The sequence below is a fragment of the Magnetospirillum moscoviense genome (assembly GCF_001650635.1).
Taxonomy (GTDB): domain Bacteria; phylum Pseudomonadota; class Alphaproteobacteria; order Rhodospirillales; family Magnetospirillaceae; genus Magnetospirillum; species Magnetospirillum moscoviense.
On sequence record NZ_LWQU01000119.1, the window covers coordinates 1 to 55,420 of the forward strand.

49 protein-coding genes are annotated in these 55,420 nt (G+C 65.8%); 20 read left to right on the top strand and 29 right to left on the bottom strand.

Annotation, left to right across the window (positions count from 1 at the left end; translation table 11 throughout):
- Positions 1 to 237: 237 nt before the first annotated feature.
- From A6A05_RS05995 to A6A05_RS06005, 3 genes are all read left to right on the top strand, one after another.
- Positions 238 to 750: a hypothetical protein gene (locus A6A05_RS05995; protein ID WP_068498430.1), complete on the top strand. Its 513-nt coding sequence runs from the start codon at positions 238 to 240 to the stop codon at positions 748 to 750.
- An 80-nt stretch (positions 751 to 830) separates the two neighbouring features.
- Positions 831 to 3,443, top strand: coding sequence for a bacteriohemerythrin (locus tag A6A05_RS06000; RefSeq protein WP_068498431.1), 2,613 nt, complete (start codon positions 831 to 833; stop codon positions 3,441 to 3,443).
- Positions 3,444 to 3,527: 84 nt separating this feature from the next.
- Entirely contained in the window at positions 3,528 to 4,082 is a 555-nt protein-coding gene (locus A6A05_RS06005; RefSeq protein WP_082910737.1) for a hypothetical protein, read from the top strand.
- Positions 4,083 to 4,121: 39 nt separating this feature from the next.
- Here the strand turns inward: A6A05_RS06005 and A6A05_RS06010 are convergent, their stop codons facing one another.
- Positions 4,122 to 4,358, bottom strand: a complete 237-nt coding sequence (locus A6A05_RS06010) for a hypothetical protein (protein WP_068498434.1) — start codon at positions 4,356 to 4,358, stop codon at positions 4,122 to 4,124.
- Positions 4,359 to 4,469: 111 nt separating this feature from the next.
- Between A6A05_RS06010 and A6A05_RS06015 the strand changes: the two genes are divergently transcribed.
- Positions 4,470 to 4,970 carry a rubrerythrin family protein gene (locus A6A05_RS06015; protein ID WP_068498516.1) on the top strand — a complete coding sequence of 167 codons (501 nt, stop codon included), beginning with the start codon at positions 4,470 to 4,472 and terminating at the stop codon, positions 4,968 to 4,970.
- A gap of 212 nt (positions 4,971 to 5,182) precedes the next feature.
- Positions 5,183 to 6,880, top strand: coding sequence for a sensor histidine kinase (locus tag A6A05_RS21725; protein ID WP_068498436.1), 1,698 nt, complete (start codon positions 5,183 to 5,185; stop codon positions 6,878 to 6,880).
- Here the strand turns inward: A6A05_RS21725 and A6A05_RS06025 are convergent.
- Positions 6,849 to 8,600, bottom strand: coding sequence for an ATP-binding protein (locus A6A05_RS06025; protein WP_156520928.1), 1,752 nt, complete (start codon positions 8,598 to 8,600; stop codon positions 6,849 to 6,851). The two genes, A6A05_RS21725 and A6A05_RS06025, sit on opposite strands and share 32 nt — an antisense overlap.
- A gap of 172 nt (positions 8,601 to 8,772) precedes the next feature.
- Here A6A05_RS06025 and A6A05_RS06030 point away from each other — a divergent pair, with 172 nt between their 5' ends.
- The gene (locus A6A05_RS06030; RefSeq protein WP_068498518.1) at positions 8,773 to 10,467 is read left to right on the top strand and encodes a sensor histidine kinase; all 1,695 of its coding nucleotides are present in this window, start codon (positions 8,773 to 8,775) and stop codon (positions 10,465 to 10,467) included.
- Positions 10,468 to 10,515: 48 nt separating this feature from the next.
- Here A6A05_RS06030 and A6A05_RS06035 read toward each other — a convergent pair whose 3' ends face one another.
- The 6 genes from A6A05_RS06035 to A6A05_RS06055 are packed head-to-tail and all read right to left on the bottom strand — an operon-like array spanning position 10,516 to position 14,163.
- Complete coding sequence (locus A6A05_RS06035) at positions 10,516 to 11,244, bottom strand: capsid assembly protein (RefSeq protein WP_068498440.1); 729 nt, start codon at positions 11,242 to 11,244, stop codon at positions 10,516 to 10,518.
- Between the two features lie 21 nt (positions 11,245 to 11,265).
- Positions 11,266 to 11,538, bottom strand: a complete 273-nt coding sequence (locus A6A05_RS06040) for a Bbp19 family protein (protein WP_068498442.1) — start codon at positions 11,536 to 11,538, stop codon at positions 11,266 to 11,268.
- Positions 11,531 to 13,057, bottom strand: coding sequence for a portal protein (locus tag A6A05_RS06045; RefSeq protein WP_068498444.1), 1,527 nt, complete (start codon positions 13,055 to 13,057; stop codon positions 11,531 to 11,533). Before A6A05_RS06045 ends, A6A05_RS06040 begins: the two co-directional genes overlap by 8 nt.
- 1 nt (position 13,058) lies before the next feature.
- Positions 13,059 to 13,262 (bottom strand): hypothetical protein, encoded by a 204-nt coding sequence (locus A6A05_RS20705; protein WP_068498446.1) that lies wholly within the window; start codon positions 13,260 to 13,262, stop codon positions 13,059 to 13,061.
- Positions 13,247 to 13,777 (bottom strand): hypothetical protein, encoded by a 531-nt coding sequence (locus tag A6A05_RS20710; protein WP_156520929.1) that lies wholly within the window; start codon positions 13,775 to 13,777, stop codon positions 13,247 to 13,249. The genes A6A05_RS20705 and A6A05_RS20710 overlap by 16 nt, the downstream gene beginning before the upstream one ends.
- Positions 13,774 to 14,163: a hypothetical protein gene (locus tag A6A05_RS06055; RefSeq protein WP_245644209.1), complete on the bottom strand. Its 390-nt coding sequence runs from the start codon at positions 14,161 to 14,163 to the stop codon at positions 13,774 to 13,776. The genes A6A05_RS20710 and A6A05_RS06055 overlap by 4 nt, the downstream gene beginning before the upstream one ends.
- 98 nt (positions 14,164 to 14,261) lie before the next feature.
- Here A6A05_RS06055 and A6A05_RS06060 point away from each other — a divergent pair, with 98 nt between their 5' ends.
- Both A6A05_RS06060 and A6A05_RS06065 read left to right on the top strand, forming a co-directional pair.
- Positions 14,262 to 14,897: a S24 family peptidase gene (locus tag A6A05_RS06060; RefSeq protein ID WP_068498448.1), complete on the top strand. Its 636-nt coding sequence runs from the start codon at positions 14,262 to 14,264 to the stop codon at positions 14,895 to 14,897.
- Positions 14,898 to 14,969: 72 nt separating this feature from the next.
- Positions 14,970 to 15,233: a hypothetical protein gene (locus tag A6A05_RS06065; protein ID WP_068498451.1), complete on the top strand. Its 264-nt coding sequence runs from the start codon at positions 14,970 to 14,972 to the stop codon at positions 15,231 to 15,233.
- 48 nt (positions 15,234 to 15,281) lie between these two features.
- Here the strand turns inward: A6A05_RS06065 and A6A05_RS06070 are convergent, their stop codons facing one another.
- The 3 genes from A6A05_RS06070 to A6A05_RS06080 form a co-directional block, all read right to left on the bottom strand.
- Entirely contained in the window at positions 15,282 to 17,354 is a 2,073-nt protein-coding gene (locus A6A05_RS06070) for a PAS-domain containing protein (RefSeq protein WP_068498453.1), read from the bottom strand.
- 134 nt (positions 17,355 to 17,488) lie between these two features.
- Complete coding sequence (locus tag A6A05_RS06075; RefSeq protein WP_068498455.1) at positions 17,489 to 18,691, bottom strand: pyridoxal phosphate-dependent aminotransferase; 1,203 nt, start codon at positions 18,689 to 18,691, stop codon at positions 17,489 to 17,491.
- A 26-nt stretch (positions 18,692 to 18,717) separates the two neighbouring features.
- A complete protein-coding gene (locus A6A05_RS06080; RefSeq protein ID WP_068498456.1) occupies positions 18,718 to 19,410 on the bottom strand; it encodes a hypothetical protein in 693 nt (230 codons plus the stop codon).
- Between the two features lie 247 nt (positions 19,411 to 19,657).
- Between A6A05_RS06080 and A6A05_RS06085 the strand changes: the two genes are divergently transcribed.
- A complete protein-coding gene (locus A6A05_RS06085; protein WP_068498459.1) occupies positions 19,658 to 20,098 on the top strand; it encodes a phasin family protein in 441 nt (146 codons plus the stop codon).
- A gap of 71 nt (positions 20,099 to 20,169) precedes the next feature.
- On the opposite strand, the gene A6A05_RS06090 is transcribed toward A6A05_RS06085, so the two are convergent.
- Both A6A05_RS06090 and A6A05_RS06095 read right to left on the bottom strand, forming a co-directional pair.
- The gene (locus A6A05_RS06090; RefSeq protein ID WP_068498461.1) at positions 20,170 to 20,790 is read right to left on the bottom strand and encodes a ParA family protein; all 621 of its coding nucleotides are present in this window, start codon (positions 20,788 to 20,790) and stop codon (positions 20,170 to 20,172) included.
- 24 nt (positions 20,791 to 20,814) lie between these two features.
- On the bottom strand, positions 20,815 to 21,795 hold the full coding sequence (locus tag A6A05_RS06095) for a cyclic nucleotide-binding domain-containing protein (RefSeq protein WP_068498463.1): 981 nt from the start codon (positions 21,793 to 21,795) through the stop codon (positions 20,815 to 20,817).
- Positions 21,796 to 21,954: 159 nt separating this feature from the next.
- Between A6A05_RS06095 and ubiT the strand changes: the two genes are divergently transcribed.
- The 4 genes from ubiT (at position 21,955) to A6A05_RS06115 (ending at position 25,688) form a co-directional block, all read left to right on the top strand.
- Entirely contained in the window at positions 21,955 to 22,647 is a 693-nt protein-coding gene (ubiT, locus tag A6A05_RS06100; protein WP_245644210.1) for a ubiquinone anaerobic biosynthesis accessory factor UbiT, read from the top strand.
- Positions 22,647 to 23,645 carry a ubiquinone anaerobic biosynthesis protein UbiU gene (gene ubiU, locus A6A05_RS06105; protein ID WP_068498465.1) on the top strand — a complete coding sequence of 333 codons (999 nt, stop codon included), beginning with the start codon at positions 22,647 to 22,649 and terminating at the stop codon, positions 23,643 to 23,645. The genes ubiT and ubiU overlap by 1 nt, the downstream gene beginning before the upstream one ends.
- Positions 23,642 to 24,550: a ubiquinone anaerobic biosynthesis protein UbiV gene (gene ubiV, locus A6A05_RS06110; protein ID WP_068498466.1), complete on the top strand. Its 909-nt coding sequence runs from the start codon at positions 23,642 to 23,644 to the stop codon at positions 24,548 to 24,550. Before ubiU ends, ubiV begins: the two co-directional genes overlap by 4 nt.
- A gap of 103 nt (positions 24,551 to 24,653) precedes the next feature.
- Positions 24,654 to 25,688 carry a hypothetical protein gene (locus A6A05_RS06115; protein WP_068498468.1) on the top strand — a complete coding sequence of 345 codons (1,035 nt, stop codon included), beginning with the start codon at positions 24,654 to 24,656 and terminating at the stop codon, positions 25,686 to 25,688.
- Between the two features lie 37 nt (positions 25,689 to 25,725).
- Here the strand turns inward: A6A05_RS06115 and A6A05_RS06120 are convergent, their stop codons facing one another.
- From A6A05_RS06120 to fliI, 8 genes are all read right to left on the bottom strand, one after another.
- Positions 25,726 to 26,097, bottom strand: coding sequence for a response regulator (locus tag A6A05_RS06120; protein ID WP_068498471.1), 372 nt, complete (start codon positions 26,095 to 26,097; stop codon positions 25,726 to 25,728).
- Between the two features lie 10 nt (positions 26,098 to 26,107).
- Positions 26,108 to 29,188, bottom strand: a complete 3,081-nt coding sequence (locus A6A05_RS06125; RefSeq protein WP_068498473.1) for an EAL domain-containing protein — start codon at positions 29,186 to 29,188, stop codon at positions 26,108 to 26,110.
- A 43-nt stretch (positions 29,189 to 29,231) separates the two neighbouring features.
- Complete coding sequence (locus A6A05_RS06130) at positions 29,232 to 30,473, bottom strand: NupC/NupG family nucleoside CNT transporter (RefSeq protein WP_068498476.1); 1,242 nt, start codon at positions 30,471 to 30,473, stop codon at positions 29,232 to 29,234.
- A gap of 1 nt (position 30,474) precedes the next feature.
- The gene (locus A6A05_RS06135) at positions 30,475 to 31,584 is read right to left on the bottom strand and encodes a hypothetical protein (protein WP_068498478.1); all 1,110 of its coding nucleotides are present in this window, start codon (positions 31,582 to 31,584) and stop codon (positions 30,475 to 30,477) included.
- A 38-nt stretch (positions 31,585 to 31,622) separates the two neighbouring features.
- Entirely contained in the window at positions 31,623 to 32,555 is a 933-nt protein-coding gene (locus A6A05_RS06140) for an SAM-dependent methyltransferase (RefSeq protein WP_068498480.1), read from the bottom strand.
- An 84-nt stretch (positions 32,556 to 32,639) separates the two neighbouring features.
- Positions 32,640 to 33,143 (bottom strand): HPP family protein, encoded by a 504-nt coding sequence (locus tag A6A05_RS06145; protein WP_068498482.1) that lies wholly within the window; start codon positions 33,141 to 33,143, stop codon positions 32,640 to 32,642.
- 70 nt (positions 33,144 to 33,213) lie between these two features.
- Positions 33,214 to 33,660, bottom strand: coding sequence for a flagellar FliJ family protein (locus A6A05_RS06150; RefSeq protein WP_068498484.1), 447 nt, complete (start codon positions 33,658 to 33,660; stop codon positions 33,214 to 33,216).
- A 3-nt stretch (positions 33,661 to 33,663) separates the two neighbouring features.
- The gene (gene fliI, locus A6A05_RS06155; RefSeq protein ID WP_068498486.1) at positions 33,664 to 35,016 is read right to left on the bottom strand and encodes a flagellar protein export ATPase FliI; all 1,353 of its coding nucleotides are present in this window, start codon (positions 35,014 to 35,016) and stop codon (positions 33,664 to 33,666) included.
- 112 nt (positions 35,017 to 35,128) lie between these two features.
- On the opposite strand from fliI, the gene ctrA reads away from it, so the two are divergent.
- From ctrA to A6A05_RS06170, 3 genes are all read left to right on the top strand, one after another.
- Positions 35,129 to 35,857: a response regulator transcription factor CtrA gene (gene ctrA / locus A6A05_RS06160; protein WP_068498488.1), complete on the top strand. Its 729-nt coding sequence runs from the start codon at positions 35,129 to 35,131 to the stop codon at positions 35,855 to 35,857.
- Between the two features lie 103 nt (positions 35,858 to 35,960).
- On the top strand, positions 35,961 to 37,328 hold the full coding sequence (locus A6A05_RS06165) for a glutamate--cysteine ligase (RefSeq protein WP_068498489.1): 1,368 nt from the start codon (positions 35,961 to 35,963) through the stop codon (positions 37,326 to 37,328).
- Positions 37,329 to 37,340: 12 nt separating this feature from the next.
- Positions 37,341 to 37,637 (top strand): chorismate mutase, encoded by a 297-nt coding sequence (locus A6A05_RS06170; RefSeq protein WP_068498491.1) that lies wholly within the window; start codon positions 37,341 to 37,343, stop codon positions 37,635 to 37,637.
- Between the two features lie 22 nt (positions 37,638 to 37,659).
- Here the strand turns inward: A6A05_RS06170 and A6A05_RS06175 are convergent, their stop codons facing one another.
- Positions 37,660 to 38,664 (bottom strand): TAXI family TRAP transporter solute-binding subunit, encoded by a 1,005-nt coding sequence (locus A6A05_RS06175; RefSeq protein ID WP_068498493.1) that lies wholly within the window; start codon positions 38,662 to 38,664, stop codon positions 37,660 to 37,662.
- A gap of 222 nt (positions 38,665 to 38,886) precedes the next feature.
- Here A6A05_RS06175 and A6A05_RS06180 point away from each other — a divergent pair, with 222 nt between their 5' ends.
- A complete protein-coding gene (locus tag A6A05_RS06180; RefSeq protein ID WP_068498495.1) occupies positions 38,887 to 39,909 on the top strand; it encodes a hypothetical protein in 1,023 nt (340 codons plus the stop codon).
- Between the two features lie 4 nt (positions 39,910 to 39,913).
- On the opposite strand, the gene A6A05_RS06185 is transcribed toward A6A05_RS06180, so the two are convergent.
- The 7 genes from A6A05_RS06185 to A6A05_RS06215 all read right to left on the bottom strand — a co-directional run bounded on the left by A6A05_RS06185 (position 39,914) and on the right by A6A05_RS06215 (position 47,941).
- Positions 39,914 to 40,456, bottom strand: a complete 543-nt coding sequence (locus A6A05_RS06185; protein ID WP_068498497.1) for an NADH-quinone oxidoreductase subunit B family protein — start codon at positions 40,454 to 40,456, stop codon at positions 39,914 to 39,916.
- A 1-nt stretch (position 40,457) separates the two neighbouring features.
- Positions 40,458 to 41,978: a hydrogenase large subunit gene (locus A6A05_RS22080; RefSeq protein ID WP_281193241.1), complete on the bottom strand. Its 1,521-nt coding sequence runs from the start codon at positions 41,976 to 41,978 to the stop codon at positions 40,458 to 40,460.
- A 7-nt stretch (positions 41,979 to 41,985) separates the two neighbouring features.
- The gene (locus A6A05_RS06195; RefSeq protein ID WP_068498499.1) at positions 41,986 to 43,479 is read right to left on the bottom strand and encodes a hydrogenase 4 subunit F; all 1,494 of its coding nucleotides are present in this window, start codon (positions 43,477 to 43,479) and stop codon (positions 41,986 to 41,988) included.
- Positions 43,476 to 44,141, bottom strand: a complete 666-nt coding sequence (locus tag A6A05_RS06200; RefSeq protein ID WP_068498501.1) for a hydrogenase-4 component E — start codon at positions 44,139 to 44,141, stop codon at positions 43,476 to 43,478. The genes A6A05_RS06195 and A6A05_RS06200 overlap by 4 nt, the downstream gene beginning before the upstream one ends.
- Positions 44,141 to 45,088: a respiratory chain complex I subunit 1 family protein gene (locus tag A6A05_RS06205; protein WP_068498503.1), complete on the bottom strand. Its 948-nt coding sequence runs from the start codon at positions 45,086 to 45,088 to the stop codon at positions 44,141 to 44,143. Before A6A05_RS06205 ends, A6A05_RS06200 begins: the two co-directional genes overlap by 1 nt.
- The gene (gene hyfB / locus A6A05_RS06210) at positions 45,085 to 47,091 is read right to left on the bottom strand and encodes a hydrogenase 4 subunit B (RefSeq protein ID WP_068498505.1); all 2,007 of its coding nucleotides are present in this window, start codon (positions 47,089 to 47,091) and stop codon (positions 45,085 to 45,087) included. Before hyfB ends, A6A05_RS06205 begins: the two co-directional genes overlap by 4 nt.
- Before the next feature lie 166 nt (positions 47,092 to 47,257).
- On the bottom strand, positions 47,258 to 47,941 hold the full coding sequence (locus tag A6A05_RS06215) for an extensin-like domain-containing protein (RefSeq protein ID WP_068498507.1): 684 nt from the start codon (positions 47,939 to 47,941) through the stop codon (positions 47,258 to 47,260).
- Between the two features lie 298 nt (positions 47,942 to 48,239).
- Here A6A05_RS06215 and A6A05_RS06220 point away from each other — a divergent pair, with 298 nt between their 5' ends.
- The 3 genes from A6A05_RS06220 (at position 48,240) to A6A05_RS06230 (ending at position 54,943) form a co-directional block, all read left to right on the top strand.
- Positions 48,240 to 49,694 carry an NAD(P)-dependent oxidoreductase gene (locus A6A05_RS06220; RefSeq protein ID WP_068498509.1) on the top strand — a complete coding sequence of 485 codons (1,455 nt, stop codon included), beginning with the start codon at positions 48,240 to 48,242 and terminating at the stop codon, positions 49,692 to 49,694.
- A gap of 43 nt (positions 49,695 to 49,737) precedes the next feature.
- Positions 49,738 to 54,249 (top strand): glutamate synthase large subunit, encoded by a 4,512-nt coding sequence (gene gltB, locus A6A05_RS06225; RefSeq protein ID WP_068498511.1) that lies wholly within the window; start codon positions 49,738 to 49,740, stop codon positions 54,247 to 54,249.
- Positions 54,250 to 54,490: 241 nt separating this feature from the next.
- Positions 54,491 to 54,943 carry a hypothetical protein gene (locus A6A05_RS06230; protein ID WP_068498514.1) on the top strand — a complete coding sequence of 151 codons (453 nt, stop codon included), beginning with the start codon at positions 54,491 to 54,493 and terminating at the stop codon, positions 54,941 to 54,943.
- Positions 54,944 to 55,420 lie beyond the last annotated feature (477 nt).

Below are 55,420 nucleotides of genomic sequence, written 5' to 3' on the forward strand. Positions count from 1 at the left end.
AGGGGGGCATGATGGATGAGTCATTCCATCTTGAATCACGCTCACGCCCGCCTGTCCAGGCTATGTTAACGCCTATGCCTCATCCCCCCAGCCCCCCCGCCGCCCCTGGTCGCCGCCCCCAATATCGGCTATTGGGCGCGAACCTGGGAGGACGCCACACCGCCGGCCGGCGCCACCCTGGGCATCGCCTTCAGCGGCTGGCCCGATCCCACCCGGGCGCTGGCCGATAGCGCCGCCGTGGTCGATGATCTGGTGGGAACGAAGTATCTCAGCCTGGGCGGCGGCAAAGACACCGGCCACATCACCGCAGCCTCGCTGCAAGCGACCAATGCGGCCATCGCTGCCGGCAGCTTTTCCGGCTACCAGGGCCTCGCCTATGACATCGAGGAAGGTGACGGCGGCCTGGCGGCCCTGTTCGCGCAATCCTTCGCCGCCGCCAAGGCTGCCGGCCTGAAGGTGCTGGTCACCGTCAGCCATTCGGCGCCCTATGGCATTCCCGATGCCGCCCAATTGATGGCCGGCTTCTTCCAGGACGGCAATATCGACTTCCTGTCGCCGCAGCTTTACACCAACGGCACCGAAGCCACCAACGATTGGGAGACCACTGCCGGCGTGACCTGGCAAAGCTATGCCACGGCCAAGGCGGCGGTGATCCCCAGCATCGTCACCGCCTCGCTTTATACCGACGCGCAGACGGCCTTGGCCCAGGCCGGAGTTACCACCCAGGGCTACGTCGTCTGGAACTGCTGAAACTCGCCTTGCACGTCCCAGTTTCCCCGCCTCGTTTCATGCGCTAGACTCGAGGTCGGGGAAGAAAGGGAGCCGCCGGCATGGCCAGCATCGTCACCATCGAGATCGAACCGGGAATCATCTGGCTGGCGGTCCCCGATGCCGATCTGCGCATCCTGTGCGGATGCCCGGCCGATTCGGTCAAGCACCTGATGCGGCGCGGCCTGATCCGGCCGATCAATGTCGGCGGCGTGATGTGCGAGACCGGCCCCAACGCCATCTTGCTGTCGGACGTCATGGTCCAGAACGGCGAGGTGTGCAACCTGGCCGAATTCCCCGTCCTGCAGATGTTCTATCGCCAGGGCCTGCTGCTGCCCGGCCACCCCAACAATTCGGGGGCCAAGCCGATCCTGATCGGCCGGCGCGAGCAGGTCGAAGCGCAGATGCAATACATCTATCGCGGCAATTACGGCCTGATTTCCGACCTGGAGCTGATGGAGGCCGGCGTGCCCGCCGACCAGGCCCGCGAGATGATGCGCCTGAAGCTGAAGTTCGCCTTCGGCCGCATCCAGCATCCGCGCGAATTGCTGAACGGCCTGATCCTCGGCGACCGCCCGATGGAGATCAAGAATGGCGTCACCATCCGCCGCGTCACCTTAAACGTCTTCGAGGTGAGCTATGGCGATGAGACCGCCACGATCGATCTGAACCTTGCTCCGCACCGCAGCCACGATTGCCCCTATCCGCTGGGCAGCTTCCAGTTCCGCCGCGACTATTTCGCCGTGGTCCATCTGGGTGAGGGCGATGGCTGGGACATCCGCCGCCCCAGCATGGGATCGGTGGTGGTGTTCCAGGGCCGGGTCTACCTGGTCGATGCCGGGCCGAACCTGGATCACAGCCTGACCGCCCTGGGCATCGGCATCAACGAGATCGAGGGTATCTTCCACACCCACGGCCATGACGACCATTTCGCCGGCCTGACCTCGCTGATGCAGGCCGATCACCGCATCAAGTATTTCGCCGTGCCGATGGTGCGCCATTCGGTGGCGAAGAAGCTGTCGGCGCTGCTGTCCATCGAGGAAAGCGAGTTCCACGAATATTTCGATGTCCACGATCTGGTGCTGGGGCAGTGGAACGACATCGACGGCATGGATGTCAAGCCGCTGTTCTCGCCGCATCCGGTCGAGAACACCATCTTCCAGTTTCGCGCCATGGGGGCCGGCGGCCTGAGGACCTATGCCCATTACGCCGACCTGGTCAGCCTGTCGGTGCTGAAGGGCTTCGTCACCGACGACGAAACCAAGCCCGGCCTGTCGCAGGCGGCCTTCGACCAGGTGGTCGCCAATTACCACGAACCGGCCGACATCAAGAAGGTCGATATCGGCGGCGGCCTGATCCACGGCGTCGCCACCGACTTCATCGCCGACACGTCGGGCAAGATCTTGCTGGCCCACACCGCCCAGGCCCTGACGCCGGAACAAAAGCGCATCGGCTCGGGCGCCAGTTTCGGCACCGTCGATGTGCTGATCTCGGCGCACCGCGACTTCCTGGGCCGCACCGCCTTCAAGCTGCTGACCGCCTATTTCCCGCAGGTCAACCCCGACCACATCGAGGCCATCCTGAACGGCCCGATGCGCATGTTCAATCCCGAGACCATCATCTACAAGAGCGCCCAGCCGCAGGATTGCATCTATCTGCTGCTGACCGGCCAGGTCGAGATGCTGGACGAGGACGGCGAGGCCCGCGCCGCCCTGTCGGCCGGCGCCCTTCTGGGCGAGATGACCGGCCTGCACGGCCTGCCGGCGGCCGAAACCTGCCGCGCCGTCAGCTTCGTCCAGGTCCTGGAAATCCCCTGCGACGTCTACACCACCTTCGTCCTGCGCCACCAATTGTTCAGCGGCATTTCCACCCTGATGGAGGGCCGCGAGTTCCTGTCGCGCACCTGGCTGCTGGGCGGCGTGGTCTCGACCGGCACCTTGAACGCCCTGACCAAATCGATGCGGCGCCGGGTCTACGAGGCCGGCAGCTTCATCGACCACAACGAGCGCGCGGTCGGCCTGATCCGCTCGGGCCGGGTCAGCCGCGTGCTGGGCGGCGAGGTGATCGAGACCCTGGGCGAGGGCGAGTTCTTCGGCGAGGAGGCCGCCGTGTTCGACGCCCCCGGCATCGCCCGCCTGCGCACCGAGGAACCGACCGAGATCCATTCGATCCCCGCCAACCTGTTGGGCGCCATCCCCAACGTCCGCTGGAAATTGTTCGAGACCTTCGAACGGCGCAACCGCCAGGAATCGTCGGTGTCGCAGGCCGGCCGCACCGTGCTGGCCTGGAACGACGAATACAGCATCAACATCCAGCAAATCGACGCCCAGCACCGCCGGCTGTTCGCCACCGCCAACCACCTGTTGGACGCGGTCGAAAGCGAACGCAGCCGGGAAGAGGTCGCCGCCGCGCTGGACTTCCTGATCACCTACACCAAGTATCACTTCGCCGAGGAAGAAGCCCTGATGCAGCGCTACGGCTATGGCGACACGCCGGAACACAAGCAGCGCCACGTCAAGCTGACGAAACAAGTCCTGGAACTGGAGGAGCGGATCGCGCGCGAGCCGGTCCAGGCCGTCGAAGTCCTGGAGTTCCTGCACGATTGGATCGTGACCCACATCCTGATCGAGGATCGTAAATATGCGGCGGCGTTGAACGCCGCTGGCGTCTATTGAGGTTCATTCATTGAATTGTGTGGTGTTTCCGAAATCCGCATGATGACGTGAGCTTTGGAATCACCACACCAGGCGGGGGCGGACGTGAGCGGTATTGACGTCTATGTGCTGAACGCCAACACGGCGTTCTCGATCGAAGTGTTCAAGATCATCGGCCCGCATGTGCCGCGTGGGAAATGGCCGATCAACGCGCTTCACGTCCCGTTCACGCCGTCGGCTGACGGGCTTTACCTGATCGGCAAGTTCAAGGACCTGCCAGCCCCCTATGCCGGCTATGCCGCCCAACTGGTGGCCCAGGCCGGCACCAAGCTGGTGCTGAAATCGCCGGCCGCCTGGCGAGCGGCCCGGATGGTCAAGGCCAAGCGCTGGCGCGACGCCTGCATGTTCGCCGCCGTGCCGGCGCTGTTCGCCATCCCGTTGTTCGGCGCGCTGTCCAAGGCGGCGTTGCTGCCGGCCGGCGCGCTGTTCGTCGCCAATCTGGTGGCGCTGATCCTGACCCAGTTGGCCCTGACCAAGGCCCGCACCGATCTGGTCAACACCCGCTTCGTCGCCGACATCCCGGTCCCGGGCCTGCGCCTGGGCGGCGTGATCAACAAGGAAGAGCCGGCGCCCACGCTGAACATGAACGACGAGGTGTAAGCCCCGTCTTTCGCCGCCCAAACCCGCCATGCGAAGGCATCACGGCCGCTCGCCCAGCCGGGCCTTGGCCGCTTCCCATTCCTTGTGCATGACCTTGGCGCCGCGGCTGTTGTGATCGCGCATATGCTCGCGGTAACGACGGTCGTAATAGCCGTTGACCCCGACCATGCGGGCGGCGCGGTCCCAGGCGATGCGCAGGCATTCAAGCTTGAGCCGGCAGGGTTCGCCGCAATGGTCGTGTCCTTCGGTCGGCGCACCGCAGATTTTACAGGTCATGGCTCTCGTCTCCGCATCGGGTCGGACAGCATAGCGCGTCGGCGATCCATGTTCACCAAGCGGGACGCCTGGGGTAGGATCGCCCGGCAATCCACCGACCAAGGCAATCCCATGACCACCAATGACAACCTGGCCCAGGCCTTCGCTGGCGAAAGCCAAGCCAACCGCAAGTATCTGGCCTTCGCCGAGGCCGCGGCCAAGGACGGCCTGCCCGAAATCGCCAAGCTGTTCCGCGCGGTAGCGGCGGCCGAGACCATCCACGCCCACGCCCATCTGCGCGCCATGGGCGGCATCAAGGCCACCGCCGAGAACCTGCGCGAGGCCATTTCCGGCGAAAAGCACGAGTTCGAGGAGATGTATCCGGGCTTCATCGCCACCGCCGAGGCCGAAGGCGCGCGCGCCGCCATGGTGTCCATGCGCAACGCCATGGAGGTCGAGATGATCCATCACGGTCTGTTCGAGGCGGCGCTGGCGGCGGTGGAAGCCGGCCGCGACCTGCCCGAGGCGGCCATCCATGTCTGCGGCATCTGCGGCCACACCGAGATCGGCGACGCCCCCGAAAAGTGCCCGGTCTGTGGCGCCAAGGCCGGCAAGTACGCCGAAATCGCCTGACCCGATCACGGCCAGCGGGGCATGGGCATGCCGGGGGGGGGGCACGCCGGGGGGACACCCCCGACAATTCCCGGCCCCGCTGGTTAAATCCCGTTCACTTACGCGGCCGATTCGCATAACATTCCCGATTATTCATATTCGGGGAGGTTGGCCTGACCGAGGTCAATGCGGAGCGGCTACGCCGTTCCATCGCGCTCTATTCGGCCGTGGTGATGACCGCCATCTGCCTGGTGGTCGCCGGTGCCAGCGTCGGACCTCTGGCCCTGACGCTTCGGGCTGGCAGCTACGCCTCGCTCAGCCACGTCGTCGAGCTGAAGGTGATGGCGGCCGAGGAATTCCTGTCGCGCGGGCGCATGCTGGCGCAGCAGGTCACCAGCCGCACCGTCATCCGCGACAAACTGGTCGACTTTCACGAGGGCCGCATGACCCGCGAGGCCCTGGCGGACTTCACCCGGGACAAGCTGCAAGATTCGCTGGGTCTGTCGACCGAGTTGCAAGGGATCGCCCGGCTGGACGCCCAAAACCAGTTGGTGGTAGCGGTCGGCAAGGCTTTCACCTGGCCGCGCGGCGCGGTTCCCGCCGCCGATAGCCGCGGGCCGACCTTGTCGCCTCCGGAGATGATCGACGGCGTGCCGCATCTGGTGGTGGGCGCCCCCTTGTTCAGCCGGGCCGGCGAGCGCATCGGCTCGGACCTGCTGCTGATCAACGCCCAGCGCCTGCTGAACATCCTGCGCGACGGCCAAAGCCTGGGCGATACCGGGGACATCGCCATCCTCGGCAGGCAGCAGCCGCCCCGCGTGCTGATCCCCTTCGGACAAAGCCCGATCCAGCCGGGCATGAGCCTGCCCGAGGACGATCCGGTCTCGCGCGCCGCCGCCACCGCCGTCACCGGCGCCTCGCCCGCCGTCGATTCCACCGGCGACCCGATCCTGGTGTCGGCCGCGCTCCCCAGCGCCGAGTGGGTGATGGTGATGCGCACCAGCGCCGCCCAGGCCACCGCCTCGGTCGATCGGCTGGTGCTGGTGGTGACGCTGTCGGCCCTGTTGCTGGCGCTGTTCGGAGTGGTCGGCCTGATGCTGGTGCTGCGGCCGCTGACCGGCAGCATGATCGTGCACACCAACGACATGCGCCAGCAGATCGAGGTGCTGGAGCGAACCAAGGCCGAATTGCAGGAGCGGACCCACCAACTGGCGCAATCCAACACCGACCTGGAACAGTTCGCCTATGTCGCCTCGCACGATCTGCAGACACCGTTGCGCAACATCGTCGGCTACACCCAGTTGCTGGAGCGGCGCTACAAGGGACAGATTGACAAGGACGCCGACGACTTCATCACCTTCATCGTCGATAATTCCAAGCAGATGTCGCGGCTGATCAACGATTTGCTGGAATATTCGCGCGTCACCAGCCAGGCCAAGCCGCTTCTGCCGGTGTCGGCCCGCGCTGCGGTGGACATGGCGCTCAGGCATCTTCGCACCGACATCGAAAAGACCGGCGCGACCATCCATGTCGGCGAATTGCCGCGGGTGATCGCCGACCAGACCCGGCTGGTCAGCCTGTTCCAGAACCTGCTCGGCAACGCCATCAAGTATCGCAGCGCCGACCGCCCGGTGAAGATCGACGTGACCGCCGCGCCCATCAGCCCAACCCACTGGTGCTTCTCGGTCGCCGACAACGGCATCGGCATCCCGCCCCAGTACCATGACAAGATCTTCGAGATCTTCCAGCGTCTCGACCCGACCGCCAAGGCCGAAGGCACCGGCATCGGCCTGACCTTGTGCCGGCGCATCGTCACCCGCTTCGGCGGCAGCATCTGGGTCGATTCCCAACCCGGCGAGGGCTCGACCTTTCATTTCACCCTGCGCGATGCGGGATCGATCAGCGGGGATCGCCCACCTTCAGCAGAGTGAACCAGAAGGTGCTGCCCTGGCCGGGAATCGAGTCCACGCCGATCGTGCCGCCGAACCGGGTCACCAGGCGCTGGCACAGGGCCAGGCCGATGCCGGTGCCATCGACGTCGCCGGACGGCGACAGACGCTGGAACAGCTCGAAGATCTTGCCGAAATACTGGCTTTCGATCCCGATCCCGTTATCGGCGACCATGAATATCCAGTGAGAGGCCGAATGGTCGCCGACCGAAATACGCACCACCGGCGGGCGGCCAGCCGCGCGATACTTGATGGCGTTGCCGATCAGGTTCTGGAACAGGCTGACCAATTGTGGCTCGTCGGCCAGGACCTCGGGCAACGGCGCCAGCTCGACCTGGCCGCCGGCCTCGGCGATGACCAGTTGCAGGTCGGCCAGCGCCAGGGCGGCCGCCTGATGCGCCGATACCGGCACCAGCGGGCGGCCCTGGCTGGTGATGCGCGAATAGGACAGCAGGTCGTTGATCAGCCGCGACATATGCTTGGCGCCATCGACGATGAAATCGATGAACTGGTCGGCGTCCTGGTCCAGCCGGCCCTTGTAGCGCCGCTCCAGCAACTGGCTGTAGCTGGCGATATTGCGCAGCGGCGTCTGCAGATCGTGCGAGGCGACATAGGCGAAGCGTTCCAGTTCGGCGTTGGATTGGCGCAAGGCTTCTTCGCGCTCGCTCATGCGCCGACGCTGGTCCTCGCGAACCTCGATCATCGCGTTGAATTCGCGGGCGACCTCGACCAGTTCGCGCGGCCCCGCAAGGGTGGCCCGCAGCGCCACGTCGCCGTGCTTGATGCCGGCGGCGACCTGGGCCAGCTTGCGCATCGGCGAACTGATCCGATGCCCGATCCTGGCCGCCAGCGCCAGCACCAGCACCAACACCACGATGCCGATTCCTGCGTTGATCAGGCCACTGCGGATGGCGCCTTGGTACAGGGTGTGCTTGGGCATGCCGACGAAGACGTGCCAATCGGCCTCGGTCAAACTCTCGACGAAATAGACCCGCTCGATTCCATCGACGCCGGTCTCGGTGAATTCACGCTCGCCGGCCATCATGCGCCGCGAGGCCGACATATGGGCCAGGTTCTTGCCGACCCAATTCTCGGGATCGATGTTTCGCCAGATCAAAGTGCTCTGGTCATCGAGGATGCCGACGGTGACGTATTCCCCCAGGTCGGCCTGGGAGACGCTGGGCCGATAGGCCGCCAGGTCGATGGGAAAGCCCAGATAGCCGCTGATATCGCCCCGCTCGCCCCGTATCGGCGAGATCAGCACCGACACCCAGCGGCCGGTGATCGGCCCCAGGAAGGGCCGGCCGACGACGAAATCCTGGCTGGCCTGGGCCCGCTGGAACCATGCGGCCTTGGCGACATTGACCGGCTTGCCGCCCGGCTGTGCCACCGCCGAGCAGACCGCGAGCCCGGTCGGATCGATCACCGTGGCATTGGCGAAGACCGGGAAGACGGCGTGGAAATCGTTCAGGAAATCGTCGCAATGCCCCAGGGCGGCGGTGCGGATCATCGGACGCAGCGCGATCCGCGCCAGGGCCTCGCGGTTGGTACGGATGATCCGATCGGTGTCGGACGCGGTGATCTTGGCCAGGTTGCGCGCCGTCGATTTCGCCAGGGCGACGCTGGTGGCCGCGCTGGAATAGATCGCGTAGGCCAGCAGCGCAAAAAGCGGGATGGTGGCTGCCGTCAACAATACGAGCAATTCAGCTCTGATGCTGCGAGTCTCGACCACCACTTCCTCCCAATGCCGGAAAAATATAAACCCTTCGGCTAGGCCTGCCTAGCCTAACCCCGGAAAAGGTCCGGACCGCGTCGGCACCCTGTTCTCCTCGATCCCGGCTTCGGGTATTGTGACATCGAAGATGCAGGGAACCATGCGGGGGGTGCTGTTGAACGCCTTGCGATTCGTGGCAACGAAATGGCCGATCGTCGCCCTCTTGGTGTTCGTCAACCTGTCGGTCCTGGCGTTGATCTGGGTGTCACTCGACAATAGCCGTCGCCAACACCAGGATCGGGCCGAGATCACCTCTCGCAACACCAACCGCCTGGTCGCGCAAAGCATCGCCGGCGACATCGACCGCATCGACCTGGCCCTGCTGACCACCATCGACGAGATCGGACGCTTGCGGCAGGCCTCGCCGAAGCTGGAGCCCGGCACCCTGACCCCGTTTCTGACCCGTCTGCAGGGACGCCTGCCCATGGCCGACAGCGTCCGGCTGGCCGGCCCCGACGGCGTGGTCATCGATGGTTCGGGCGGTGTGCCGGCCGGCATCAACATCGTGGATCGCGACTATTTCGCGAAGTTGCGCGACAAGGCCGCCACCGGGCTGGTGATTTCCCAGCCGATTCTGGGGCGGGTGAGCAACAAATGGGTGCTGATCTTCGCGCGGCGGGTCGACCTTGCCGATGGCGGCTTCGGTGGAATCGTCTTCGCACCGGTCACCATCGACTGGTTCGAGCAGAAGTTCAACGGCCTCGAGGTCGGCGTCGGCGGGACGGTGGTGATGCGCGGCGACGCCAGCCGCGACTTCGATCTGCTGGCGCGGGTCCCCCATGCCGGCTATGTCGGCCAGACCAAGGTGTCCGATACCTTCCGCGCCCGCATCACCGCCAAGCCCGAGGGCGACACCTACCAGGCGGCGGCCGGAGCCGACGGCATTCACCGGACCTTCTCGTACCGGCCGATCGCCAACTACCCGCTGATCACCCTTGTCGGCTTGGCGACCGAGGATTACGTCGGGGAGTGGCGCAAGGAAGCGGCCAAGCTGGCCGGCCTGGCCGGCGCCTTCCTGCTGGTCACCGTCTTTAGCGGCATCGGGCTACTTCGGACCTGGCGCACCCTTGAGCGGCGGACCGAGGAACTGGCCAGGTCCAACGCCGACCTGGAACAGTTCGCCTATGTCGCCAGCCACGATCTGCAATCACCGCTGCGCAACATCAGTGGCTATGCCCAATTGCTGGCCCGGCGCTACAAGGGCCGGCTGGACGAGGATGCCGACGAGTTCATCGATTATATCGTCGGCGGCGCCCAGCACATGTCGGCGATGATCCCCGACCTGTTGAATTACGCCCGAGCCTCGACCGCGCCGCAGGTCCTGTCCGAGGTCAAGCTGGACGATATCCTGCAATCGGTGCAGACCAACCTTGGCTCGACCATCGCCGCCGCCGGGGCCGAAATCACCGTCGGCCCGCTGCCGACCGTCAGGGCCGAGCCGCGCCAGGTCGAAAGCCTGTTCCAGAACCTGATCGAGAACGCCCTGACCTATCACCCCCCCGACCGGAAGGCGCGGATATCCATCACCGCCGAGCCCGGGTCGACCGGCATGTGGCGTTTCGCCGTGGCCGATAACGGCATCGGCATCGAGTCGCAATATTTCGACAAGATCTTCGGGGTGTTCCAGCGACTGGAGCCGAACCGCTTTCCCGGCGGCACCGGCATCGGGCTGGCCTTGTGCCGGCGCATCGTCACCCGTTTCGGCGGAACCATCTGGGTCGAATCCAAGCCCGATATCGGCACCACCTTCTTCTTCACCTTGCAAGACGCCAAGGTGGAAGAGCAAAAGGACTGAGCCCCCCCGGACGCCGGTTGGTCCGGTTGGTCCGGGGGGGCGGCAGCCCTATTCGCCGTACAGACGGCGAAAGCCCGCCGAGACCTTCTCGATGAAGGCCGGGTCCTTCTTCTTCCAATAGCGCGGGTCCTGCAGCATGCGCTTCAGCTCATCCTCGTCGGGCTGGTCATCGCGGCCGGCCGGCAGCGCCCCCAGGCCCGGCTCGCCCGAGGCCATCATGTGGCGCATGGCGATGATGCCGTCGGCCGAGCAGGACAGGGTCTGGTAGACCTCGGGCGGCAGGTTGGCCTGGCCCCAGGCCGCCAGCTGGCGGGCGGTTTCGGTCCATTTGGCGTCGCCGCCGAAATGCTCGCGCAGGCGGCTCAGATGGCTGCTGGCCTGGTGCTCGCCGGCCATGTGCTCGAAGGTCGGAATCACCCGCTCGTGCGCCAGATCATAGACCAGCTGCGCCTGGGCAGGGGTGAAGCCGGCCTGGTGCAGGCGACGATTGACCTCGGGGTCGCTTTCCAGCATCGGGTGCCGGCACTCGATGCAATAATCCTCGGGCTTGTCCGGCACGCCGGCGGCGCGATGGAACGCCCGGATCTCCTCCTCGCCGGCCTGCTCGCCGGGCACGCGGACCGTGCCGCCCAGACGGCGCTCCAGTTCCTGATAGGCTTTCAACAGGGCCTCGACCCGCACCGCGCCGGTTTCGGGGTCACGGAACTTGTCGGGAACCGATTGCGGACGGACGGTCGCCTCGCCCGGGCCGGGTTCCAGGGAATCTTCGTAATACATGACATGTCTCCTTTCGTGGTTTCACAGGCCGGGTTCGTGACGTCCGCGTTCAATCAGGTTCAGAATGTGCGCCACCAGCTGGCGCTGCCCCTCCAGGCAGCGCAATTGCGCTTCGCTGGCATCGGCGCCCAGGCAACGGTCCAGGGTCAGCGCCTTCAGATGATCCAGCGCCACCGCCCCGTCCGGGCCGGCGAAGGCCCGGGTGAAGGCGCGGGCGACGGCGTGGCGGTCCGCCTCGTCGGGCGGGGGCGGCGGCGGGGCGAACCAGCCCCAGCCGGGTTCGGACTTAGGCATGGCTCACCTCGTTGGCGGGAACCGCCATCTCGGGGGCAAGATCGGCGCGGGTGATCAACTCGGCCGGCACGTTGAAGGCTCGGCCCAGCCAACGGGCGGCGGCGGCGGCATCGACCGCCTGCATGCCCGCCGGCCCCAACTGGGCCAGCGAGCCCAGCCAGGTCAGCATGTTGCGGGCATCGCGTTGGGCCTGGCTTTGCGCCAAGGGCGAGCGGTACTGCAAATCGACGGTGTGGCCATCGATCAGCAGGGGCGGAATCTCGCCGCGCCGGCGCAGGATGTGGACGGCACGCATGATCAACGGCGTCAGCAGCTCGCTTTGCAGGCGGCCAAAGGTGGCGCCCAGCAGCCTGGCCATCTCGGCGGAACGCTCCATGACCTCGGTGGCGGTCATGCCGGGCGCGTTGGGCTGGCCCAGCTTATCGACCAGCAGGGCATGGCGGATGCGGCCCCGCATGTCATCGAGCACCAGTTGCGAGATGTCGAAACGGCCGGGCGCTTCCAGGGGCTGCAACCCGGCCGATCCCACCGCCTTGGGGATGATGGTGCCGGGCACCAGCTTGATGTTGGCCGGGTTCAGCACGCCGTCATCGTCGGCCTGCCAAATGCCGGTCACCGCGATGGTGGCGTTCTTCAGCACCAGCTCGACGACCTTGTTGGCGGTCTTGATGTCGGGCAGCGCCTTCATCACCGGCGAACGGCCATAGATTTCGCCGGGCGCCTTCAACCAGCGGAAATTGATGAAGGGGCTGTTGCCGAAGCGGCCCTGGGCCAGCAAAGGCTCGTCGGCGCCGTCTTGTTCCAGCACGGCGGCATAATCGTAGGTGCCGGCCGGATTGGGAATCACCGCCTCGACCACCGCGAACCTGGCCTCGGGGTCGTCCTTGGCCTGGCGGGTCAGGTTGTCCGGCACCGAATAGCCGGGAAAGCGCGCCCCGATCTGGGCCAGGGTCAGCTCGGAACGACGCCAGGTGGCATCCAGTCGTCCGGTGGGGCCTTCCTCCAGCACCGCCTGGGCCAGCGGCACGGCGGTAAAGCGAAAGGCCGACGGCTCACCCGGGGCCGCCTCCTCGAACAGCAAACAGGCGGTGCCGCCGGTGACGACGTCCAGATAGCATTGGTGCATCTCGACGGCGAAGTTCGAGCGGTCGAAATGGCCCTGCAGCGCGGAGCCGACACGGTCCAGCACCTGGGCCGCCTGTTCGGCTTCGGCGGCGTCGAGCGAGGCGCCGGCGGTCAGGCCGAACCATTGCGCCCACGGCGGCGTCAGTTCCGACAGCAAGCTGGCGGCCAACTGATCGACGGCGTCCGGGGCGGTGCCGTCGAACAACCGGTCGCCGCGCTTCTCGCCGGGATTGGTCGCCTGCATGGCGCCATCACGCAGCGGCAGCGCATAGTCATAGCATTCCTGCCAATGCGCCTCCCAGGTCGAGCGGCGTTCCTTGGCCTTGCGATACCGGGCCAGCAACGCGCGGGCGTCGTCGTCCGGATCGACCAACGGTACGATGGGTGCGGTCATGTCATTCCCCCAACAGACTTTTGCCCTGCCCGGCGACCGGGGTCAGGATTCCCCGTTCGTCGCCGGCGACCATGCCGGCACGACCGCGCCGATTGCGGGCGATGGAATCTTGCCGGGCCTTGCGAGCCTCGACCTCGGGATCAATCGTCGCCGGCATCGGCGGCGGAGCCGGCGGCTCGGGCGAGCCACCTAGGAAACCACCCATGGGAACCTCCTATGCTGAATGGTCTTGTTTTGTTCTTTTTGCTGTCGCAAAAATTCCGCTGCCCGGCTTCGGGCGACGGGTGAAATCCGGTCTTTCCGGACACCACGCTTTTGGATATATGCCAAAGGCGGGTTAAAATCAAGGCTAATCTTCCTATGGCGGGAAATATGCTTATATAATTGCCATGGCGTGAGAATGTCACCGGCGTTAATTCCCAGGACGCGCTTGACCTCTTCAACGCAAGAGTATGGTCTCCACGGCATTGCTACTCCATTAGGGTCATGCATTCTGGCTGAAACAACCTGAAAGTTGTGTCGCTCATACCATCGACGTAGCTCGTCGGCGCTGGCCGCCGGGACGATCGCCACCCGGGTCCGATCGGACAAGGGATCGATCACCACCCAGCCCCCCGCACCCTCGACGGCGACAAAGCAATGGCGAAATCCCGGCCGCAGCAATCTCAGCCACCACAACCCGGCGCCATCGCCGAAGAACACCAAGGCCCGGGCGGTCACGCCACGATCCCCCGCTGACGCAGATCGACATCCAGGTAATCCAGCGCCTCGGCCCACAGCACGGCCTGCCCCGCGCCGTCGCCGGCCCGGGGATCGGGCGGGCACTGGCTGGCCGCGAAACGGCCCAGAACGCGAAGATGCCTGCCGCCAATCCGCCGCAGACGATAAAGCCGTTGCACCGCCCGATAGATGTCGTCGGGATCGCACGGCCTGGCGACATCGCCCTGCCCCGCCTGCAACCGCGCCCCCACGGCCCGGGCCAACTGGCACGCGCCGAACCACATCCAGGCCTCCTCGGCACTGCCGAAAGGTTGTCCATCCGCCTGCCCGAGCGGGCGCGGCACGTAGCGCAATCGCGTCATCTTTCCCTCAATCGACGAGAACATTCGATGAACTCTTATGGCGCGCGCAGCGGATTAGAGTCAAGATGTTTTAGGTTTTTTTTCCTGCTGCAGGATCGCACGATTTGCGAGACCATCTTCCCATGTTGAAGCACGCCGATATCTGGGCGGCCATTGATGCCCTGGCCCGCGACAATGGGTTGACCGCGTCAGCCCTGGCCCGACGGGCTGGGCTTGACCCGACCACGTTCAACAAAAGCAAGCGCATCACCCGCGAGGGCAAACCCCGCTGGCCATCGACCGAAAGCGTTTCCAAGGCCCTTGAGGCCACGGGCGCCACCCTGGGCGACCTGGTCACCTATATCGAGGGCGGCAACCGGCAGCCGCGCCCGACCGCCACGGTGCCGCTGATCGGCTTCGCCCAGGCCGGCGACCGCGGCTTCTTCGACGATGCCGGCTATCCGGTCGGCGGCGGCTGGGACGAGATCCCGTTCCCCGAGATCGGCGACGCCCACGCCTATGCTCTGGAAGTCTCGGGCGACAGCATGGAACCGCTGTACCGGGCCGGCGACACCATCATCGTTTCGCCCGGCGCCTCGGTCCGACGCGGCGACCGCGTCGTCGTGCGCACCACTGCCGGCGAGGTGATGGCCAAGGAATTGCTGCGCCAGACCGCCAAGCGCATCGAGCTGGCCTCGATCAATCCCGCCCATCCCGGCCGCAGCCTCGCCACCGAGGAGGTGGCATGGATGGCCCGCATCCTGTGGGCCAGCCAATGAACTGACCGCCCTGTCGGCCTTCGCCCGCACCTTCGGCTTGACTTTTTTGTTCACTTATTGTTCTATCGCAGCATGGATTGCCTCGCGCTTGAACGCCGTTACGACAGCCCCATTCCCGCCGCCGACCCGGCCGCCCCGCCACCGCCACCGGTGGCCCTGCTGGTGCGCCTGCTGCGCGAGGGACGGGAACGGCTGGGCCGGCGGCGGCTGACCCTGCCGCCCGGCCACCCCCGCCTGGAGATGGCGGCGGCCGACATCGGCGCCTATCGTCATGGCTTGGTACGCGTCCTGCCGACCGGCCCGGCGGCTGGTGTCCTGCCCCCGAAACTCGCATAGCGAATTACGGGGATAAGCAGGCCACCAACTTTTTGAATTGGGCCGCGGTCAGGCGGCGTCGTCGGTGGCGGCGCAGACCCGGTTGCGGCCGGCGCGTTTGCCGCGATAGGCGGCGCGATCGGCGGCGTCGATGAAATCGTCGAGCGCCAGCAATTCGTCGCGATCCATCGACGACACCCCGAAGGTACCGGTGACCGAAATAGGCTCGGCAATTCCGGGGGCCAAAATCTTGCGGTCGGCCACGGCGCCGCGCAGGCTTTCCGCCACGGTCAGCGCCCCTTCCATATCGGTTTCGGGCAGCAGCACGACGAATTCCTCGCCGCCGAAGCGCGACACCAGATCGGTCGCCCGCACCGATCCCTGCAGAACCTCGGCGGTTTCCTTCAGCACCAGATCGCCGACCACATGGCCGAAGGTGTCGTTGATCGTCTTGAAATGGTCGAGATCGATGACCAGAAGCGACATCGGCTTGCCCGACCGCACCAGGCGGTCGCATTCGATATCGAAGCGCTGGGTGAACTTGGTCCGGTTGGCCAGGCCGGTCAGGGCGTCATGCAGCGCCGATTGCTCCAGCCGCTCGACCAGGGTCTTGATCTTCAGGTCCTGATGGTGCTTTTCGGTGATGTCGGTGGCGACGCCCCGGAAACCGCCATCGACGCCATAGCCCGACAGTTCCAGCCAGGCCAGACGCCCACCCTTGCAGCGAAACGGCGCCACCGCCTTCTCGCCCGGGGCCAGGTCGCCGGCCAGCCAGCCCATCACCACCGGGCGCGCCGCCGGCTCGACGAATTCCAAGAGCGAGCGGCCGTCGATCTCGCCCATTTCGTAGCCCAGCACCCGTTCGATTCCCGAGGCGAACCGGAAACGGGCGTCGCCGTCCAGTTCGAATACCGCGATCACCGAGCGCGAGATGATCTCGTCCATCAGGGCCAGCGTGCGTTCCAACTGCTGCGCCGAGGCGCGGATGTCGGTGATGTCGGTATAGGTGGTGACGAAGCCGCCATCGCTCATCGGCCGGCCGAACACCTCGATGATCCGCCCGGTCGGCAAGACCCGCTCGAACCGATGTTGCGACGGGTTGCGGGCCAGCTCGACCCGCTGGCGGACATGGTCCTCGGGATCGCCGGGGCCGTAATCGCCGCGTTCGGCGACGAAGCGGATGGCGTCGGCATAGGGCACCACCTCGCCGGGCGGCATCACCGTGGCGGGAATGTCCAGCAGGCGGGCGAAGGCCTGGTTCCACACCACGATGTCGAGCGCCGGGTCGACCACCGTCACCCCTTGCGGCAAATGCTCGATCACCGAATGCAGATGAACGCGGACCCGTTCCGATTCCGCCATCGCCGCCTGCAGCGCCTCCTCGGCCCGTTTGCGGGCGGTGACGTCGGTATAGATGGTGACGAAGCCGCCGCCCGGCAGCGGCGCGCCGCGGATTTCCAAGGTGGTGCCGTCGGTGCGTCGGCGCTCAAACACATGGGGTTCGGGATTGCTGGCCTGGCGCAGCCGCTCGGCGACCAGGGCATCGACGTCGCCGGGGCCGTATTCGCCCCGCTCGGCATTGTAGCGCAGCAAGGTTTCCAACGACGGCAGGCCACCGTCGAACAGGCTGTCGGGAAAGCCCAGCAAGGCCTGCAGCTTGGCATTGCAGGCCCGCATCTCCAGATCCGGCCCGAACAAGGTGACGGCGCCCGGCATGTTCTCGATGATGGTGCGCAGCGCGATGCGCGAGCCGATGTCGCGCACGGTGACCAGCAGGCGCGGGCCGGCCCGCGACAGCGCCACCTCGACCGGCAACGATCCTTGCCCGTCACCCCGCAAAAGATGGATGACGCCGTTGGCGTCGCGCCGCAGGACGGAAACGTCGTCGGTGCCGGCCAGGAAGATGGCGATCGTCTGGTCCAGCCCCGGTCGATCCTGCTCGCGGATCAAGCTCAGAAACACCCGGCCGCGCGGATCGTCGCCAATCAGGCGGCAGGCCGCCCGGTTGGCCACCGCGACGGTACCGTCGGCATCGACGCCGATCATCGCCGCCGACGAGTTCTCGAAGGCCAGCCGGTGGAACGACAGGGCCGCGTCACCGCCTTCGCCCTGCTGTTCCGGTTTCGGCTTGCCCTGGTCCATTGATGACGCGCCCGAATTGAATCAAGGGTTGATCATCAACCGACGGCGCCCGATTTCAAAGGACAATTTCTCCAGCACCCGCCCATGAAAAAGGGGCGCCCGGCGGGGCGCCCCTTGGTCGCGACGGCTGGGTTTTAAACCAGCGATTCGCAGAAGCGCTTGATACGCTCGCAGGCCTTGGTCAGCGCCTCGGTCGAGGTGGCGTAGGAGATGCGGAAATAGGGCTCCAGGCCGAAGGCCGCGCCCTGGACCACCGCCACGCCCTCGGCCTCCAGCAGGGCGCCGACGAAGTCGGTGTCGCTGGCGATGACCTTGCCGTCCTTGGTCTTCTTGCCGATGGCGCCTGCGCAGGACGGATAGACGTAGAAGGCGCCTTCCGGGGTGCGGCAGGTGATGCCGGGGCAATCGTTCAGCAGCTTGACCACCATGTCGCGGCGGGCCTTGAAGATCTCCTGGTTCTTCGGGATGAAGTCCTGGGTGCCGTTCAGGGCTTCCACCGCCGCCGCCTGGCTGATCGAGGCGGTGTGGGTCACCGACTGCGACTGGATCATGTTGATCGCCTTGATCAGCGGCAACGGGCCGGCGGCATAGCCGACGCGCCAGCCGGTCATGGCATAGGCCTTCGACACGCCGTTCATGGTCAGCGTGCGGTCATAGAGCGTGGGCTCGACCTGGGCCGGGGTGCAGAACTTGAAGCCGTCATAGACCAGATGCTCGTACATGTCGTCCGACATGACATAGACATGCGGATGCTTGACCAGCACATCGGTCAGGGCCTTCATCTCGTCCCACGAATAGGCCGCACCCGACGGGTTGGACGGCGAATTCAGCACCAGCCACTTGGTCTTGGGGGTGATGGCCTTTTCCAGGTCGGCGGGCTGCAGCTTGAAGCCCTTTTCCTCGGGGCCGACCACGAACACCGGGACGCCGCCGAACATCAGGGCGATATCCGGATACGACACCCAATAGGGCGCCGGCACGATGACTTCGTCACCGGGATTGATGGTGGCCATGAAGGCGTTGAAGATCACGCCCTTGCCGCCGACGCCGACGGTGACCTGGTCGGCGGTATAGTCCAGCCCGTTCTCGCGCTTGAACTTGGCGGCGATGGCCTTGCGCAGTTCCAAGGTGCCGGCCGGAGCCACATACTTGGTCTGGCCGCCATCGATGGCCGCCTTGGCCACCGCCTTGATGTTTTCGGGGGTGTCGAAGTCGGGCTCGCCGGCGCCCAGGCCGATGACGTCGCGGCCGGCAGCCTTCAACTCGGCGGCCTTCTGGGTCACGGCGATGGTCGGAGAGGGCTTGATGGCCGACAGCCTGTCTGCGATGAACGGCATGGTATTCCCCATCTGGCAGGAAGAAATCAAGGCGGCGAAGTTACTTGCGCCGACCGCGATTCGCAAGGGGAATACCGTGCCTTTCCTGGCGAACGGCGCCGCTCGGGATCGGCGCGTTCCATCACCACCGCCGCCGCCGACCAGTATTCATGGCCATCATGATTGATTCCGCCGGCGGTCAGACGACACCGCCACCCCGGCTCGTCCACCGCTTCGGCCGCCTCGGCCATGCGGCGCAGGCGGGACACGAACCGCTCGCGCTCGCGCGGTTCGGCCGGCGCCATATAGGTGCAGCTGAAGGCCACCACCCCCAACTGGAACGACCCGCCTTCGCCGGCCAGCAACGACCGCATGCGGTCCAGGTCGCCGGAAATGCGGCCCCAGCCATCGACATTGCGCTTGATCTCGACCACCGCGTGCGGCCGCGACCCGCCCCGATAGATCAGCAGATCGACGCGGCGGTTGCCGTCCAACCAGGCCCGCCCCGGCGCCCCCGGCCCAGCCGGCGCAGAATCGCGGGCGGCGTCGCCCAAGGGAAATTCCGGCCACACCGTCAGGGGGGCGCACCAATCCCACACCGCCTGTGCCACAGATACGGTGATCAAATATTCAGGCGCCCACGAGAAGTAGCCTCCGTTGGCGGTCCAGGCGGCATAGGTGTGCCGAGCCTCGACGACACCCGCGAGAACCGCACTGACGATCTTATCGGCTTTTAACATTTCTGCGTGCATGATTGACCATCATCGTGAGTATTTTCCATTATTCGATCTTTTTTAGGTTGTATGCAAGCACAGATGAAAGCCTGAATGTTCGCCCTCGATGATCAGACCAACCGCACAGGTCGTATGACCCCCATGCGGTTTGGTTGCCCGCACGACCCAACCGACTCATTTTGTTGACGAACAGCACAAGCGCGCGTATGTTTCGCTGCACCGCAACATACCCCCCGCAGGTTGGAGACGTGTCATGGCCAGCAAGCAGCAGCCCGAGCAGTTGTTCGATTTCGACATCACCAAGTACATGGGTGACTTCAAGGTCCCCGGCGTTGACGTTGAGACCCTCGTGAGCAGCCAGCGCCGCAACATCGAGGCCCTGACCCAGGCCAACCGTCTGGCTTATGAGGGCCTGCAGGCCGTTCTGAAGCGTCAGGCCGAGATCCTGCGCCAGACCATGGACGAAGTGTCCCAGGCGACCAAGGACATCGCCGAGCCGGGCGCTCCGCAGGACAAGGCCGCCAAGCAGACCGAGTTGGCCAAGGACGCCTTCGAGCGTTCGCTGTCCAACATGCGCGAACTGGCCGAGATGATCGCCAAGGCCAACAACGAGGCGTTCGACCTGTTGAACAAGCGCTTCACCCAGAACATGGACGAGATCCGCGAAGCCTTCGTGAAGAGCGCGAAGAAGTAAGCTTCGTCGCCGATCCGGCAAACGCGACGGCCGCATCCCCTGGGGGTGCGGCCGTTTTCGTGTCGCGAGCCCTACTTCTCGACCAGCCGCAGCAGCGGCGCCCATTCGGCGGCATAATCGCGCGAGCGGCGGTCGGGGGCTTCCAGCACGGTCTGGCCCAGCGCCGCCAGGTTGGGATAGATCTGGCTGTCGCGCAGCCGGGCCACCACAGGAAATCCCAGTTGGGCGAAGAAGCCGTCCAGATGGTCGGACACCTTGGTCCCCAATCGCAGGCGGTTGCCGACGATGGCGACCACCCGCTTGTTCTTGCGCACCGCCTTGACCTCGGCCAGACGCTTGAGGAAATGAGCGGTGGCATCCTCGTCGAAGGCGCCGGGCAGCACCGGCACCACCACGATGTCCGAGATGTCGATCAGATCCTCGACATCCTTGTGGTGCATCGCCGCCGGCGCGTCGATGACCAGACGTTCCAGCCCCTTGGCCGGCTTGCCGACATCCTTGGACCAGTCCAGCCCCTCGATGGACGGTGTGCGCTCGCCCCGGCGCCGCAGCCAGTTCAGCGCCGAACGCTGCCGGTCGCAATCGCCGATGGCGGTGCGCAAACCGGCCAGGGCGAAGGAAGCCGCCAGATGGGTGGCGATGGTGGTCTTGCCGCAGCCGCCCTTGATGTTACCCACCAGCACCGTCAGCATGACCGCCCCCTTTGTGTGATGCGGTCAGCCGCCGCGCTTGTGCTTGAGACGGGCGCGGGCCTCGACCAATTCGCGTCCCATTTTGCGAATGTCGTGCAGCAGCGTCTCGACCACCAGGATGACCAGGTCCGGGGTGCGATTCAACTGCGCCTTCAAGGTCGCCTTGGGCAGGACCAGGCAGACGGTGGGAGCAGCCGCCTCGGCCGAGGCCATGCGCGGCTCGTCATCGATCAGGGCCATCTCGCCGAACACACCCGAAGCGCCCAGTTCGCCCAACGCCACCTTCTGGCCATCGACATCCTTGAAGATGATGACCCGGCCGGATTCGATGACATAGGCCTCGTTGCCGGCTTCGCCCTCGGAAAAGATGACCTCGCCGGCGGCGAAACGGCGGCGCGAGGTCTTTTCCGAAGCGCCGGGCGCCGCCGACTGCCCCTGCGCCACCGCCTGACGGATGGTCTGCTGCGCCACCCCCGGCGGCAAGGCGATCAAGGGCGGCGGCTTGGGCAGGGGCGGATTGCGGCGGCGGTTGCCGCCGTCCGGCATGTCGCGCTCGACCGAGCGGCGGCACGGGCCGGTATAAGAGGCGACATCGACGAACGGGCGCGGATTGATCAGCGCGTTGCGGATGCGCCGGAACATCGAATCGGCCGACACCGGCTTGACCAGGAATTCGTTGACCCCGGCGTTCCTGGCATCCATCACCTTTTCCATCTCGGCAAAGCCCGACACCATGATGATCGGCGTCGTCTTGCACGACGGCACATGACCCTCGCGGATGAAACGGGTCAGCATGACGCCGTCCATCGGGTCCATGTCGTGATCGACCAGCATCAGATCGACCTTGTTGTCGGCCAGGATCTGCAGCGCCGTCGGGCCATCGCCGGCCTCGAGGATCGTGCGCACGCCGAAGGATTGCAGCGCCGACTTCATGAACGAGCGCGCGTACCGGCTGTCGTCGATCACCATGACGGTCAGGGGGGAAAGGTCGATATCGACAATCATCGCTGGCAAAAACCTCCGCCCTTCATTTCTAGCCCATCAGCCCCCTGCTCTCCAAGAGAGACCTAAGGCTGGCCCCCTGGGAGCTGTGGCTTGACGGCGGTCAATGAGGGGGGCTATGACCGTCCCCATGATCGCCCATCCGACGGAAGGACCAGGGACATGATGGCCAGCGACATGATGGAAGGGCAGTACCGGCCGGGTGCCAAGCCGATGACCCCGCCCTTCTCGCCCGTGCTGCTGCTGGGGCTGGCCCTGAAGCCGCTTCGCCCCGCCCTGCTGCAGCCGCTGTTCGACGCCATGCTGCGGGTGGTGCGCCGCCAGCACCCCGACATCCTGGAACGGCTGGAAGCCTATGGCGACCGCGTCGTCTGCATCGACCCCATCGACCTGCCCTTCGCCATCTTGCTGGAACCCAATCCGGCCGAGCCGCGCCTGACCGTGCGCCGCTTCGTCGATGCCGATGAAGTGCACGCCACCATCCGCGGCCCGCTGGAGACCCTGATCGCCCTGGCCGAGGGCAAGGTCGACGGCGACGCCTTGTTCTTCTCGCGCCAATTGGTCATCGAGGGCGATACCGAGGTGGTGGTGGCGCTGAGAAATGCCATCGACGGCGCCGGCATCGATCTGATCGCCGACCTGACCAGCGCGCTCGGCCCGTTCGCCAACCCGGCGCGGCGCCTGGCCGACGCCGCCCTGGAAGCCGCCCATTCGGTCCGCTCGGGCATCGAGACACTGCGCCAGTCGCTGATTGCCCCGGCGGTTCAGGGTGCTGCGTCCCGCGACGCTCGCATCGCTGAGTTGGAAGCCGAGGTCAAGGCCTTGCGCAAGGCGTCGCGGCGGGGCCACGCCTGATGACCGAGTTGGTTCGCCCCGAGCTGGTTTGCCCGGCCGGCACCCCGGCCGCGCTGAAAAGCGCCGTCGAAGCCGGCGCCGATTGCGTCTATGTCGGTTTTCGCGACGAGACCAACGCGCGGAACTTCCCCGGCCTGAATTTCAGCCGCAAGGAACTGGAGGAAGGCATCGCGCTTGCCCATGACCACGGCGCCAAGGTGCTGGTGGCCATCAACACCTTCCCGCGCGCCGGCCGCCCGGACTTGTGGCACCAGGCGGTGGCCGATTCGGCACGGCTGAAGGCCGATGCGGTGATCCTGGCCGATATCGGCCTGTTGGCCCACGCCGCCCACCACCACCCCGATCTGCGCCTGCACCTGTCGGTCCAGGCGGCGGCGTCCAACCCCGATTCGATCCGCTTCTACGCCGAACGCTTCGGGGTGAAAAGGGTGGTGCTGCCGCGCGTCTTGACCGTGCAGGAAATCGCCACCGTCAACGCCGCCATCGCCCCGGTCGAAACCGAGGTGTTCGTGTTCGGCGGCCTGTGCGTGATGGCGGAAGGCCGCTGCGCCCTGTCGTCCTATGCCACCGGCCAGTCGCCCAACATGAACGGCGTCTGCTCGCCGGCCAGCCACGTCCGCTACGAGGAACGAGCCGGCGGCATCACCTCGCAACTGGCCGGCTTCACCATCAACAAGTTCGGCGAAGGCGAGCCGGCCGGCTATCCGACCCTGTGCAAGGGCCGCTTCATCGCCAACGGCAAGACCAGCTACCTGTTCGAGGAACCGACCTCGCTCAACACCCTGGCCATGCTGCCCGAGTTGATCAAGGCCGGAATCACCGCCTTCAAGATCGAGGGCCGCCAGCGCGGCCGCGCCTATGTCGCCGCGGTGGTCCAGGCCTTCCGCCAGGGCGTCGATGCGGTCATGGCCGGACGGCCCATGCCCGACATCGACCTTGACCGCATCACCGAGGGCGGCCGCCAGACCACCGGCGCCTACGAGAGGACCTGGCGTTGACCCATCCCGCCAAACTGACCCTGGGTCCTGTTCTGTTCAACTGGCGCCCCGAAGCCTTTCGCGACTTCTATTTCCGCATCGCCGACGAAGCGTGCGTCGATACCGTCTGCGTCGGCGAGGTGGTGTGTTCGAAGCGCACGCCGTTCCTGGCCCCGGTCCTGCCCGAGGTGATCGAGCGCCTGACCAGCGCCGGCAAAGAGGTGGTGCTGTCGTCGCTGGCCCTGATCATGACCGAGCGCGAGGCGAACGAGGCCCGCCAGTTGGCCACCGCCGATGCCGGCTTCCTGGTCGAGGCCAACGACATCTCGGTCGCCTCGATGCTGGCCGGCCGGCCGTTCGTCGCCGGGCCGCTGTTGAACATCTACAACGAGGGCACCCTGGCCGCTCTGGAAGAGCTGGGCGCGGTGCGCACCTGCCTCCCGGCCGAACTGCCGGCCGACATCCTGGTCACCCTGGCCGGGGCCGCCAAGGGCGAGATCGAAATCCAGGCCTTCGGCCGGCTGCCGCTGGCCATTTCCGCCCGCTGCTACCATGCGCGCTCGCGCAACCTGGCCAAGGATGGCTGCCAGTACGTCTGCGCCGAAGACCCCGACGGCATGGCCGTCGATACCCTGGACGACGAGCCGTTCCTGGCGGTCAACGGCACCCAGACCATGTCGTACCATTACCTGGACCTGCTGCACGAACTGCCGGCCTTGCGAGCCCGCGGCATCAACCGGTTCCGCCTGTGGCCACAGAATGTCGACATGGTCGCGGTGGCCGCCCTGTACCGCGCCGTGCTGGACGGCGCCGTCGAACCGGCCGATGCCGCCGACCAATTGGCCGCCTTGTGCCCACGGGCGGAATTCTCGAACGGCTATGTCCATGGTCGGGAAGGGCATCTGTTCGTCGAGGCCGACCTGTAGGCCTCTTGTCCGCGACACGCGGCCCCGGCATACTAGCGCCGACCAGTGACCGGCTTGGGGGCCGGCCGGCGGGATGCGCGTGGGTGATCGGGGACTTTCAGGTATGGCAGCGGCGGACGAAGCGAATACAGCGAATCCGGCAAAATCGCAGGGTGGCGATGACAACGCCATCAAGTTCGAGCACAAGTTCTTCGCCTCGTTCGAAGAGCTGTACTTCCGACTGACCGACACCGGCGAAGCGGCGGTCGTGCTGAAGATGGCCGGCAACGAGGCGATCCTGGCCTTCGACGGCATCAAACGCGAGTTCGGCCTGACCGAGGATTCCGCCGACGGTCGCCTGCTGAACAAGATCGCCGAGGGCCTGCAATATGTGCGCGGCTTGAAGCCCGGCGACGTGCTGCCCAAGGAAGTCACTACCCGCGAGGCGTCGTGGGAGCCGACCGACCGCCACCGCCGCATCGCCCGCCAGCGCCTGACCATGCAGTTGGTGACCTGGCTGACCGGCGACGAACACATCTTCACCTCGCCCGAGGAACTGGCGCAGGTCGCCGAGGACCCGCAGGTCAAGAAGAACATCAACCTGGCCTTCGCCGAAGCGGCCGAGGAACTGGGCCTGGGCCGCGACCGCCGCGAAGAGGTGGTCACCTACATCGAGACCCTGGCCAAGGAGTTGGCCTATATCGAGGCCGAACGCGACGTCTTCACCGAAATCAAGAAGATCGACGACAAGGTCCAGGGCCTGCGTCGCCTCTACGGCTCGGATCGCGGCATGATCGAGACGGTCGATCAGGTCGCCCGCCTGTGCCAGCGCGCCTTGAAGGTATTCCAGGAGAATTTCGACCAGATCGACGCCCAGACCGGCGAGATCCTGGCCATGCTGAAGAACATCGACAACCAGACCGACTATATCCGCTCGGCCCGCGACGAACTGCACCGCCGCATGATCCCGTGGGAGGATTACTTCCCGGTGTGGAAGTCGGTCTATGTCGTCAAGTCGGACGAGAACGTCTTGCGCATCCGCGACCTGTACCAGTTCCTGGCGCCGCGTTTCATGCAGGTCAACGAATGGGTGCTGGTGACCAAGCGCGGCTTCGATCAGGCCAAGAAAAAGCCGCTGGGCGGCGTGCTGCGCTGGTAGCTCATACAAAATCCGAATGGGTCATTCGGATTTGGGATTACTCCTCGGCGCAATAGCGGGCCACTTCGTCCAGCAGCTTGCGGATCGAGATCGGCTTGGTGATCACCTGGTCGAACCCTTCCTTCATGAAGGCCGCCACCGATTCCGGATCGGCGAAGGCGGTCACCGCCAGCACCGGCACCGCGGCGGTGCGGTCGTCCGCCTTCAACTGCTTCAAAAGATCGACGCCCGACTGCCGGGGCAGCTGGATATCCATCAAGATCAGCTTGGCGCCCGAATTGGCGGTCATCTCGACCAGCCCGTCGCCGTCTTGCGACTTGACGGTGCCGTAGCCGGCGATGGTCAGCGCCTGCTCCAGCAACTTCATGTTCATGGCATTGTCTTCGACGATCACCACCGTCCCGGTCATGGCCCCACTCCTATGATTTTCCGGCGATGGCCGTTGTACCGTTGAAAGAACGCGCGAAAGCCACAAAGTCCGCCGCCGGCACTGGCCGGCCAATCAGGTAGCCCTGAATCTCGTCGCAGCCGTGCCGGGCCAGCAAGGCGGCCTGGGACTCGGTCTCGACACCCTCGGCGATGGTCGACAGCGAAAGGGAATGGGCCAACGAGATGATGGCGTTGGCGATCACCCGCCCGTCCTCGTCATGGTCGAGGTCGCGCACGAAGGCGCGGTCGATCTTGACGGTGTTGACCGGGAAACGCTTGAGATAGGCCAGCGACGAATAGCCGGTGCCGAAATCGTCGATCGACAGCGACACCCCCAGGTCGGCCAATTGCCGCAACAACCGCAGCGTCGATTCGCCGTCGGCCATCAGCATGCTTTCGGTCAGTTCCAGGTCGAGCTGGCGCGGATTGATGCCGGAATCGGCGATGACGCCGGCCACGGTGTCGGCCAGATCGGCCTCGTGGAACTGGCGCCCCGAGATGTTGACCCCCAGGCGCAAGGGCGGCAGCTCCTGCTTATCCCACGAGCGCAATTCGGCGCAGGCGCTTTCCAGCACCCAGCGGCCCATCTCGACGATCAGGCCGGTCTGTTCGGCGACGGGAATGAACTTGTCGGGGCCGATGATCCCCAATTCGGGGTGACGCCAGCGAATCAGCGCCTCGGCACCGACCAGGCGCATCTCCTTCAGCTTGACCTGGGGCTGGTAGAACAGCTCGAACTGGCCGACCTTCAGGGCGTCGCGCAAGCTGCGTTCCAGGGTCATGCGCTCGCTGACCGCGAAGCTCATGGCGGCGTCGAAGAAGCCCAGCCGCTCGTCCGGACGCTTCTTGACCTGGTGCAGCGCCATTTCGGCGTTGCGCAGCAGTTCCAGCGCCTCGTCGCCGTCGCGCGGAAACACCGAGATGCCGATATCCACCGGCAGGCTGATCTCGTGGCCCTGCAGCAGGAACGGCTCGAGCAGCGCATCCTGGACGGTGCCGGTGATGCGGGTGGCGTCGGCCAATCCATCCAGGCCGGAAACCACCACGGCGAATTCGTCGCCGGCCAGCCGCGCCGCGGTGCCCTGCAACCCGCCGACCACTTGCGACAGCCGCCGCGCGGTTTCGCGCAGGACGGCGTTGCCGATCTCGTGCCCCATGGAATCGTTGACGGTGGTGAAGCCGTCCAGGTCGATGGTCATCACCACCACATGGTGGCCGCTGGTGCGGGCCAGGCCCAAGGCCTGGCCGAGACGATCGATCAAGAGCGTGCGGTTGGGCAAATCGGTCAGCGGATCGTGGTTGGCCAGATAGGCCACGCGCTGCGCCAATTGCTTGTTCTCGGTCAGATCGCGGATGGTGCCGGTGAACAGGCGGCGATTATCCAGGCGCAGTTCCGACACCGCCAGATGGATCGGGAATAGCGAGCCGTCCTTGCGCCGGCCCAAAACCTCGGTGCCCACGGCCATGTTGCCCTGTCCGTGCAGATAGACCCGAAAATCGGCCGATTCGGGCATCAGAACCGCGACATTGGCGCCGATCAGTTCCGCCAGCGACGAGCCGAAGATCCGTTCCACCGACAAATTGGCGCTGACGATGATGCCGTCCTCGTCGATGGTCAGGATGCCGTCCAGGACGGTGTCCATGATGGCGCGGATGCGGTGTTCACGGGCCGCGACCGCCCGCATCGCCGCCGTCACCTCGGTGGTGTCGCGCCCGACCACCAGGGCGGCGGTCTGGCCGTCCCGCTTCAAGGGCACCGCGTTCAGTTCGACGTCGCGGGTGCGGCCGGCGAAGGTGGTGATCTTGACCGGAACCGGATGATCCTCGTTGAACAAGGCCTCGATGCCGGTCGCCAGCACGCCGCGAAAATCGGGGTGGACGAAATCGATGAATTCCTTGCCCTCGCACGCCGATTCCGAGGGGGCCCGCAGCATGCCCAGGCCGGCCGCGTTGATGCGCTCGATGACGCCATCGACGCAGACGCAGATCAGGTCGGGCGACAGCTCGACCAGGTCGCGGTACGAGGCCTGATCCTTCAACAAGGCGGTTTCCAGCATCGACAGATCGGTGATGCGGTCCAGCTGCTTCAGGATCTGCGAGCCGGAATTCAAGATGCTGTCGGCATAGTCGCGATAGCCCGAGGGCTGGATCTGCCCCAGCATCTCGGAATGGATCATCTCGGCGAAGCCGATGACGTCGTTCAGGGGCGTGCGGATGTCGCGGCTCATGCGCGCCATGAACTCGGTCTTCGACCGGTTGGCCAACTGGGCCTCTTCCTTGGCCTCGGCCAGGACTTCCGCCGCGTTGCGCTCGCTGGTGATGTCACGCAGGAAAAAAGCGCAGCGGCGGTCGTCGGGCGAGCCCACCGCCAGGAACCGGCCGGCGAACCAGCGCGGGCCGTCACTATCCTCGAACTCGATGGTGCGCCCGGCCGCCAGGGCCTGGGCGAAGAAATCGCGGCGCCGCTCGACCAGGGCCTTCGGCATCAAGGTGAAGACGTCCTGGCCTTCCAGCTCGTCGGGCCGGCGCCCCAGGGTCTCGGCGGCCTGGGCGTTGACGGTGATGACCACGCCGTTCGCATCCAGAAGTGCTGCGAAATCATGGCTGGCATCCAGCAGGGCCTGGGTGGTGTGGTGCGACAGTTCCAGCGCCTTTTGCGCCTGCTGGCGTTCGACCGCGTGGCGGATGACGCGGGGCAGCAATTCCAGGCCGGCCAGCGACTTGACCACGTAATCCTGGGCGCCGGCGCGGATGGCGTCTTGCGCCACCCGTTCGTCGTCCAGGCTGGTCAGCACCACCAGGGCGGTGTCGGGCGCCACCGCCTTGAGCCGGATCACCGATTCCAACCCCGAGGCGTCGGGCAGGCCCAGGTCGGCCAGGATGCAGATATAGTCCGGCAATGGCGCCAGCGCCGCGCCCTCGGCCAAGGTGGCACGGCAATCGGCACGCCACGGCACCATCGCCTCGGCGAGTTTTATCTCGATGAGGCGCTGGTCTCCGGGATTGTCCTCGATGACGAGGAGACGCGTGGCGGCGGTGGCGACTGTCATGACCTTGGCAAGATGCAGCATCCTCAAGCCGATGTAAACGGATGCTAACGATCTTGAGACGGTCCTAAAGCAGCAGACCGACGATACCTCCGGTCAAGCACGAGGCGAGAGTACCGGAAATTACCGATCGACCGCCCAGGGCGACGATCTCGTCGCGACGTTCGGGCGCCATCGCCGACAGCCCGGCGATCATGATCCCCAGCGAGCCGAAATTGGCGAATCCGCACAATCCGTAGGTCATGATGATGCGCGAGCGCACCGACAGCGCCTCGGGCGGCAGCCGGGCCAGGTCGAGATAGGCCAACAATTCGTTCAGCACCGTCTTGGTGCCCATCAGGGCCCCGGCCGTGACCATCTCGGACGCCGGAATGCCCATCAGCCAAACGATCGGCGCCATCAGCCAGCCCATCATCCGCTGCAGCGTCAAGGGCTGGCCGCCCCAATCGGGCAACAACGACAGCGCGCCGTTGGCCAGCGACACCAGGGCCACCAGCACGATCAGCATGGCGATGACGTTGATCAGCAATTGCACGCCGTCGGCCGTGCCCTTGACCACCGCGTCCATCGAACCGCCATAGGCCGCCGGGGTCTCGCCGCCACCGGTGCGGGAATCGTCGGGGATCATGATCTTGGCCACCATCACCGCCGCCGGCACGCTGATCAGCGAGGCGGTCAGCAGGTGGCCGACCGGATCGGGCACCACGCCGGCCAGGAAGGTGGCGTACAGCACCATCACCGTGCCGGCGATGGTGGCCATGCCGCCGGTCATCACCACGAACAGCTCGCCCCGCGACAGCACGGAAATATAGGGACGGATCAGCAAGGGGGCCTCGACCATGCCGACGAAGGCGTTGGCCGCCGACGACACCCCGACCGCACCGCCCAGCCCCATGGCCCGCTCCAGCGCCCAGCTCATCGCCTTGACCACCACCGGCAGGATGCGCCAGTGATACAGCAGGGCCGACAGCGCGCTCATGATCAGAACCAGCGGCAAGGCCTGGAAGGCCAGCACGAAGGACGAGGCCGGGTCGGCCACCGCATAGGGCGCGGCGCCGCCGCCGATATAGCCGAACACGAAGGAGGTGCCGGCCCGGGTCGCGGCCTGCAAGGAATCGACGATGCGGTTGAGGCCCAGGAACAGGCCTTGCGCCGCCGGCACTTTCAGCAGCAAGGCGGCGATCAGGAACTGCGCGGCCAGGCCGGCCGCCGCGACGCGCCACGACACGCGGCGGCGGTCTTCCGACATCAGCCAGGCCAGGCCGACCAGTCCGATCAGGCCGACGAGCCCCTGCGCCAACGCGGCCATGTCAATGGTGCGGCTGCTTGGCCAGCCACTCGTTGATGGTGGGGACCATGGCCTTGAAGGTCAGCGAGAAGGACGCCATCAGCTTGTCCTTCTCCTGGTTCATGTGCAGCATGTTATCGACCACCTTGCGCAGGATGTCCTTCGAGAAGTTGGGATTGCCGACCACCATCGGCAGCTTGTTGCCCAACGCCGAGCGCATCGAGGTCACCAGCACTTCCAGCTTGTCGATGTTCAACCGCTCGAGGTCTTCCAGATTCTCGGCGGCGATCCAGCACAAGACATCGCCGAAGATCTTGGCCGAGCTCTTGTCCAACGCCGCCACCACGTTGAAGAACGCCTTGTCGCGGGCGAAGAAATCCCAGGCGCTGTCACCCAGAAGCTTGCGATAGAAATCGTACATGTCGCGGTTCCACACCGCGACGCCGGCGATGGCCTGGGGCCGGTGCACCAGGATATCGACGAAATCCTCGCCGGCGGCGGCCCGGACCTTCTTCAGCATTTCCGGCGGGAACTGACCGACGGCGGCGATCGCCTCGACCGTCCGCAGCGCCAGGACGTCCTCGCCCAGCTCCATGATCTGCGGATAGGAAAGGTGCTGGCGATAGGCCGACAGCAGCGGCAATTGCCAGCCGAAGGCGATGTAATTGGCCAGATGGCGCAGCTTGCGCTCTTCCACCGGATCGTGGCCCATGCGGGTGACCTCGACCTGCTCGGTCTTGGTGATCAGGCCGAACAGCGCCTTCTTGGTCACCGTCTCGGTCACGACCTGCTCGGTCTTCTCGGACTCGAACATCTTCTTGGCGCAGGTGCGGACCAGCAATTGCTGGATCTGGTTCAGGCTGACGCCGCAGACCAGCGCCTGGGACTCGTCGCGCACCGGCTTGCCGTCCGCCGCCTTGACCACCACGTCGCAGACGGCCCGGTTGGCGATGAAGGCGGTGATGAAGGCATCCAGCGCCTCGGGGCTGGCGATCAGCATCTGATAGGTCAGCTGGCCATCGACCACGCCGGCCCGCTGCAAAAGGGCCAACACCGCTTTCAGGCCTTCGATGATGGCCTTTTTGGTGTCGGCGTCGATGTCGATCGGCGGCGGAAGGGTTGCGCTGGACATGGTACCCCTGCAGGCGGGCGGAAATGCACAGGGAAGGTTTAAACCGTCCCGTCGGGCAAGGCAACTGTGGCCAACCGCACCCAGGTCAGTTCGTGCTTGTTGTGGGAGAGGTGCATCACCGCCGAACCGGGGATGGCGGCGAAGGCGGCGGCCATGGCATGGTCGGTTTCGCCCTGGAACTTGATGGTGCAGACGAAATTCTTGACCGTGCCGGCGGCGATGAAACGCTCTATCAGGCGCAGCAGCCGCTCGGGATAGCAGATGACGTCGGAAAACAGCCAATCGACCGGCCCCAGATCGGCCGGGGTCAGACCGAAGGCGCTTTCCTTGCGGACCATCACGCCCTCCATCGCCTCGATCCTGGGATCGAGCGGCGCCTTGTCGACGCTGATCACCCTGGCCCCCAGTCCGGCCAGCACCCAGGTCCAGCCGCCCGGGCAGGCGCCCAGATCGACGCACAATTCGCCGGGGGCGGGGCGGACACCCAGCCGGGTGAACACATCCCATAGCTTGAGATAGGCGCGGTTGGGCGGATTGACCCGGTCCTCGACGAAATTCAGCTCGCCGTTGGGGAAGGCACTGGAGCAATGGCCGGCGGCCAGCAAGGTCGACTCGTCGAGCAAGGTGAACGAACCAAGCGGCGCGGTGGGGGCCGGCTGGCCGAAGGTGATCGGCTTGGCCGACACCTTGGGCAGCTTTTCCACCATCAAGGCGGTGCGGCGGTGCAGGGTCGGCGCATAGGGCCACCAATTGCGCTGGATGGCGCGCAACGCCTTGGCGCCCTCGCCGATCGAGGCGATGGGAATGATGCGGGCATCGTGCCAGATATTGGCCGCCCAGGCGGCGGCGATTGCCGGCCCCTCGGTCAGGACAAGCCGGCCATGCCGGCGCGAGACGGCGGCACCGGCCAGTTCCTGGTCCAGGTCGGCCTCGAAGCCTTCGGCGGCGAGATAGGCGGTCAGTTGGGTCACGGGTGCGGGTATCACTTGGCAAGCGGACGAAGACGCCCCTTAAGAAGCACAGCGGACCCGACGCTGTACACGGCTTTTCGCCGCTCAGCCCGATCGGCCGACCGGCAGCGGATAAACCACCCGTGGCGGCAAGCGATGGATCGCCAGAGCCAGCAGCACCAGGGCCACGGTGCCGGCCAACACCGGAGTCAACAGGAAGTCCCAGCCGGGATGAGCCATCATCACCACGATCGGGTCGGCCCCGGCCGGCGGATGGGTCAGGCGCGCCATTCCCAGAATGCCGATCACCAGCCCCACCGCCAACGCCATAGTCCAAAAGCTGTTGGGCAGCCAGGCATCCAGCAGCAGGGCCAGGGTGGTGGCGATCAGATGGCCGCCGATCAGATTGGCCGGCTGCGACAGCGGGTTGTCCGGCATGCCGAACAACAGGACCGCCGACGCTCCCAGCGGCGCCACCAGCAGCGGCAGGCCGCTCCACTCCCCCAGCATCGCCACCATGCCGACACCGATCAGGCCGCCAAGCGCGGCCTTGATCCAGGTGCGCGGGTGGACCGGCTCTTGATGGCGATGGACGAAACGGCGGGGCATGGCGGCGGACTCCGGCGGCGCTTGAATATCACGATGTAGTGATATTCGGCCAGTCACGCCTTGACGCTGGTCACCCCTCGTTCGCCGCCTCTTCCCGGCGGCGGAACTGGGTCATGCCGACCTCGTCCAGGAAGATCTGTTCCTTACGGTCGGCTTCTTCCCGCTCCAGCTTCTCGCGGTTGGCCTGGGTGACCTCGTAGGTCTTGAGTTGACGGTAAGCCTCGGCCAAATCGTCGCGTGCCGCCTCGATCTGGGCCCGCACGTTCATCAGGGCGCGGTCCTGCTCGTTCCTGTGATCGCGCCAGGCGCGGTGATAGGCCCCATACAGATAGCCGACCCCGGTGGCGTCGGCGGCGGCAATCTTTTGTTCCTCGATCAGGCGGTGCTCGGCATGATCGATGTCGGCCAGGATCTGGTCTTCTGCGGTCTGCAGGCTGGTCAGCACCCGACGCTTTTCATCGACATTGAACTTCGACAGTCGGATCAGGGTCTTGATGCCCTTGGCGTTCCTGGCCATGGACTAGCGCCCCCCCATCCCGTCGCCGTCGAACGGCATGCCCAGGATGTTGGCCAGCATGGCGTAGCATTGCTGCAGCGAATTGGCCTCGGTCTTCTTCTGGCCCAGGAAGGCCTCGAGTTGCGGGTAATAATGGATGGCCTCGTCCACCGCCGGGTCGGTGCCGCGCCGATAGGCGCCCAGGCGGATCAGCTCGGCCATGTCCTCGTAGGTGGCCATCAGCCGCCGGGCCTTGCTGACCAGAGCGTTTTCCTGCTCGTTGTTGCAGGCCGGCATGGTTCGAGACACCGAGCGCAGCACGTTGACCGCCGGATAGCGGCCGCGATCGGCGATGGCGCGGTCCAGCACGACGTGGCCGTCCAGAATGCCGCGCACCGCGTCGGAAATCGGCTCGTTATGGTCGTCGCCATCGACCAGCACGGTGAACAGGCCGGTGATCGAGCCCTTGGCGGTGCCGGGGCCGGCCCGCTCGAGCAGGCGCGGCAATTCGGCGAACACCGTGGGCGTATAGCCCTTCGAGGCCGGCGGCTCGCCCGCCGACAGGGAAATCTCGCGCTGGGCCATGGCGAAGCGGGTGACCGAATCCATCATGCACAAGACGTCCTTGCCCTGATCGCGGAAATATTCCGCCACCGCCAACGTCACATAGGCGGCCTGGCGGCGCATCAGCGGGCTTTCGTCCGAGGTGGACACCACCATCACGGCCTTCTTCATGCCCTCGGGACCCAGATCGTCCTCGATGAATTCGCGCGCCTCGCGGCCACGTTCGCCGATCAGCCCGATCACCGCGACGTCGCAGCTGGTATTCTTGGTCATCATCGACAGGATCGAGCTTTTGCCGACGCCGGAACCGGCGAAGATGCCCATGCGCTGGCCGCGGCACATGGTCAGGAAGGTGTTGACCGAGCGCCCCCCCAGATCGACCTTGCCGGCGACCCGCTGGCGCGAATGGGCCGAGGGCGGTCGGGCGCGGATGGGAAAGGCCTCGTCGCCGACCGGCAACGGCCCCAGCCCATCCACCGGCTGGGCAAAGGCGTTGATCACCCGGCCCAGCCAATGGGGCTCGGGATAGATCACCGGCTCGGAATCCTGGACCTCGGTGCGGCAGCCCAGGCCGACACCGTCGATGGCCACGAACGGCATCAACAGGGCGCGCCCCGAGCGGAACCCCACCACCTCGCACGGCACGCGGCGGCCATCGCGGGCGATGACATGGCAGCGGTCGCCGACCGATATCTGGCGCTGCACGCCGCCGGCCTCGATCAGCATGCCCTGCACCGCCGCCACCCGGCCATAGACCTGGATGCCGGTGACGCGCTCGATGTCGGTGACCACGTTTCGGACGAGAAATTTCATCGTTTGGAGCGAATCTTGATAAGAGGTTAACAACAGCCGCCGGAAATGGTTAATATACGCCCGCGAAGGTTACCACATCCTCAATGGACCCCGCCGAACAGGGATTGCCACGATGCGCGTGTTGGTGGTCGAAGACGACCGGATGATGACCCAGTTGATCGAGACGATGCTGAAGGCCGAAGGCATGGTGGTCGATTCCACCGCGCTGGGCGAGGACGGGCTGGAAATCGGCAAGCTCTACGATTACGACATCATCTTGCTGGATCTGATGCTGCCCGACATGGACGGCTACGAGGTGCTGCGCCGACTCAGGTCATCGCGCATCGAGACGCCGGTGCTGATCCTGTCGGGGCTGACCGAGCCGGACAAGAAGATCAAGGGCCTGGGCTTCGGCGCCGACGATTACCTGACCAAGCCGTTCGACAAGGGCGAATTGGTGGCCCGCATCCAGGCCATCGTGCGCCGCTCGAAGGGCCACGCCCAGTCGGTGATCAAGACCGGCAAGCTGGCGGTCAACCTGGATCAGCGCACGGTGGATTCCGAAGGCGAGCCCCTGCACCTGACCGCCAAGGAATACGGCATCCTGGAACTGTTGAGCTTGCGCAAGGGCCAGACCCTGACCAAAGAGCAATTCCTGAACCACCTGTATGGCGGCATCGACGAGCCCGAATTGAAGATCATCGACGTCTTCATCTGCAAGCTCAGAAAGAAGTTGTCCACCGCCACCGGCGGCGACAACTATATCGAGACGGTGTGGGGGCGCGGCTACGTGTTGCGCGACCCGGAAACCGTCCCCGCCAAGACCACACTGGGCCGCCCGGAACCCTCGTCCGCCCATTGACGGCGGCGGTTTCCGTCTCCAAATGGACGCTTGACGCTGCGGACGCGAAGGCGTTTGCTGGTCAGCACAGCGCGGTGCCGCCCCCCACTTGTCAAGGAATCCCATGTCCGCACCGGCCAAACCCAGCGGCGAGCCGATCACGTCGAAGCGTCAGTTGGTTGAGTACATCGAATCGGGCTGCAAGCCGGCCGAGGCCTGGCGCATCGGCACCGAGCACGAGAAGTTCGGCTTCACCATGGACGATTTGCGCCCGCTGGCCTATGAGGGCGAGCGTGGTATCCGCGCCATGCTGGAAGGCCTGTCGCGCTTCGGCTGGCGCCCGGTGCTGGAAAACGGCACCCTGATCGCCCTGATCGACGATACCGGCTCGTCGGTGACGCTGGAACCGGGCGGGCAGCTGGAATTGTCGGGCGCGCCGTTGGAAACCATCCATCAGACCTGCGTCGAGACCTATACCCACCTGAAGCAGGTCAAGGACGTCGCCGCCCCCTTGGATATCGGCTTCCTGGGCGTCGGCTTCCAGCCGAAATGGCGCCGCGAGGACACGCCCTGGATGCCCAAGGGCCGCTATCGCATCATGCGCGACTACATGCCCAAGCGCGGATCGAAGGGGCTGGATATGATGCTGAGGACCTGCACCGTGCAGGTCAACCTGGATTTCGCCTCGGAAGCCGACATGGTGCGCAAGTTCCAGGTCTCGCTGGCGCTGCAGCCGTTGGCCACCGCGCTGTTCGCCAGTTCGCCCTTCATCGAGGGCAAGCCGTCGGGCCTGCTGTCGACCCGCTCCGACGTGTGGACCGACACCGATCCCGACCGTTGCGGCATGCTGCCTTTCGTGTTCGAGCCGGGCTTCGGCTTCGAACGCTATGTCGATTACATGCTGGATGTGCCGATGTATTTCGTCTATCGCGACGGCCAGTACATCGACGCCTCGGGCCAGTCGTTCAGGGATTTCATGAATGGCCGCCTGCCGGCCCTGCCCGGCCAGGTCCCGACCATCGGCGATTGGATGGACCATCTGACCACCGCCTTCCCGGAAGTGCGTCTGAAGAAATATCTGGAAATGCGGGGTGCCGACAGCGGTCCGTGGCGGCGCATCTGCGCCCTGCCGGCCCTGTGGGTCGGCCTGCTTTACGACACCGCCGCCCTGGATGGCGCCTGGGATCTGGTCAAGGATTGGTCGATCGAGGAACGCGAAAGCTTGCGCACCGCCGTCCCGCGCGAGGGATTGTCCGCCCGCGTCGGCGGCCGCAGCCTGGAAGAGATCGGGGAAGACGTGCTGGACCTGGCGGCGATCGGCCTGAAGAACCGTGCCCGCCTCTCGGAATCGGGCCGTGACGAAAGCATCTATCTCGAGCCGCTGATGGCCATCTTGCAATCGGGCCGGACGCCGGCCGAGGAGATGCTGGAAGCCTTTAACGGCCGCTGGCAGGGGAGCGTCGACCCCTTGTTTGCCGAGTATGCGTACTAAGGAGAGCTAGAAATGGCCCACTGCAAGGACCTGAACGACGTCCGCGCCCATATCGACCGCCTGGATCGCCAGATCGTGCCGCTGCTGGCCGAGCGCGCCACCTATGTCGCCCAGGCCCCCAACTTCAAGGCGACCAAGCATCAGGTGGTCGATCGCGACCGCATCGAGGAGGTGATCTCGAAGGTCCGCCATCTGGCCAACGAAGAAGGCTGCGATCCGACGCTGATCGAGAACATCTACCGCGCCATGATCGACGCCTACATCGTCTTCGAGGCCAAAGTCTTCCTGGACGTCCACCCCGAGAAATAGGCCCAGGGCGCGGATGCCCCCGTTAAGGCGTCATCCCCGCATCGAAATAATAGCTGGAAGCGCCGCCATGCAGCTGGATGCCCATGCGGGCGATCGCCTTGGCGTCCAGCTTGATCAGGCGGCCGCGGCTGTTGGCCTCGGCCAGCAGCTTCTGGGTCGATGGCTGCCACAGCGCCTTGGTGATGTCGTAGATCAGGGCGTCGGGCTGCTCGGCGCCGGTGACCAGGGCGACGCCGACATCCAGTGTCAGGTTGGCGTCGTGGACGCCTTCGTACAAGGCGGCCGGGATGCTGCCGACCTGGAAGAACGGCATCTGGGACAGGATCTTCTCGGCCTCGGGGCCCGAGATCGGCACCAGGTCGATGGCAGTGGTCTTGGCCAACTCGGCGACGGTCGGGACCGGATAGGCATCGACCACCAGCATGGCGTCCAACTGGCCGTTCGCCATGGCATCGGCCGCCGGGCCGGGCTTCAGGAACGACAGCTTGACCTGATTCTCGACCACGCCATAGGCGGTCAACAGCATGCGGCCATGCACCAGCGACCCGGAATCCTTTTCGCCGAACGACACCCGCTTGCCCTTGAGGTCGCGCACGTTTTTGATCTTGGCATCCTTGCGGGCGACCAGGTGCATGCTTTCCGGATACAGCATGGCGATGCCGCGCAGGTTCTGCACCGCACCCTTGGCCTTGTAGATGCCCGAGCCGTGATAGGCCCAATAGGCGATATCGGCCTGGACCAGGGCGGCATCCAGCCGCTTGGCGCCGATGGCCTCGACATTGGCGATCGAGCCACCGGTCGACTTGGCCACCGCCACCATGCCCGGCACGCCGCAGCTGCCGCCCTTCTCGCACTCGCGCGAACCCGGCGGGTTCGACAGCGCGTTGGCGATCAGGCCGCCGATGGGAAAGCGCGTCTCGCCGGTCGGACCGGTTCCCAACTGAAAGAATCGAATGTCGGCCGCCTGGGCGACAGAGACAAGAAACGTCGCCACCAGGGCGAAAGCAATCAGTCGGGCGCGGGTCACGGGAAGGGTCCTCCGGTTCGGGCGGGGTGACGCTGGCCCCAATATACCGCGTCACATTAAAATGTCCTTATATAATCGCGGTAATTTCGCAGTTTCCCACGATCACTTTTCACGGCAATATGGCCGCGCAACCGGCTTCGGGCCACGAGATCGATGGATGGTGCACTGACTTGTTCAATGGGTCAGTGTGCTTTTTGAACAAGTCAGTGCAACAGGGGTTCGATGGACGAAGAGCTTAGTGCGATAGCCGACAGCGACATGGATTCCATGTTCGTGTTGCCGCTGTCGATCATTCCGTTGCAGACGCCGGCTTTGCAAAGCGCCAAGCTGATCAAGAACGTGCGCCTGAAGAGCGTGATCGAAATCTTCCAAGACGCCCAGACCGGGTCGGGCCAGGTCGATATCGATAGCCTGCCGCGCATGTTCAATTGGCCGGATATCGAACTGCATCCCGATCACGCCGTCTTGCGTCGATTGGCGTTGCTGCCCAGCTACGACGTCTATTCGCTGCGCATTTCCTTGCGCGAGCACGGCATTCCGGTGAACGATTATTCCGCCCTGAAGCTGTCGCCGGACAAGGCCGCCGAGCTGACCAAGTACATGATGATGTTCACCCGGCCGCTGCTGAAGCTGATCTATGCCGACGAGGCGGTGAACGTCAATACCTACGAGGATTTGCTGCAGCTGTTCCGCGACCCCGACGTGCGCAAGGCTCGCCAGCGGCTGGAACAGATGGCCTCCAGCCTGAACATCGATATCTTCGAGGTGCCGCGCTTCCTGGAAGATTACGGCGACACCTTCCTGTCGCTGTCCTATTTCCGCCACTGCCTGGACCGGCTGGAACCCTATTTCACCGCCTGCGTCGAATCGATGAAGCCGATCCGCACCCATTTCCAGCTCAGGCAGGATGCCGGTCTGATGAAGACCTGCGACACCATCGAGGACACCATCAACAACATGTCGGCGGCCATCACCGGCCGCCTGGAAGTGTTCGAGACGCGCACCCGCGAGATGTGGGGCAACCTGAACCAGGAAGAGTTCCGCCAGGTCAAGACGCTGATCGAGCGCTATCACGTCACCATCGGATCGGTGCTGTGCGGCCTGACGGTGAAGATGAATTCCTTCGCCCGCATGTTCCCGCGCCCCAACATGGGCGGCCCGGTCAAACGCGCCGACTTCATGGCCTCGGAAATGATCCAGGGCATCGGCCAGATCCGCCAGGCGGAAAAAACCTTCGCGATATGATCCCCTACCTTCCGTCCACCCGCTGCAGCAAGGCCAGCAAGCCGGACAGCAGCGCGGTCGGTGTCGGCGGACAGCCGGGGATGTGCAGGTCGACCGGCACGATGGCCGACACCCCGCCCGCCACCGCATAGGAACCGGCAAAGCAGCCGCCGTCACGCCCGCAATCGCCCATCGCCACCACCCAGCGCGGGTTGGGCGTGGCGTCATAGGTGCGGCGCAGGGCTTCGGCCATGTTCCAGGCGACCGGACCGGTGACCAGCAAAACGTCGGCATGGCGCGGACTGGCGACGAAGCGAATGCCGAAGCGTTCCAGGTCGTAAACCGGATTGTTGACGGCGTGGATTTCCAGCTCGCAGCCATTGCAGCTGCCGGCATCGACGGCGCGGATCGCCAGGCTGCGGCCCAGGCGGGCGCGCGACAGATCGCCCAGGCTATCGCCCAGTTCCATCAGCCCGGCCGGATCGGGATCGGGCGCGCCCTTCATGGTCAGCGGCCCGCGCAGCAGGTGGCGGGCGATGATGCGGGCGATCGGCGGAATCAGCGGCATGTCACGAATCCTGGCCCGAATAGGAACAATTGAACGACTTGTTGCACAACGGGAAGTCGGCGACGATGTTGCCCTCGATGGCGGCTTCCAGCAGCGGCCATTGGAACCAGGACGGATCGTGGGCATGCAGCCGCACGATCTTGCCGGCTTCCGACACCCGCACCCACACCACCACGTCGCCGCGGAAGCTTTCGACCACCGCCACCCCCTCGCCGGCACCGCGAAGGGCCACCGGCGTCGCGATCGGGCCGGGCTGCATGGCGGCCAGGATCTGCTCGATCAGGGACAACGAGGCCTTGATCTCCTCGGCGCGGATCATCAGGCGGGCATGGACGTCGCCGTCGCTCATCACCGGCACGGTGAAGGTCAGGTCTTCGTACGGCGGATAGCCGGGATTGCGCCGGGCATCCTGGCCGCGCGACGAGGCGCGCCCGACGAAGCCGCCGGCGGCGAAACGATGCGCCAGCGCGCCGGACAGGAAGCCGGTCCCGGTGGTGCGGTCCAACAGAGACGGCGTCTCGTCGTAAAGCTGCATGGCGCGGTGGAAGCCCTTCTTCACCGCATGCCGGGCGTGGTGCAGGATGGAAGGGCCATCGTCGGGCAGGTCGCGGGCGACGCCGCCGGGGATGATCTGGTCCATCAGCAGGCGATGGCCGAAACAGGCGGCGTTGGCCCGCAGCACCGTCTCGCGCAGCGCGCCCAGATGGGACAGCATGATCGAGAAGGCGGCGTCGTTGCAGATGGCGCCGATGTCGAACAGATGGTTGGCGATGCGCTCGCACTCGGCCATCAAGGCCCGCAGCCATACCGCGCGCGGCGGCGGCTCCAGCCCCAGGGCCGCCTCGACGGCGCGGGCGAAGGCCAGCGAATAGGCCACGGTGGCATCGCCCGAGACGCGGGCCACGATGCGGCCGGCATCATGAAGCGGCTTGCCGGCGGTCAGGCCGGCGATGCCCTTGTGGACATAACCCAGCCGCTGTTCCAGCCGCACCACCGTCTCGCCCTGGCAATGGAAGCGGAAATGGCCGGGCTCGATCACGCCGGCATGGACCGGGCCGACCGGGATCTGGTGCAGGCCGTCGCCTTCGGCGGTGTGGAAGCGATAAGTGGTGGCCTTGGCCTCGGCCTCGCGCGGCTTGCCCAGCGGGTGCTTGACGCCCCAGCGGCCATGTTCCAGCCACGGGCGCTGGTCCTCCAGCCCCTCGGGCACCAGGCCCCACAGGTCGCGGATGGCCCGCTCCAGCCGGATCGCCGATGGTCGCGCCTGGCCCAGGGCGAAGAACTTGCCGTCGGGGCAAGGATGCGACGCCACCGCGATGGCGCCTGAATCCTCGCCGCGCAGCAGGACGTGCACCTCGGCCGGCTCGCCCCATTCGGCCATGATTTCCCAGTTGGACACCGTCATCTGCTCGGCCAGCTTGCGCCAGGTGCGGGCATCCAGCTGGAAGCGCGGCCAGGGCTTGTGGCCCGCCACCTCGCGGCCGGCAGACAGAAACTCCATCAAGGTGATGTTGCCCATCATCGCGCGGTCATCCCAGCAATTTGGCCACGGCTTCGAACCACGCCACCAGGGGCGCCGGCAGCCACAGACCGGCGATCACCACCAGCGACATATGCAGCCACAAGGGCACCGTGGCCATCATGGTTCCCAGCCAGTTGCCGCCGCCATGGGCGCGGCGGTTGGGCGGCGGCGGCGGCCCGAACGCCATGCCCTGCAGGCGCGACACCAGGGCGCCGAAGGCCAGCAGCAGCCCGACCACCAGCGGCAGCGCCAGCAGCGGCTGCTTCGAGAAGGCCGAGGTGACGACCAGGAACTCGCTCATGAACACCCCCATCGGCGGCAGCCCGGCGATGGCCAGCACGGCGATGACGAAGCCCCAACCCAGCACCGGGTGGCTGGCGGTCAGACCGCGAATGTCGGCGATGCGCTTGGTGCCGGCATTCTGGGTGATGATGCCCACCGCGAAGAAGATCGCCGACTTGGTCAGGCTGTGCATGGTCATGTGCATCAGGCCGGCGAAGTTGGCCACCGCGCCGCCCAGCCCGAAGGCGAAGGTGATGACGCCCATATGCTCGATCGAGGAATAGGCGAACAGCCGCTTGATGTCGCCGCGCCGGTACAGCATGAAGCCCGACAGGAACAGGCTGGACAGTCCCATCATGATCATCAGCGGGCCAGGCGCCAGCGTCTCGGGATTGGTCGAGATCAGCATCTTGAAGCGAAGCAGCGCGTAAAGGGCGACGTTCAGCAGCAGCCCCGACAGCACCGCCGAGATCGGGGTCGGGCCTTCTGCGTGGGCGTCGGGCAGCCAGGCGTGCAAGGGGGCCAGACCGACCTTGGTGCCATACCCCACCAGCAGGAACACGAAGGCCAGGTTCAACAGGTCGGGGTGGAAGCCGGCCGCCTTGGTGATCAGCAGGGTCCAGGCCATGGCGTCGGCGCCGTCGCCCATCACCGGCTGGGCCGCCAGATAGACCAAGGTGGTGCCGAACAGCGCCAGGCCGATGCCGACCGAGCACAAGATGAAATATTTCCACGCAGCCTCGATGGCTTCGCGCGTGCGGTACAGGCTGACCATCAAGACGGTGGTCAGGGTCGCCGCCTCGATCGCTACCCACATCACGCCGATATTGTTGGCGACCAAGGCCAGCAGCATGGTGAACAAGAAGGCCTGATACATCGCGTGATAGAAACGCAGATGCATGTCCGACAGGTGCTTGGCCCGTGATTCCCGGCTGATATAGGCGGCCGAGAAGATCGACGTGGTGAAGCCGACGAAGGCGGTCAGCGCCACCAGATAGACGTTGAAATCGTCGATGAACAGCAATCGGGTCGGCTCGGGGCGGTGCTGGAACAGCACCAAGGACGACAGGAACGTCGCCCCCGACACCGCCACGTTCAGCCAGGTCGCCAGCCGCCAGCCCGGCAGGACGGCCAGAAAGCCGGCGGCCCCCAGCGGAATGGCCAGGATCCACAAGATCGGGTTGGCGGCGCCGGCCTGCATGGCCGCTGTCACGCTCATTGCCGGTCCCCCCGATAGGTTTCCAGGAAATGCAGATCCAGGCTGTCGAAGCGCTCGCGGATGCGGAAGAAGAAGATGCCGAACACCGTCATCGCCACCAGCACCGAGAAGGCAATCGAGATTTCCACCACCAGCGGCATGCCCTTGGCCGAGACGGCGGCCAGGATCAGCCCGTTTTCCAGGGCCATGAAGCCGACCACCTGGGTCACGGCATTCCGGCGGGTGATCATCATCAGCATGCCCAGCAGCACGACCGACATGGCGATGGACAGCGATTCGCGGGTCAGCGCCGCGGCCTTGGCGGTGACCGGCAGCACCAGCATGATCGCCAGCGCCACCAGGGCGACGCCGACGATCATGGTCCAGCCGATCGACAAGGCGGTTTCCACCGTGCGGTGAATCCCTAAGCGCTCGACCAGCCAATGCAGGGCGATCGGCACGGCGATGGCCTTGAAGATCAGGGCGATGGCGGCGGTGGCGTAAAGATGCGGCGCGTTCTGGACATGGGCCTGCCAGGCGGCGGCGGCCGCCAGGGCCAGGGCCTGGAAGGCGAAGGTGTTCAAAACGGCGAACAGCCGGCGCTGGTACAGCATGCCGAACCCGGCCATCAGCACGGTGGCACCGATCAGGTGGGCAAGGTCATAGGAGAACTGCTGCAGCATCAGACAGCCTCCGACACGTAAAGGAAGATGGTGGCAAGAAGTCCCAGCAGCAGGGCGCCGCCCAGGAAGTCGGAATAGCGAAACACCCGCATCTTGGCGATCACCGTCTCGAACCAGGCCAAGGCGGTGGCCAGGATGAACAGCTTGGCGGCGAAGGCGGCCATGCCGACCAGAATACCCGGCAGCCCGGCCCCGGGCATGGCCATGCCCCACGGCGCGAACAGGCAGGCGATCAACGCCATGAACAAGGTCAGCCGCACCATCTGCGCCGCCTCGATCATCGCCAGGTGGCGGCCGGAATATTCCAGCACCATCGCCTCGTGCACCATGGTCAGCTCCAGGTGGGTGGCGGGATTGTCGATGGGGATGCGGCCGTTCTCGGCGATGGCCACCATCAGCATGGCGGCCAGCGCCAGGCCCAGGCTGACCTCGATGCCGACATTGCCGCCCAGCACGAACACGACGATCTGCGCCGGCTGGGTGGTGCCGGCCACCAGCGACAACGAAAAGGTCACCATCAGCATGGCCGGCTCGGCCAGCGAGGCGATCATCATCTCGCGGCTGGCGCCCAGGCCGCCGAAGGCGGTGCCGACATCCATGCCGGCCAGCGCGGTCCAGAAGCGGCCGATGGCCAGCAACGCCACCAGGGCGATCAGGTCGGCGGCCGGGGCCAGGAAGATGTTGGTGGTGAAGGTCGGCACGATGCACGCGGCCAGCCACACCGAGGCGAAGGTGATGTAGGGCGCGGCGCGGAATATCCACGAGGCCGAATGGGCCACCACCGCTTCCTTTTGCAGCAGGCGATAGAAATCGCGGTAGGGCTGCCAGGGCGGCGCGCCGCGCCTGCCGTTCAGGCGCGCCTTGACCCAGCGCACCCAGCCGGTGACCAGCGGCGCCGTCGCCAGCACCAGCACGATCTGCACGATTTGCCAGACCACCGCCGTCATGATTGCTGCCTCACCGCGACCACCAGAAGCATGAAGACCAGGGTGCAGAACATCATCAGCAGGTAGCCGCGCACCGTCAGGTATTGCAGCCGGTTGACCAGGTCGGCCGCCCAGTTGACGATGCCGCCGATACGGCCATAGACGCCGTCCCACACCGGGTCGATCATCGACACCGTATGGCGCGCGGGCGAATCGTCGCCGGGCGGCGGCATCACCACGCTCTCACGCGCGCGGAACACGGTGCCGCCAAACACCCGGCGGATCGGCTGGGCGAAGGACGGGCCGGTATATTGGGTCTGGGGAATGTCTTCCCGGTGGCCGCAATCCCAGGCATCGGCGCGACGCACCGCCTCGGTGCCGAAACGATGGACCAGCAAGATCACCGCCCCGAACAGCGCCAGCCCGACCATCACCAGCACCGTGCCGGAATAGGACCCGCGATTGGACGAAACCGGGCTGAGCCACGGCCAGCCCAGATCGGCCGACACCTTGAACGACACCCCGGTCAGGGGCTGCACCACGTGGGACAGCGCGTCGGTGACGGTGACCGGGATGACGCCCAGCACCACGCAGGCGCCGGCCAGCACCACCAGGCTGGCGCGCATGCCGAAGGTGACCTCGCCTGCCTGGCGGGCGGCGTCGGTGCGCGGCCGGCCCAGAAAGGCGATTCCGTAGGCCCGCACGAAACAGGCGGCGGCCAGGGCGGCGGCCAGGGCCAGCAAGGCGCCGACCACCGGCACGCCGAATTTCATCGCCCAATGGGGCAGGCCCGGCCCCTTGAACAGGGTCTGCAGGATCAGCCATTCCGACACGAAGCCGTTCAGGGGCGGCAGGCTGGAGGCGGCGGCAGCGCCGACCAGAAAGGCCGCGCCCGTCACCGGCAGCCGGTTCAGCAATCCGCCCAGCTGACTGATCGAGCGCTTGCCGGTGGCGGTGATCACCGCGCCGGCCCCCAGGAACAGCAGGCTTTTGAACACCGAGTGATTGACGATGTGGTAAAGCCCGGCGACCAAGGCCAGGGCGGCCAGCAGATTCTCGCCATCGGCCTTGAAGGCGATGGCCAGGCCCAGACCGATCACCACCACGCCGACATTCTCGACGGTGGAATAGGCCAACAGCGTCTTGATGTCGTCTTGCATCACCGCATACAGCACGCCCATGACGGCGGTGATGCCGCCGACCACCATCATCGCCGCGCCCCACTGCCAGCCGACATCGCCATGCAGGTCGAACAGGATGCGGATCAGTCCGTACAGGGCGACCTTGGTCATGACGCCGCTCATCAGCGCCGAGACATGGCTGGGCGCCGCCGGATGGGCCAATGGCAGCCACACATGCAACGGCACCAGCCCGGCCTTCGAGCCGGTGCCCAACAGGGTCAGCAGCACCACCAGGAAGCCGGTCACGCCCGACAGATCCTTGAGCCGCATGGCGGCGAAGGTATAGTCGCCGCCCGCCCCGGCCATCAGGCCCAGCGCCGGCAACAGGCAGAAGGTGCCGAACACCGCCATCATCAGATAGACCGCGGCGGCCCGGCGATTGTCGGGCTTTTCATGGTCGGCCAGCACCATCAGCCACGAGGCCAGCGACATGAATTCCCACGCCACCAGGAAGACGAAGGCGTCGTCGGCCACCAGCACGGTGTTCATGCCGAATAGGAACAAGGGATAGAACGGCGTGACCCGGCGGCGTTCATGCAGATGCTCGGAATAGCCGATGGCATAGGCCGAGGCGATCGCGCCCGAGAAATTGATCACCAGCAGGAACAGGGCCGACAGATTGTCGATGCGAAAATGCGCCTTCAGCCACGGCAGGCCGAACGGAAGCACCAGGTTGGGCGCGCCCCACACCCCGCCCAGATGTTCCAGCCCGCCGGAAAACAGCGAGACGCAGGCGATGAAACAACCGGCATAGGCCACCGCGTGCGCCCGCTCCCACCGCCCAAAGGCGATGATGAACAGCGACAGCAACGGCAAGGACAGCAAGGCGCTGGCGATCAGCATGACAGCCCGCCCCCCGCCCGGCCGCGACCGGATGGTTGCTTCATCTCCAAAGTGTCCTCCGCCCCCTGAACAGGGTTTTTGGCCGGCCCGCTTATACGGCTTGTTATTATCGCGGGCGGTCGGGAATCATACCATGCGACCACCAAATCACAAGGCGGTGGAGCCCTTAATAACCACACAATGTGTGGGGGCCGATATCCAGATGCAGATGGTCCTGGTGCAAGCGGTCATGGTTGGGGGTCAGCACCACATTGAACGTCGAGCACGACCCCCGCGCCACCTCGTGCAGGAAGGCCGACTTGGTGCCGGCCCCGCGCCAGTCCTTCTTGACCGAGATCGGGGTGCCGTCGGCCAGCTCGAAGCCGACGATGTCGATGGCTTGGCCCTTGGCATGCTCGGACAGCCGGCCGCCCTTCGACGCCGTCGAGCCGGCGGCGGCCAAGGTGGTGCCGTTTCTGCGCATGCGGCAATCATAGGTGCCGGCATGCAGGATCTTCCTGACCGGCTGGCCGAAGCGGGCCAGGGCCGCCTGCTGGATGATCTGCTGCTCGAATTGCGCCACCGTGCGGGCCAATGAACAGGTCATCACACTGGGGCGGTTGAACTGGGCGCCGGAAGCGCTGACACTGACCGGATTGGCGATGCCGCACCCCTGCTCGGGGTCGCCGAAGGCCTGAACCGGCTGATAGGCCACCTGCAGCGCCGCCAGGTCCCGCAGGCAGGCGGCGTCAGGATCGACCAATGGCGGCTGGGCCGGCGGGCCGAAGACGAAGGCCGAGGGCGCCGGACCACGGGCGCAGGCCGACAAGGCCAGCAGCAAACACAGCACGGCAAGGGCGCGGTACGGCACGACGGGTGACCCCCCTGTTTTCCAGACACTGCGACTATAGTGTTTCACGGTCTGCAATGACAAGAAAAATGAATAAGGTCAGCGCATTGGATGGCTATCCTTAACCTATTATTAAAGGCCGATAGTCTCGTTCCGGTACCATTTTGCGGAAAGCCCAGGCTTCGGTCGGCCGGCGCCACCATCAATTCCGCCATTTTATGGCAGCATAGCTGTCCTTTGGCGAAGAATCTTCTGGAATTCGGCAGCCTTCCTGCCGTAAAAGATTCGTCCGATCATTCCCTTTCCAAGGTCCGTTGCCATGGCTCGCAAGATGCTGCAATTCACCCGCCTGGATCCCTGCCAGCCCGCCAAGCGCCCGGCGGCCGAGCGGCGCGGCGACTTTGGCGAGATCAGCCGCGCCTTCGAACCCGAGCGGGCCGCCGACCAGGCCTCGCGCTGCGAGCAATGCGGCATCCCGTTCTGTCAAATCCGCTGTCCGCTGGGCAACAACATCCCCGACTGGCTGATGCTGTCGGCCACCGGCCGGATGGAAGAGGCCTACCAGATGGCCGCCTCGACCAATTCCTTCCCCGAGATTTGCGGCCGCATCTGCCCGCAGGACCGCCTGTGCGAGGGCCATTGCGTCCTGGAACAGTCCAGGCATGGCGGCGTGACCATCGGCGCCATCGAAAAGCACATCACCGAAACCGCCTTCGCCGAGGGCTGGGTCGAGCCGGTGGTGCCGCCGCGCGAACTGGCCGCCTCGGTCGGCATCGTCGGTGGCGGGCCGGGCGGCCTGGCGGCGGCGGAAGCGCTGCGCCGGATCGGCTATCAGGTCACCGTCTATGACCGCCACGACCGCATGGGCGGCCTTCTGATCTATGGCATCCCCGGCTTCAAGCTGGAAAAGAGCGTGGTCGAGCGCCGCACCAAGCTGCTGGCGCAAGGCGGCGTCACCCTGGTCGCCGGCACCGAGATCGGCCGCGATCTGTCCTTCGCCGACCTGCGCGAGCGCCACGACGCCGTCCTGATCGCCACCGGGGTCTATCGCGCCAGGGGCCTGGATTGCGAAGGCGCCAAGCTGGCGGGAATCCATGCCGCGCTGGATTATCTGATCCGGTCCAACCGCGCCGATCTGGGCGACACCGGGCTTGACCCCGCGCTGGACGCCAAGGGCAAGAACGTCGTGGTGATCGGCGGCGGCGACACCGCCATGGATTGCGTGCGCACCGCCATCCGCCAGGGTGCGCGCTCGGTCAAGTGCCTGTATCGCCGCGACCGCGCCAACATGCCCGGCAGCCAGCGCGAGGTGGCCCACGCCGAGGAGGAAGGCGTCGAGTTCGTGTGGATGGCCGCGCCCGAGATGGTGCTGGGCGAGACCAAGGTGACGGCCGTGCGCGCGCACCGCATGCATCTGGGCATGCCCGATTCGTCGGGCCGGCGCAGCCCGCAGGTGATCGAGGGCTCGGGCTTCGACCTGCCGGCCGACATGGTCATCTCGGCCCTGGGCTTCGAGCCCGAGGACGTGCCGGCTCTGTTCGGCGAGCCCAGGCTGGAGACCACCCGCTGGGGCACCCTGACAGTGGACGACCGCCTGATGACCAGCCTGGACGGCGTGTTCGCCGCCGGCGACATCGTGCGCGGCGCCTCGCTGGTGGTGTGGGCGATCAAGGACGGCCGCGACGCGGCGGCCGCCATCGATTCCCACATCAAGGCCAAGCCCAGGGACAAGACCAAGGACAAGGTCAAGACCAAGCCCAAGGCGGCCCAGTAACCCATTCGACCCTTCCGGGACCATCCCGACCGTGGAGCCTGTCATGAGCGAGCAATTCGCAGCCCTGTACCTGAAGAACGCCGCCATCCTGGACGCGGCCGGCATCGACACCATGCCGCACGACGCCTGCGGCGTCGGCCTGGTCGCCACCTTGGACGGCAAGCCCCGGCGCGACGTGGTGGTCGCCGGCATCGAGGCCCTGAAGGTGCTGTTCCATCGCGGCGCCGTCGATGCCGACGGCAAGACCGGCGACGGCGCCGGCATCCATGTCGAGCTGCCGCAGGACTTCTTCAAGGAACATATCCGCCACACCGGCCACGAGCCGGTGCCGGGCCGGCTGGGCGTCGGCATGATCTTCCTGCCCAAGGCCGACCTGGGCGCGCAGGAACGCTGCCGCTGCATCGTCGAGGCCGAGATCTTGAATTTCGGCTATGCCATCTATGGCTGGCGCCAGGTGCCGGTCGACGTTTCGATCATCGGCGAGATGGCCAACGCCACCCGCCCCGAGATCGAGCAGATCATGATCGCCAACACCCTTGGCACGCCGGAAGAGCGGTTCGAGACCGACCTTTATATCCTGCGCCGGCGCATCGAGAAGCTGGTGCTGGCCGAGCACATCACCGACTTCTATATCTGTTCGCTGTCGGGCCGCTCGATCATCTACAAGGGCATGTTCCTGGCCGAGCAGCTGACCAGCTTCTATCCCGACCTCTTGGACGAGCGCTTCGTGTCGCGCTTCGCCATCTATCACCAGCGCTATTCCACCAACACCTTCCCGACCTGGCGCCTGGCCCAGCCGTTCCGCATGCTGGCCCATAACGGCGAGATCAACACCCTGTCGGGCAACCTGAACTGGATGAAGGCGCACGAGCCGCGCATGGGGCACGAAGCCTTCGGCGACCACATGGAGGACATCAAGCCGGTGATCCAGGCCGGCGGCTCGGACTCGGCCGCGCTCGACAACGTGTTCGAGGTGATGGTCCGCGCCGGGCGCACGGCGCCGATGGTCAAGCAGATGCTGGTGCCGGAATCCTTGGGCTCGAACGCCCTGATGCCCGATTCCCACCGCCATTTCTTCGGCTATTGCAACGCCGTCATCGAGCCGTGGGACGGCCCGGCGGCCATCTGCGCCACCGACGGCCGTTGGGTCATCGCCGGCATGGACAGGAACGGCCTGCGTCCGATGCGCGTCACCATCACCACGGACGGGCTGTTGATCGTCGGCTCCGAGACCGGCATGGTCAAGGTGGCGGAATCCGACATCATCGAGAAGGGCCGGGTCGGACCGGGCCAGACCATCGCCGTCGATCTGGAGCAGGGCCGGCTGTACCGCGACGGCGAATTGAAGGACTGGCTGTCGTCGTTGAAGCCCTATGGCGAGTGGACCAAGCGCATCACCGAGCTGGACAGCCTGGTCAAGAGCGCCGCCAACGAGCCGGCCGAGCTGTCGACCGAGGAATTGCGCCGCCGCCAGCTGGCCTATGGCCTGACCATGGAAGACATGGAGCTGATCTTGCAGCCGATGGTCGAGGAGGCCAAGGAAGCGGTCGGCTCGATGGGCGACGACACGCCGCTGGCGGTGCTGTCCGACCAGTACCGGGGCCTGCACCATTTCTTCAAGCAGAACTTCAGCCAGGTCACCAACCCGCCGATCGATTCCCTTCGCGAGTCCCGGGTGATGAGCCTGCGGACCCGGCTGGGCAATCTGGGCAACATCCTGGACGAGCATGAAAGCCAGTGCGACGTGCTGGCGCTCAACAGCCCGGTCCTGTCCACCGCCGAGTTCGAGGCCATGCGCCGCCACATGGGAGCCGCCGCCGCCGAGATCGACTGCACCTTCGATCCATCCGCCGGCGAGCATGCCCTGAAGGACGCGCTCAACCGTATCCGCCGCGAGGCGGAAGAGGCGGTGCGCGCCGGCTGCACCCACCTGATCCTGTCCGACAAGAGCGTCGATTCCTGCCGCGCCCCGGTGCCGATGATCCTGGCCGCCGGGGGCGTGCATTCCCATCTGGTGCGCGAGCGCCTGCGCACCTGGACCAGCCTGAACGTCCGCTCGGGCGAGGCGCTGGACGTCCATTACTTCGCCGTGCTGGTCGGAATCGGCGCCACCACCGTCAACGCCTATCTGGCCCAGGAAGCCATCGCCGATCGCTGGCGCCGCGGCCTGTTCCCCGGGCTCACGCTGGAAGAATGCGTGCGCAACTACAAGAAGGCCATCGACCAGGGTCTGCTGAAGATCATGTCGAAGATGGGCATCTCGGTGATCTCGTCCTATCGCGGCGGCTGCAACTTCGAGGCCATCGGCCTGTCGCGCTCGCTGGTGGCCGAGTTCTTCCCCGGCATGACCAGCCGCATTTCCGGCATCGGCCTGAACGGCATCGCCAAGAAGACCACCCGCCAGCATGCCGCCGGCTTCGCCACCGCCTCGGCGGTGCTGCCGGTCGGCGGCTTCTACCGCGTGCGGCGCGGCCAAGAGGCCCACGCCTTCGACGGCACGCTGATCCATCTGCTGCAGACGGCGGTGTCGACCGATTCCTACACCACCTACAAGAAGTATTCCGACGGCGTGCGCCGGCTGGTGCCCATCACCATCCGCGACCTGCTGGACTTCCAGCCCAATGCGGCGGCGATCCCGATCGACGAGGTGGAATCCATCACCGAGATCAGAAAGCGCTTCCTGACGCCGGGCATGAGCCTGGGGGCGCTGTCGGCGGAAGCCCACGGCACCTTGAACATCGCCATGAACCGTATCGGCGCCAAGTCGGTATCGGGCGAGGGCGGCGAGGACCGCGAGCGTTATCGTCCGCGCCCCAACGGCGACAACGCCAACTCGGCCATCAAGCAGATCGCCTCGGGCCGATTCGGCGTCACCGCCGAGTACCTGAACATGTGCCGCGAGATCGAGATCAAGGTCGCCCAGGGCGCCAAGCCCGGCGAGGGCGGCCAGCTGCCCGGCTTCAAGGTGACGGTGGAAATCGCCAAGCTTCGCCACGCCACCCCCGGGGTCATGCTGATCAGCCCGCCGCCGCACCACGACATCTATTCCATCGAAGACCTGGCCCAGCTGATCTATGACCTGAAGCAGATCAACCCCGACGCCCGGGTGACGGTCAAGCTGGTGAGCCGCTCCGGCATCGGCACCGTCGCCGCCGGCGTCGCCAAGGCCAAGGCCGACACCATCCTGATTTCCGGCAATGTCGGCGGCACCGGCGCCAGCCCCCAGACCTCGATCAAGTTCGCCGGCCTGCCGTGGGAACTGGGCCTGTCGGAAGCGCACCAATTGCTGACGCTGAACCGCCTGCGCCACCGGGTCAAGCTGCGCACCGATGGCGGCCTGAAGACCGGCCGCGACATCGTCATCGCCGCCATGCTGGGCGCCGAGGAATTCGGCATCGGCACCACCAGCCTGGTGGCGCTGGGCTGCATCATGGTGCGCCAGTGCCATTCCAACACCTGCCCGGTCGGCGTCTGCACCCAGGACCCCGAACTGCGCGCCCGCTTCACCGGGTCGCCCGAGAAGGTGGTCAATTTGTTCACCTTCATCGCCGAGGAAGTGCGCGAAATTCTGGCCAGCCTGGGCGCCCGCTCGCTGAACGAGATCGTCGGCCGCACCGACCTGCTGCGCCAGGTCAGCCGTGGCGCCGCCCACCTGGACGATCTGGACTTGAACCCGCTCTTGGCCCAGGCTGATGCCGGCGGCTTCGCGCGGCACTGCACCCAGGAGGAGAGGAACGAGGTGCCCGAGACCCTGGACGCCCAGATGATCCAGGACGCCCGCCCGGCCCTGGAAGACGGCGAGAAGATGCAGCTGGCCTATAATGTCAGAAACGTCCAACGCGCCATCGGCACCAAGCTGTCCCACAAGATCACCCGGAAGTACGGCATGACCGGCCTTAATCCCGGCCACATCACCGTGCGCCTGCGCGGCTCGTGCGGGCAAAGCCTGGGCGCCTTCGCGGTCCAGGGCCTGAAGCTCGAGGTGTTCGGCGATTCCAACGACTATGTCGGCAAGGGCCTGTCGGGCGGCACCATCGTCGTGCGCCCGTCGGTGTCGTCGAACCTGGCCTCGAACCTCAACACCATCATCGGCAACACCTGCCTGTACGGGGCGACGGCCGGCAAGCTGTTCGCCGCCGGCCAGGCCGGCGAGCGCTTCGCCGTCCGGAATTCCGGGGCGATCACCGTGATCGAGGGCTGCGGATCCAACGGCTGCGAATACATGACCGGCGGTACCGCGGTGATCCTGGGGCCGGTGGGGGCCAACTTCGCCGCCGGCATGACCGGCGGCATGGCCTTCGTCTATGACGGCGACAACACCTTCCGCAACCGGGTCAACCCGGAAAGCGTGGTGTGGCAGAAGGTTCAGACCAGCCATTGGCTGGGCGTGCTGGAAGGATTGCTGCGCGAGCACGCCCTCGAGACCCAGTCCAAGTGGGCCGAGGAATTGCTGGCCGATTGGGACCGCGAATCCGCCCGCTTCGTCCAGGTGATCCCGAAGGAGATGCTGACCCGGCTGGATCATCCGGTGACCGCGGCGGCCGCCGCCGAATAATCCCTTCCAGTTCGCCGACGGCGCGGCCCTGGGGTCGCGCCGTTGCGCACAACTTGAAATCCTTCGAGAACATACGCTACACTGTAAGTTCCTGAAAAGGATGTTCTTCAGCGTCCAAAGGACGCGTTCTTGGGGTTTGCTCATGGGAATCGGCAGAATCGCCTCGTTCCTGAGTTCGTTGTCTCCCGCATCCGAGTCCGCTGCGGCGCTATCTTCGGCTGATCGGGAGCTTCCGGAATCCTTGCGCCAGACCGAAGCCTCGATGGCCCAGCAGGACCACGAGCGCCAGCGTCAGGGCGCCGGTCCCGCCGATATCGTCCAGCAATTGCAGACCATGATCGCCGCCGTGCGGACCCTGGCCGACAGCGCCGTCCAGCAAGGCGCCGCCCTGCCGGTGTCGCAGACCGGGGCGCAGTTGCGCAACGCCGTCAGCGGTCTGGGGCACCTGTTGTCGGCGCTGGACCCGCAGACCCTGGCCATGGTCCAGACCCAGGTGCGGGAAGCGGGCAAGGCGGTCGATGCCGTCGAGGCCGGATTGACCGGTACCAAGGAATCGGCCGAGCAGGTGTTTCGCACCATGTCGGCCGACCGGGCCGAGGCGGCCAAGGCCATCAGCGATCGCTTCCAGGCCGAGATGCAAGACGCCGTCAGCCGCGTGCGCGGCGCGGTATCGATCGTCGCCCTTCCGCAATAGCTCAATCGGCCGGGCCTGACAGGCTGCGGAATAGCTCGTTCCGCCTTCCATTCCAGCGTCACCCCCGCGCAGGCGGGGTCCATGTTGGGGCGAAATGAACATCTTGCCACAAGATATTGAGTGGCTGCGGCATGGATTCCCGCTTTCGCGGGAATGACGGGAGTTTTTCCGCAGCCTGTTCTCATGTTCGCTGTCAATGGATTTGGTCAGGCGTTTCCGCCCTGGATGCGCCCAGGCGCTAGATTTCGGTGCGGTGCCCACGGCAGGAGGCGGGGCCAAAGACGACGGTTGAGCAAGCTCTCATACGCGGGTTGGATACCGCATGACCGTGTTTTCGTCTTGGGGCTGCCTCGGTCTAAAGGGCGAGCGTCGGCAATGCCGGCTCATAACAGGGCACGAGGATTGAACGAAACCGCTGGCGCGGTATTGGAGCCTGATGTGACGTCGAAGGCTCCCGTCTGACAGGGTTGGTTTCCC

Excerpts from the sequence above, each read along its gene's own strand:
- A6A05_RS06000 (WP_068498431.1), top strand. The coding sequence starts at position 831 with ATGGCCAGCATCGTCACCATCGAGATCGAACCGGGAATCATCTGGCTG.
- A6A05_RS06010 (WP_068498434.1), bottom strand. The coding sequence starts at position 4,358 with ATGACCTGTAAAATCTGCGGTGCGCCGACCGAAGGACACGACCATTGC.
- A6A05_RS06015 (WP_068498516.1), top strand. The coding sequence starts at position 4,470 with ATGACCACCAATGACAACCTGGCCCAGGCCTTCGCTGGCGAAAGCCAA.
- A6A05_RS21725 (WP_068498436.1), top strand. The coding sequence starts at position 5,183 with ATGACCGCCATCTGCCTGGTGGTCGCCGGTGCCAGCGTCGGACCTCTG.
- A6A05_RS06030 (WP_068498518.1), top strand. The coding sequence starts at position 8,773 with ATGCGGGGGGTGCTGTTGAACGCCTTGCGATTCGTGGCAACGAAATGG.
- A6A05_RS06035 (WP_068498440.1), bottom strand. The coding sequence starts at position 11,244 with ATGTATTACGAAGATTCCCTGGAACCCGGCCCGGGCGAGGCGACCGTC.
- A6A05_RS06040 (WP_068498442.1), bottom strand. The coding sequence starts at position 11,538 with ATGCCTAAGTCCGAACCCGGCTGGGGCTGGTTCGCCCCGCCGCCGCCC.
- A6A05_RS06045 (WP_068498444.1), bottom strand. The coding sequence starts at position 13,057 with ATGACCGCACCCATCGTACCGTTGGTCGATCCGGACGACGACGCCCGC.
- A6A05_RS20705 (WP_068498446.1), bottom strand. The coding sequence starts at position 13,262 with ATGGGTGGTTTCCTAGGTGGCTCGCCCGAGCCGCCGGCTCCGCCGCCG.
- A6A05_RS06055 (WP_245644209.1), bottom strand. The coding sequence starts at position 14,163 with ATGTTCTCGTCGATTGAGGGAAAGATGACGCGATTGCGCTACGTGCCG.
- A6A05_RS06060 (WP_068498448.1), top strand. The coding sequence starts at position 14,262 with ATGTTGAAGCACGCCGATATCTGGGCGGCCATTGATGCCCTGGCCCGC.
- A6A05_RS06065 (WP_068498451.1), top strand. The coding sequence starts at position 14,970 with ATGGATTGCCTCGCGCTTGAACGCCGTTACGACAGCCCCATTCCCGCC.
- A6A05_RS06070 (WP_068498453.1), bottom strand. The coding sequence starts at position 17,354 with ATGGACCAGGGCAAGCCGAAACCGGAACAGCAGGGCGAAGGCGGTGAC.
- A6A05_RS06075 (WP_068498455.1), bottom strand. The coding sequence starts at position 18,691 with ATGCCGTTCATCGCAGACAGGCTGTCGGCCATCAAGCCCTCTCCGACC.
- A6A05_RS06080 (WP_068498456.1), bottom strand. The coding sequence starts at position 19,410 with ATGTTAAAAGCCGATAAGATCGTCAGTGCGGTTCTCGCGGGTGTCGTC.
- A6A05_RS06085 (WP_068498459.1), top strand. The coding sequence starts at position 19,658 with ATGGCCAGCAAGCAGCAGCCCGAGCAGTTGTTCGATTTCGACATCACC.
- A6A05_RS06090 (WP_068498461.1), bottom strand. The coding sequence starts at position 20,790 with ATGCTGACGGTGCTGGTGGGTAACATCAAGGGCGGCTGCGGCAAGACC.
- A6A05_RS06095 (WP_068498463.1), bottom strand. The coding sequence starts at position 21,795 with ATGATTGTCGATATCGACCTTTCCCCCCTGACCGTCATGGTGATCGAC.
- ubiT (WP_245644210.1), top strand. The coding sequence starts at position 21,955 with ATGATGGCCAGCGACATGATGGAAGGGCAGTACCGGCCGGGTGCCAAG.
- ubiU (WP_068498465.1), top strand. The coding sequence starts at position 22,647 with ATGACCGAGTTGGTTCGCCCCGAGCTGGTTTGCCCGGCCGGCACCCCG.
- A6A05_RS06115 (WP_068498468.1), top strand. The coding sequence starts at position 24,654 with ATGGCAGCGGCGGACGAAGCGAATACAGCGAATCCGGCAAAATCGCAG.
- A6A05_RS06120 (WP_068498471.1), bottom strand. The coding sequence starts at position 26,097 with ATGACCGGGACGGTGGTGATCGTCGAAGACAATGCCATGAACATGAAG.
- A6A05_RS06125 (WP_068498473.1), bottom strand. The coding sequence starts at position 29,188 with ATGCTGCATCTTGCCAAGGTCATGACAGTCGCCACCGCCGCCACGCGT.
- A6A05_RS06130 (WP_068498476.1), bottom strand. The coding sequence starts at position 30,473 with ATGGCCGCGTTGGCGCAGGGGCTCGTCGGCCTGATCGGACTGGTCGGC.
- A6A05_RS06135 (WP_068498478.1), bottom strand. The coding sequence starts at position 31,584 with ATGTCCAGCGCAACCCTTCCGCCGCCGATCGACATCGACGCCGACACC.
- A6A05_RS06145 (WP_068498482.1), bottom strand. The coding sequence starts at position 33,143 with ATGCCCCGCCGTTTCGTCCATCGCCATCAAGAGCCGGTCCACCCGCGC.
- A6A05_RS06150 (WP_068498484.1), bottom strand. The coding sequence starts at position 33,660 with ATGGCCAGGAACGCCAAGGGCATCAAGACCCTGATCCGACTGTCGAAG.
- fliI (WP_068498486.1), bottom strand. The coding sequence starts at position 35,016 with ATGAAATTTCTCGTCCGAAACGTGGTCACCGACATCGAGCGCGTCACC.
- ctrA (WP_068498488.1), top strand. The coding sequence starts at position 35,129 with ATGCGCGTGTTGGTGGTCGAAGACGACCGGATGATGACCCAGTTGATC.
- A6A05_RS06165 (WP_068498489.1), top strand. The coding sequence starts at position 35,961 with ATGTCCGCACCGGCCAAACCCAGCGGCGAGCCGATCACGTCGAAGCGT.
- A6A05_RS06170 (WP_068498491.1), top strand. The coding sequence starts at position 37,341 with ATGGCCCACTGCAAGGACCTGAACGACGTCCGCGCCCATATCGACCGC.
- A6A05_RS06180 (WP_068498495.1), top strand. The coding sequence starts at position 38,887 with ATGGACGAAGAGCTTAGTGCGATAGCCGACAGCGACATGGATTCCATG.
- A6A05_RS06185 (WP_068498497.1), bottom strand. The coding sequence starts at position 40,456 with ATGCCGCTGATTCCGCCGATCGCCCGCATCATCGCCCGCCACCTGCTG.
- A6A05_RS22080 (WP_281193241.1), bottom strand. The coding sequence starts at position 41,978 with ATGATGGGCAACATCACCTTGATGGAGTTTCTGTCTGCCGGCCGCGAG.
- A6A05_RS06195 (WP_068498499.1), bottom strand. The coding sequence starts at position 43,479 with ATGAGCGTGACAGCGGCCATGCAGGCCGGCGCCGCCAACCCGATCTTG.
- A6A05_RS06200 (WP_068498501.1), bottom strand. The coding sequence starts at position 44,141 with ATGCTGCAGCAGTTCTCCTATGACCTTGCCCACCTGATCGGTGCCACC.
- A6A05_RS06205 (WP_068498503.1), bottom strand. The coding sequence starts at position 45,088 with ATGACGGCGGTGGTCTGGCAAATCGTGCAGATCGTGCTGGTGCTGGCG.
- hyfB (WP_068498505.1), bottom strand. The coding sequence starts at position 47,091 with ATGCTGATCGCCAGCGCCTTGCTGTCCTTGCCGTTGCTGTCGCTGTTC.
- A6A05_RS06220 (WP_068498509.1), top strand. The coding sequence starts at position 48,240 with ATGGCTCGCAAGATGCTGCAATTCACCCGCCTGGATCCCTGCCAGCCC.
- gltB (WP_068498511.1), top strand. The coding sequence starts at position 49,738 with ATGAGCGAGCAATTCGCAGCCCTGTACCTGAAGAACGCCGCCATCCTG.